The organism is Shewanella aestuarii, from assembly GCF_014647215.1.
Taxonomy (GTDB): Bacteria; Pseudomonadota; Gammaproteobacteria; order Enterobacterales; family Shewanellaceae; genus Shewanella; species Shewanella aestuarii.
In genome coordinates this window covers 115,343-173,013 of record NZ_BMOT01000003.1, presented here as the reverse complement: position 1 = coordinate 173,013, position 57,671 = coordinate 115,343, and the positions used below count along the sequence as shown (strand labels likewise).

General features: G+C 40.9%; 49 protein-coding genes and 2 tRNA genes (2 of these 51 running past the window's edge). 9 read left to right on the top strand and 42 right to left on the bottom strand.

Annotation, left to right across the window (positions count from 1 at the left end):
• Positions 1 to 15: the start of a hypothetical protein gene (locus tag IEY03_RS06765; protein WP_188840592.1), read on the bottom strand. The gene continues 669 nt to the left of window position 1, outside the view; only the first 15 of its 684 coding nucleotides appear in the window; it begins with the start codon at positions 13 to 15; the stop codon falls past the left edge of the window.
• A gap of 477 nt (positions 16 to 492) precedes the next feature.
• Between IEY03_RS06765 and IEY03_RS06760 the strand changes: the two genes are divergently transcribed.
• The 3 genes from IEY03_RS06760 to IEY03_RS06750 all read left to right on the top strand — a co-directional run bounded on the left by IEY03_RS06760 (position 493) and on the right by IEY03_RS06750 (position 6,141).
• A complete protein-coding gene (locus tag IEY03_RS06760) occupies positions 493 to 1,851 on the top strand; it encodes a YjiH family protein (RefSeq protein ID WP_188840591.1) in 1,359 nt (452 codons plus the stop codon).
• A gap of 152 nt (positions 1,852 to 2,003) precedes the next feature.
• Entirely contained in the window at positions 2,004 to 5,705 is a 3,702-nt protein-coding gene (locus IEY03_RS06755) for a two-component regulator propeller domain-containing protein (protein ID WP_188840590.1), read from the top strand.
• Between the two features lie 70 nt (positions 5,706 to 5,775).
• On the top strand, positions 5,776 to 6,141 hold the full coding sequence (locus IEY03_RS06750; protein WP_188840589.1) for a PilZ domain-containing protein: 366 nt from the start codon (positions 5,776 to 5,778) through the stop codon (positions 6,139 to 6,141).
• 19 nt (positions 6,142 to 6,160) lie between these two features.
• On the opposite strand, the gene radA is transcribed toward IEY03_RS06750, so the two are convergent.
• Positions 6,161 to 7,525, bottom strand: coding sequence for a DNA repair protein RadA (radA, locus tag IEY03_RS06745; RefSeq protein ID WP_188840588.1), 1,365 nt, complete (start codon positions 7,523 to 7,525; stop codon positions 6,161 to 6,163).
• A 218-nt stretch (positions 7,526 to 7,743) separates the two neighbouring features.
• On the opposite strand from radA, the gene IEY03_RS06740 reads away from it, so the two are divergent.
• Positions 7,744 to 10,134 carry a PilZ domain-containing protein gene (locus IEY03_RS06740; RefSeq protein ID WP_188840587.1) on the top strand — a complete coding sequence of 797 codons (2,391 nt, stop codon included), beginning with the start codon at positions 7,744 to 7,746 and terminating at the stop codon, positions 10,132 to 10,134.
• A gap of 141 nt (positions 10,135 to 10,275) precedes the next feature.
• Here the strand turns inward: IEY03_RS06740 and IEY03_RS06735 are convergent, their stop codons facing one another.
• Complete coding sequence (locus IEY03_RS06735) at positions 10,276 to 11,187, bottom strand: alpha/beta fold hydrolase (protein ID WP_229778221.1); 912 nt, start codon at positions 11,185 to 11,187, stop codon at positions 10,276 to 10,278.
• A gap of 394 nt (positions 11,188 to 11,581) precedes the next feature.
• A complete protein-coding gene (serB, locus tag IEY03_RS06730) occupies positions 11,582 to 12,619 on the bottom strand; it encodes a phosphoserine phosphatase SerB (protein ID WP_188840586.1) in 1,038 nt (345 codons plus the stop codon).
• A 139-nt stretch (positions 12,620 to 12,758) separates the two neighbouring features.
• On the opposite strand from serB, the gene IEY03_RS06725 reads away from it, so the two are divergent.
• Complete coding sequence (locus IEY03_RS06725; RefSeq protein ID WP_188840585.1) at positions 12,759 to 13,418, top strand: AhpA/YtjB family protein; 660 nt, start codon at positions 12,759 to 12,761, stop codon at positions 13,416 to 13,418.
• A 53-nt stretch (positions 13,419 to 13,471) separates the two neighbouring features.
• On the opposite strand, the gene deoD is transcribed toward IEY03_RS06725, so the two are convergent.
• From deoD to pnp, 10 genes are all read right to left on the bottom strand, one after another.
• Positions 13,472 to 14,182 carry a purine-nucleoside phosphorylase gene (gene deoD, locus IEY03_RS06720; protein ID WP_188840584.1) on the bottom strand — a complete coding sequence of 237 codons (711 nt, stop codon included), beginning with the start codon at positions 14,180 to 14,182 and terminating at the stop codon, positions 13,472 to 13,474.
• Positions 14,183 to 14,284: 102 nt separating this feature from the next.
• Entirely contained in the window at positions 14,285 to 15,502 is a 1,218-nt protein-coding gene (locus IEY03_RS06715; protein ID WP_188840583.1) for a phosphopentomutase, read from the bottom strand.
• A 9-nt stretch (positions 15,503 to 15,511) separates the two neighbouring features.
• A complete protein-coding gene (gene deoA / locus IEY03_RS06710; protein WP_188840582.1) occupies positions 15,512 to 16,843 on the bottom strand; it encodes a thymidine phosphorylase in 1,332 nt (443 codons plus the stop codon).
• A 118-nt stretch (positions 16,844 to 16,961) separates the two neighbouring features.
• Positions 16,962 to 17,735 (bottom strand): deoxyribose-phosphate aldolase, encoded by a 774-nt coding sequence (gene deoC, locus IEY03_RS06705; RefSeq protein ID WP_188840581.1) that lies wholly within the window; start codon positions 17,733 to 17,735, stop codon positions 16,962 to 16,964.
• A gap of 325 nt (positions 17,736 to 18,060) precedes the next feature.
• A complete protein-coding gene (locus IEY03_RS06700) occupies positions 18,061 to 18,870 on the bottom strand; it encodes an outer membrane protein OmpK (RefSeq protein WP_188840580.1) in 810 nt (269 codons plus the stop codon).
• 353 nt (positions 18,871 to 19,223) lie between these two features.
• Entirely contained in the window at positions 19,224 to 20,498 is a 1,275-nt protein-coding gene (locus IEY03_RS06695; RefSeq protein WP_188840579.1) for a NupC/NupG family nucleoside CNT transporter, read from the bottom strand.
• 183 nt (positions 20,499 to 20,681) lie between these two features.
• Positions 20,682 to 21,458 (bottom strand): TatD family hydrolase, encoded by a 777-nt coding sequence (locus IEY03_RS06690; RefSeq protein ID WP_229778220.1) that lies wholly within the window; start codon positions 21,456 to 21,458, stop codon positions 20,682 to 20,684.
• 78 nt (positions 21,459 to 21,536) lie between these two features.
• A complete protein-coding gene (gene prfC / locus IEY03_RS06685; protein ID WP_188840578.1) occupies positions 21,537 to 23,120 on the bottom strand; it encodes a peptide chain release factor 3 in 1,584 nt (527 codons plus the stop codon).
• Positions 23,121 to 23,197: 77 nt separating this feature from the next.
• Complete coding sequence (nlpI, locus tag IEY03_RS06680) at positions 23,198 to 24,097, bottom strand: lipoprotein NlpI (protein ID WP_188840577.1); 900 nt, start codon at positions 24,095 to 24,097, stop codon at positions 23,198 to 23,200.
• Between the two features lie 157 nt (positions 24,098 to 24,254).
• Positions 24,255 to 26,351 carry a polyribonucleotide nucleotidyltransferase gene (pnp, locus tag IEY03_RS06675; RefSeq protein WP_188840576.1) on the bottom strand — a complete coding sequence of 699 codons (2,097 nt, stop codon included), beginning with the start codon at positions 26,349 to 26,351 and terminating at the stop codon, positions 24,255 to 24,257.
• A 402-nt stretch (positions 26,352 to 26,753) separates the two neighbouring features.
• Here pnp and IEY03_RS06670 point away from each other — a divergent pair, with 402 nt between their 5' ends.
• On the top strand, positions 26,754 to 28,790 hold the full coding sequence (locus IEY03_RS06670) for a putative bifunctional diguanylate cyclase/phosphodiesterase (RefSeq protein WP_188840575.1): 2,037 nt from the start codon (positions 26,754 to 26,756) through the stop codon (positions 28,788 to 28,790).
• A 93-nt stretch (positions 28,791 to 28,883) separates the two neighbouring features.
• Here IEY03_RS06670 and rpsO read toward each other — a convergent pair whose 3' ends face one another.
• The 14 genes from rpsO to rlmE form a co-directional block, all read right to left on the bottom strand.
• A complete protein-coding gene (gene rpsO, locus IEY03_RS06665) occupies positions 28,884 to 29,153 on the bottom strand; it encodes a 30S ribosomal protein S15 (protein WP_188840574.1) in 270 nt (89 codons plus the stop codon).
• Between the two features lie 130 nt (positions 29,154 to 29,283).
• The gene (truB, locus tag IEY03_RS06660) at positions 29,284 to 30,246 is read right to left on the bottom strand and encodes a tRNA pseudouridine(55) synthase TruB (protein ID WP_188840573.1); all 963 of its coding nucleotides are present in this window, start codon (positions 30,244 to 30,246) and stop codon (positions 29,284 to 29,286) included.
• Positions 30,246 to 30,668, bottom strand: a complete 423-nt coding sequence (gene rbfA / locus IEY03_RS06655) for a 30S ribosome-binding factor RbfA (protein WP_188840572.1) — start codon at positions 30,666 to 30,668, stop codon at positions 30,246 to 30,248. The genes truB and rbfA overlap by 1 nt, the downstream gene beginning before the upstream one ends.
• Before the next feature lie 58 nt (positions 30,669 to 30,726).
• Complete coding sequence (gene infB, locus IEY03_RS06650; RefSeq protein WP_188840571.1) at positions 30,727 to 33,375, bottom strand: translation initiation factor IF-2; 2,649 nt, start codon at positions 33,373 to 33,375, stop codon at positions 30,727 to 30,729.
• A gap of 26 nt (positions 33,376 to 33,401) precedes the next feature.
• The gene (gene nusA / locus IEY03_RS06645) at positions 33,402 to 34,901 is read right to left on the bottom strand and encodes a transcription termination factor NusA (RefSeq protein WP_188840570.1); all 1,500 of its coding nucleotides are present in this window, start codon (positions 34,899 to 34,901) and stop codon (positions 33,402 to 33,404) included.
• A 31-nt stretch (positions 34,902 to 34,932) separates the two neighbouring features.
• On the bottom strand, positions 34,933 to 35,388 hold the full coding sequence (gene rimP / locus IEY03_RS06640) for a ribosome maturation factor RimP (protein WP_188840569.1): 456 nt from the start codon (positions 35,386 to 35,388) through the stop codon (positions 34,933 to 34,935).
• Between the two features lie 162 nt (positions 35,389 to 35,550).
• A tRNA-Met gene (locus IEY03_RS06635) sits at positions 35,551 to 35,627 on the bottom strand.
• A gap of 83 nt (positions 35,628 to 35,710) precedes the next feature.
• Positions 35,711 to 35,797, bottom strand: a tRNA-Leu gene (locus IEY03_RS06630).
• Positions 35,798 to 35,807: 10 nt separating this feature from the next.
• Positions 35,808 to 36,143 (bottom strand): preprotein translocase subunit SecG, encoded by a 336-nt coding sequence (gene secG, locus IEY03_RS06625; protein WP_188840568.1) that lies wholly within the window; start codon positions 36,141 to 36,143, stop codon positions 35,808 to 35,810.
• 5 nt (positions 36,144 to 36,148) lie between these two features.
• Positions 36,149 to 36,931, bottom strand: coding sequence for a triose-phosphate isomerase (gene tpiA / locus IEY03_RS06620; RefSeq protein ID WP_188840567.1), 783 nt, complete (start codon positions 36,929 to 36,931; stop codon positions 36,149 to 36,151).
• Between the two features lie 149 nt (positions 36,932 to 37,080).
• On the bottom strand, positions 37,081 to 38,418 hold the full coding sequence (gene glmM / locus IEY03_RS06615; protein WP_188840566.1) for a phosphoglucosamine mutase: 1,338 nt from the start codon (positions 38,416 to 38,418) through the stop codon (positions 37,081 to 37,083).
• Between the two features lie 52 nt (positions 38,419 to 38,470).
• Positions 38,471 to 39,316, bottom strand: a complete 846-nt coding sequence (gene folP / locus IEY03_RS06610; protein WP_188840565.1) for a dihydropteroate synthase — start codon at positions 39,314 to 39,316, stop codon at positions 38,471 to 38,473.
• A 78-nt stretch (positions 39,317 to 39,394) separates the two neighbouring features.
• On the bottom strand, positions 39,395 to 41,359 hold the full coding sequence (gene ftsH / locus IEY03_RS06605) for an ATP-dependent zinc metalloprotease FtsH (protein WP_188840564.1): 1,965 nt from the start codon (positions 41,357 to 41,359) through the stop codon (positions 39,395 to 39,397).
• A 46-nt stretch (positions 41,360 to 41,405) separates the two neighbouring features.
• Complete coding sequence (gene rlmE / locus IEY03_RS06600) at positions 41,406 to 42,035, bottom strand: 23S rRNA (uridine(2552)-2'-O)-methyltransferase RlmE (protein ID WP_188840563.1); 630 nt, start codon at positions 42,033 to 42,035, stop codon at positions 41,406 to 41,408.
• A gap of 90 nt (positions 42,036 to 42,125) precedes the next feature.
• Here rlmE and yhbY point away from each other — a divergent pair, with 90 nt between their 5' ends.
• On the top strand, positions 42,126 to 42,425 hold the full coding sequence (yhbY, locus tag IEY03_RS06595; protein ID WP_188840562.1) for a ribosome assembly RNA-binding protein YhbY: 300 nt from the start codon (positions 42,126 to 42,128) through the stop codon (positions 42,423 to 42,425).
• Between the two features lie 114 nt (positions 42,426 to 42,539).
• On the opposite strand, the gene greA is transcribed toward yhbY, so the two are convergent.
• The 14 genes from greA to IEY03_RS06525 all read right to left on the bottom strand — a co-directional run bounded on the left by greA (position 42,540) and on the right by IEY03_RS06525 (position 56,483).
• Positions 42,540 to 43,016 (bottom strand): transcription elongation factor GreA, encoded by a 477-nt coding sequence (gene greA, locus IEY03_RS06590; RefSeq protein ID WP_188840561.1) that lies wholly within the window; start codon positions 43,014 to 43,016, stop codon positions 42,540 to 42,542.
• Positions 43,017 to 43,281: 265 nt separating this feature from the next.
• A complete protein-coding gene (gene nqrM, locus IEY03_RS06585) occupies positions 43,282 to 43,503 on the bottom strand; it encodes a (Na+)-NQR maturation NqrM (RefSeq protein WP_188840560.1) in 222 nt (73 codons plus the stop codon).
• A 25-nt stretch (positions 43,504 to 43,528) separates the two neighbouring features.
• Positions 43,529 to 44,509, bottom strand: coding sequence for an FAD:protein FMN transferase (locus IEY03_RS06580; RefSeq protein ID WP_373290844.1), 981 nt, complete (start codon positions 44,507 to 44,509; stop codon positions 43,529 to 43,531).
• Between the two features lie 129 nt (positions 44,510 to 44,638).
• The gene (gene nqrF / locus IEY03_RS06575) at positions 44,639 to 45,886 is read right to left on the bottom strand and encodes an NADH:ubiquinone reductase (Na(+)-transporting) subunit F (RefSeq protein WP_188840558.1); all 1,248 of its coding nucleotides are present in this window, start codon (positions 45,884 to 45,886) and stop codon (positions 44,639 to 44,641) included.
• 47 nt (positions 45,887 to 45,933) lie between these two features.
• Positions 45,934 to 46,542, bottom strand: a complete 609-nt coding sequence (gene nqrE, locus IEY03_RS06570; protein ID WP_188840557.1) for an NADH:ubiquinone reductase (Na(+)-transporting) subunit E — start codon at positions 46,540 to 46,542, stop codon at positions 45,934 to 45,936.
• A 5-nt stretch (positions 46,543 to 46,547) separates the two neighbouring features.
• Positions 46,548 to 47,180 carry an NADH:ubiquinone reductase (Na(+)-transporting) subunit D gene (locus IEY03_RS06565; RefSeq protein WP_188840556.1) on the bottom strand — a complete coding sequence of 211 codons (633 nt, stop codon included), beginning with the start codon at positions 47,178 to 47,180 and terminating at the stop codon, positions 46,548 to 46,550.
• The gene (locus tag IEY03_RS06560) at positions 47,180 to 47,974 is read right to left on the bottom strand and encodes a Na(+)-translocating NADH-quinone reductase subunit C (protein WP_188840555.1); all 795 of its coding nucleotides are present in this window, start codon (positions 47,972 to 47,974) and stop codon (positions 47,180 to 47,182) included. Before IEY03_RS06560 ends, IEY03_RS06565 begins: the two co-directional genes overlap by 1 nt.
• On the bottom strand, positions 47,967 to 49,166 hold the full coding sequence (locus tag IEY03_RS06555) for an NADH:ubiquinone reductase (Na(+)-transporting) subunit B (RefSeq protein ID WP_188840554.1): 1,200 nt from the start codon (positions 49,164 to 49,166) through the stop codon (positions 47,967 to 47,969). The genes IEY03_RS06560 and IEY03_RS06555 overlap by 8 nt, the downstream gene beginning before the upstream one ends.
• Entirely contained in the window at positions 49,166 to 50,500 is a 1,335-nt protein-coding gene (locus IEY03_RS06550) for a Na(+)-translocating NADH-quinone reductase subunit A (RefSeq protein WP_188840722.1), read from the bottom strand. The genes IEY03_RS06555 and IEY03_RS06550 overlap by 1 nt, the downstream gene beginning before the upstream one ends.
• A 481-nt stretch (positions 50,501 to 50,981) precedes the next feature.
• Positions 50,982 to 53,051 (bottom strand): TonB-dependent receptor, encoded by a 2,070-nt coding sequence (locus IEY03_RS06545; protein ID WP_188840553.1) that lies wholly within the window; start codon positions 53,049 to 53,051, stop codon positions 50,982 to 50,984.
• Positions 53,052 to 53,314: 263 nt separating this feature from the next.
• The gene (gene luxS, locus IEY03_RS06540; RefSeq protein ID WP_188840721.1) at positions 53,315 to 53,824 is read right to left on the bottom strand and encodes an S-ribosylhomocysteine lyase; all 510 of its coding nucleotides are present in this window, start codon (positions 53,822 to 53,824) and stop codon (positions 53,315 to 53,317) included.
• 339 nt (positions 53,825 to 54,163) lie between these two features.
• A complete protein-coding gene (locus tag IEY03_RS06535) occupies positions 54,164 to 55,258 on the bottom strand; it encodes a TRAP transporter substrate-binding protein (protein WP_188840552.1) in 1,095 nt (364 codons plus the stop codon).
• Between the two features lie 136 nt (positions 55,259 to 55,394).
• Complete coding sequence (locus IEY03_RS06530; RefSeq protein ID WP_188840551.1) at positions 55,395 to 55,694, bottom strand: BolA family protein; 300 nt, start codon at positions 55,692 to 55,694, stop codon at positions 55,395 to 55,397.
• Between the two features lie 99 nt (positions 55,695 to 55,793).
• Positions 55,794 to 56,483 carry an alpha-ketoglutarate-dependent dioxygenase AlkB family protein gene (locus tag IEY03_RS06525; RefSeq protein WP_229778218.1) on the bottom strand — a complete coding sequence of 230 codons (690 nt, stop codon included), beginning with the start codon at positions 56,481 to 56,483 and terminating at the stop codon, positions 55,794 to 55,796.
• Positions 56,484 to 56,532: 49 nt separating this feature from the next.
• Here IEY03_RS06525 and IEY03_RS06520 point away from each other — a divergent pair, with 49 nt between their 5' ends.
• Positions 56,533 to 57,141, top strand: coding sequence for a PH domain-containing protein (locus IEY03_RS06520; protein WP_188840550.1), 609 nt, complete (start codon positions 56,533 to 56,535; stop codon positions 57,139 to 57,141).
• Positions 57,134 to 57,671: the 5' portion of a PH domain-containing protein gene (locus IEY03_RS06515; RefSeq protein WP_188840549.1), read on the top strand. The gene runs 1,043 nt beyond the window's last position; the window shows 538 of its 1,581 coding nt (coding positions 1-538); the start codon lies at positions 57,134 to 57,136; its stop codon lies beyond the right edge, outside the window. The genes IEY03_RS06520 and IEY03_RS06515 overlap by 8 nt, the downstream gene beginning before the upstream one ends.

Here is a 57,671-nt window from a genome sequence, read left to right as displayed (position 1 = left end):
ATCTTTATTTGTCATAACACCAATTTACGATTAGTTACCCATGGTTAGTTTATGTCACCAATAAAATTAAAACTGCGTGTTCTACGACAGAATGTTGATTGATATGGTGACTATATGCAAGTCAAAGGCGGTTTTATACGATGAATTTGCCTAATTATCAAAGGGAAGATGACTAACTTGATGCATAAAAAATCAATTTTAATACATTTAACAAAAAAAACAGCCGCGCAACACTGGTAGGCAAGCAAAACACATTGACTTAACACGTTGATTACAAATTAATTTTGCATTACAAATGCCAGGTTTTGCTTTACAATATAGTTAATCATATTTAAGTGATAACTATTCATTTATGTGATTCGTTTTACTTAGACTGAAATTGGCGGTAACCTTGCCGCACAAAAATCATGAAGAACTTTCAGCAAGCGACTCATGGACGAATTGGATAATTTATTCGCTGCCAAAATAGGTAGATTTTAAGGTACAGAAACCGTGACTCAACTAAAACCAATACATAACTTAAAAACGATACTGACTTTTATTATCCCGTCTTTAATTGGTCTTTTACTATTTATTACTCCGGTAACAACCGACAAAGGGTTAACCATCCCAATTGCTATCGTTTCTAAAGCGCTGCAATCGGCAATGGGCGGCACTATACAACTTATTGTTACGGGTATTGTTATATTTATGGCCATTGTTTCAGTGCTGGCCGCGGTTATCAGACCTGCATTTGTTCGCCAAAGTCATTTTCTTACGGCGTTACTGAATGTATCAGGATTTTGGCTATTGATGCGGGTCATCGGAGCCGTATTTATTACGCTAACTTGCTTTAATATTGGCCCTGAAATCATCATTTCAGAAAACACAGGTAGCTTAGTCTATAACGACTTACTTCCGGTGCTATTCTCAGTATTTATCTTTGCAGGTATGCTGTTACCGCTATTATTGAATTTCGGTCTGCTGGAATTTTTTGGCACTATGTTAACCAAAATCATGCGGCCAATTTTTAACTTACCGGGGAGAAGTGCCATAGATTGTATCGCTTCGTGGCTAGGAGACGGTAGCGTGGGCATTTTGATGACCAGCCAACAATATGAAACTCGATTTTATACCCAACGTGAAGCTGCCGTTATTGGCACCACATTCTCAGCAGTATCAATCACCTTCAGTTTGGTGGTTATTTCTCAGGTTCGATTAGAACACTTATTCGTCCCCTTTTATCTAACTGTATGTTTTGCTGGCATCATGGCTGCAATTATTGTCCCTAAACTACCGCCATTATCATGGAAGAAAGACAACTATATAGATGACACGCCACGTCACCCAGATGATGAAATGATCCCACAGGGGCATGGTGTTTTCTCTTGGGGATATCATCAAGCCCTTAGTCGCGCCTCTCAAGCAACCAGTGTTAAAAAAGTTTTCATCGATGGACTAAAAAATGTCATTGATATGATATTTGGAATTATTCCAGTGGTTATGGCAATTGGCACTATGGCGCTTATTCTTGCTGAATATACGCCCATATTTAACTATCTTGGAATGCCATTTATCCCATTATTAGAACTGTTACAAATTCCAGAGGCCACTGCCGCATCGAAAACAATTGTTGTGGGTTTTGCGGATATGTTTATCCCTTCAATTTTAGCAAGCTCAATTGAATCTGATCTAACACGTTTTGTGATTGCAGCTTTATCTGTTACGCAGTTAATTTATATGAGTGAAGTGGGTGCGTTGCTGATTGGCAGTAAAATTCCAGTCAACTTTTTAGAGTTGTTTGTGATCTTCATTTTACGCACTGTTGTAACATTACCGATTATTGCCTTAATGGGTCATATGATTTTGTAATAGCACCAATCTTAAAAACGAAAAAGGAACCACATGGTTCCTTTTTTTATATTTAAAATCAGTGCCAATTCGCATTTTAATGATTTGGTTCTACACTTAAATGTAACACTTAGAAGGATAATTAAAATAGCACAAGTGTAAGGATCATTTGCGTGAAAAAAGCCCGTTTACCTTTCTATTATGAATGCTTAATTTTCTTACTTTTCTTTGTCACTACAGCCGCTGAAGCTATGGTGAAATTTGACACGATTGAAGCTGAACACGGCTTATCGATGAATACGGTTAACGATGTGATTACCGACCAAAATGGCTACTTGTGGGTCGCCACACAAGCGGGCCTAAATCGATATAATGGCCAAGATATCAAAGTCTATCTTAAAGAGGATGGCAATGGCCCATCTGGAAATCATATAAGCCATTTATATTATAGTAAAAAAGGTGAATTATGGTTGGCAACCATTAATGATGGCCTTAATAAATTTGAACAAAAAAACAAGCAATTTGAATATTACAATTCACCTGAGCTCGGTTTACCAACCCGTGGCATCAATGACTTAAATGAAGACAGTCAAGGCAATCTTTGGCTTGCCTCCAATGACGGCATTTATGTTTTCTCAACAACGCAAAACAGGCTTATTGAACACATCAAAGCGGGCAACAAAGGCTTGCTGGATGGTAACATTTCGGGGTTATTTCTCGATAAATACGCCAGACTTTGGCTATACCATGAACAAGGGTTACAACTGTATTTACCAGAAGAGCAGCGGTTTAATTCTTTTAAGCACCCTCTTTTGGCCGACAGGAAAATACTCAGCATAGCGAATGGGAATAACAATAGTATTTGGCTAGCTACCGACGAAGGACAATTACTGCATCTTGATTTATCTGAAAAGTTAGTCGCCCCTATTATTACCCCTCACCAAGCCTTTTTTGCTGACAACTTACAGCACAATGATATTAGTGATTTATTATTGGATATCGACGGTACGCTTTGGATTGGCTTTAAACAAGCCGGTCTCGCATCTTATTCACCATTAACTCACCAATTTGAACATTTCTCTCACTCACCTAATAACGAGCATAGTGTCAGCAGTCAGCTAATCAACCGCCTTTGGATAGATGAAGAGCGTCAATTGTGGATCGGTACACGCGGAGCTGGGCTGAGTAAAGCCAATCTAAATAGCCAAGCATTCAATACCATCAACCAGCATTCATTTATTACCAATAACCTAACCGATACCGATATACGTAACATATACCGAGACAAGCAAGACACACTTTGGATTGGTACCGCACAGGGATTATTCATTGCCACTGAAGATGCGAACCGAAACATCACTGGAGTTTCACTTTTTAATCATCCACAATTTGAAACTAAAAGCTTTATCAGTTTTATTAAGCAAGACAATAAACAGCAACTGTGGATTGGTACCCGTGGGAATGGCTTATATATATTGCAATTGAATACGCAACATATAACCCAATATTTAGCAGACAAAAATAATCCGCAGGCGATATCAAGTAATGTCCTTTACAGCCTGTTTTTTGATGATCACCAGCAAGCTTGGATTGCCACAAAAGATGCAGGCATCAGTTTATTCTTATCAGAGCAACTAGGCTTCAAATCTTGGACACATGAACCAGGAAACCCTAATAGCCTTCCAAGTGAAGAAATCAGTAATGTTCTCACTGCCGCAAAAGGTGGTTATTGGATTTTAACCTATGGTTCTGGGTTGATTCACATGTCAGTTGAGGGTAAGTTTACCCAATTTTCACCCAACACGATATCCCACTTCCCCAGCAAACATTTATTCAATGCATATTGGATTGATGAGCAGTTATGGATTTCCTCGAGTGATGGCGTATTTTCATTTAACCCTCAAACCCACACAGTTAAACTTTTCGATAAACAACATGGCCTTATTGATAATATTGCCTACCTCATGGAAAAAGATCATTTAAATCAACTTTGGGTCGGAACCTCTGAAGGACTCAGTGTGATTAATACTGGAGACAATAGTATACGTAATTACACTAAGGCAGATGGATTACAGGACAACGAATTTAACTTCAATGCTGGCTTTGTTGATGATGACAACCGAATTTATCTAGGGGGTATTAATGGATTCAATATGATTTACCCCTTTGATCTGCCTGTGATACAAGCGCCTAGAACACCAATAATCGATGAATTTTATCTATTAAATAAATTACAAAGAATACAAGATGATAGTCGATTTAATCAGCCATTTGACATCAGTTATGCAAACTCAATTCAACTAAACTATCAAGACGCATTGTTCTCTTTTCGTTTTCACAGTAATAACTTACATCAAGCACAACAAATGAGTTATGAATACCGAATGCAAGGCTTACATCAACAATGGTTTGATGACTTAAGTAGTCATGTAGCACATTTTTCAGGACTATCACCAGGAAACTACCAATTTCAAGTAAGAGCTAAAAATCATAATAATCAGTATAGTCCTACAAGATCGTTAGATATTTCCATTACTCCTGCGCCATGGCAAACCTGGTGGGCTTATCTAATCTATGTACTATTTTTTATCACTATTATTGGCATATTTAGTTGGCTACAAACCCGAAAATATCGCATTAAAGTCTCCATGATGGAGCAAATATCTAAAAGTGAGCAACGCTTACAATTGGCACTATGGGGTAGTGGCGATGAATTCTGGGACTGGGACATTCGCAATAAAAGCTCCCACAGAAGTAATACATTTTTACAGTATCCTCAACCAGAAATAGATTTAATGGATACACTTGAGCGATGTGTTCACCCTGAAGATTTATCCAGCGTGATAAATACCATAAGCCCTTGCTTCAAAGAACCCATTAACAAATTTGAACTGACTTATCGCGCCAAAACCTCTGATAACAAATGGGTTTGGGTACTCAATAGAGGTCAAGTTATTGACCGAGATAGTCAAGGGCGCGCCAACCGCATTACTGGCACCATAAAAAATATTCAATCGTTAAAAGAAACAGAACAAGCACTAACACAACTAAATAGTGAGCTTGAAGACAGAGTAAAGACTCGCACAGAAGAACTAAAACTGACTCAAAATGAACTTATTGATAAAGAAAAAATGGCCACCTTAGGCGGGCTGGTTGCCAGCATCACCCATGAAGTGAATACGCCGATAGGAATTAGTGTCACGGCGACGTCACATTTGGCCGATAGGGTAGTTGAATTTAATGAAAGCTACCAAGCAGGAGAAGTCTCACACGAAGATTTTGAATTATATCAAACTGAAGTTGCTGATTGCACTAAGCTCGTTTTATCAAACCTTAACAGAGCCGCGAAATTAATAAAAAGCTTTAAAGAGGTGTCAGTTGATCAATCTAACGAAGATGTCAGAGACTTTAATTTAAAACAGTATTTAGATGAAATATTTATCGCCCTTAATCCGCTGCTTTCACGGACCAAACACCATTATCGATATGACTGCCCTGATGATATATTCCTTCATAGCCAGCCAGGAGTTCTTTACCAAATCATTAGCAATTTATTTAATAACTCGATTATTCATGCTTATCCTGATGGCAATGTTGGAGAGCTCATTTTAACCGTAACCCGTGAAGATAAAGGCATCAAGATTATTTATTCAGACGACGGCTGCGGTATGTCTCCTGAGATAAAAGCACAAATATTCACCCCATTTTTCACCACAAAGCGCGGTAAGGGTGGCAGTGGATTGGGAATGAACATCCTCTATAATTTAGTGACCCAAGTACTTAAAGGCCGCGTCAGTTTGACGACAGAGCCAAACCAAGGAGCTCAATTTTGTATCGAGCTCCCTGAAGAATTAATTATCCAACAAGCAAAATGAATACTGTTTTATCAGCAAAGGTATCGTATGCTAATAGATAGTAATGCGTTAAATTATTAAGGACTGACCGATGGACGAAAGACGTAAGTTTTCTCGAATTTTATTTGATGCTAATGCTTATCTCGCTCAAAGCGATTCGACTTGGCGTACCACCATTCTTGATTTAAGCCTTAATGGCGCCCTGGTACAAATACCAGAAAATTTTACCGGCACCTTAAACAGCCAAGTAATATTGGAATTTGTGTTACCGGATTCAGATGTGGAATTAGTGATGCATACTGAAGTTGTTCATAAAACCACTGAGCATTTAGGCCTACGTTGTATACATATTGATGTTGAAAGTATCAGCCACTTACGTCGAATTATTGAACTTAACCTTGGTGATGCTGAATTGCTTAATCGCGAACTGGAAATGCTTATTCAGCCAGAAGAATAAGCACCTTTAAAGACGCACTTTACAGTGCGTTTAATGCCTCAGATAATTTACTGACGCCAACGACTTCCATCCCTAGCGGCGGTTTTTTAGGCGCATTGGCCTTGGGCACAATGGCACGTTTAAAGCCATGTTTCGCAGCCTCAATTAATCGCTCTTGACCATTAGGCACGGGTCTAATTTCACCAGACAGTCCCACCTCACCAAAAACAACTAAGTCGCTAGGAAGTACTTCACCACGAAAACTCGATACCATAGCCAGTAACAAGGTTAAGTCTGCACTGGTTTCAGTTACCTTAACGCCACCGACCACGTTGACAAATACATCCTGATCAGACATCAACAATCCACCATGACGGTGCATGACGGCCAATAACATGGCCAAACGGTTCGCATCCATACCTACAGCAACTCTTCGTGGATTAGACATAGCAGAACTATCAACCAGTACCTGCAACTCCACCAGTAATGGACGCGTGCCTTCCCACACCACCATAACTAAAGAACCCGATGCCGCTTCATCGCCTCGGGATAAAAAGATGGCTGAAGGGTTAGCGACTTCTTTTAATCCTCGCTCGGTCATAGCAAAAACGCCTAACTCATTAATCGCACCAAAACGATTTTTATGAGAACGAAGTGTCCGATAACGACTGTCGCTATCCCCTTCAAACATCACCGAGCAATCGATACAGTGCTCTAACACTTTAGGGCCTGCCAAACTGCCATCTTTAGTGACATGACCAACCATAATCACAGCGATACCATGCTGCTTTGCAAAGCGAGTCAGATAAGATGCCGACTCTCGCACCTGCGATACACTGCCAGGCGAAGACTGGATGTCACTCATGTGCATGACTTGAATAGAATCAACTACAATTACTTTTGGCTTCTCTTGTAAAGCCACATCACAAATTGCTTCTACGCTTGTCTCTGACAACATACGTAAATTTTGTGTCGGCAATCCTAATCGATGCGCGCGCATGGCCACTTGCTGTAAAGACTCTTCACCGGTGACATACAGGGCAGGCATAATCTGAGCAAGTTGACATAAGGTCTGTAATAATAAAGTACTTTTACCTGCACCAGGATGTCCGCCAATCAAAATCGCGCTACCAGGAACAATCCCGCCACCTAACACCCTATCGAGTTCACCAAATGTACTGGCAATACGTGGTAATTCATTCAAGTCAATTTGATCAAGAGTTTGAACTTGCTTATTCGTCTCACCTGCGTAACCACTAAATTGATGAGTACGAGTCGCACTACTCGCCCCCAAGCGCACCTCGGTAATGGTGTTCCATTCTTGACAAGCATTACACTGCCCCTGCCAACGAGGGAAGTCTTGACCACATTCGTTACATACATATGCTGTTTTATTCTTTGCCATAATGCTCATCAGTAAATATGATTGAAAAATTAATAGGTAAACGTTATTCAAACCACTGTAAACAAACGCCCACACCATAATTATTTGTTAAACTTTATCATTAGTTGGAATTCAGTATAGAATCAGATCCAGACCAAACAATTGATAAAGCAATATCTTTTCATGCCGATAAGATTAACAGCCAGACTCACTAGATGCATTAAAAACGACAATAGAAGATGAGCCTAGACAATCACAGCGTGCTAATAGAACAACTCAAACCTCTGTTAATGGAACCTGACTTTCAGGAACTGTTCGACAGTTTCACGGCTGATGAGTCGAATTCTACCCGTTTCTTACTTAAGATGGAGCTAAATCGTATCTCAGCGCCATGTACTCGCATTATTGATTTACGCGATAAAACGGAGCTGCCATGCGAAGAAGTTGTGATTGGTAAACAAAGACATTTTTTAGATGCTCCGTCAAAAGAAGCCCTTGAACAGGCCTTACCGATTTATCGTAATAAATATACCTTAGGTGTTTATGAAAATGTGATTAAAAACCACAAAATACGTAAACAGCAAAGGCAAGACTCCCCAACTCAAGATAGCGCCATTCAAATTTCCCCTTTCATTGTACCTGGCGTGGTTTTAGGCAGTTATTTTAATCGTAGTGAAGAACGAATGAACTACAGTATTAAAGTATCAGCTTCGCAGCCTGGTAGCGCTGAGGTTTTAGGGGCATCTCTGGATTTATCCGTAGGTGGTGCAAGAATAAAATTACCTGTAAAACACAGTTTTCAAGCTGAAATTCCATTACGAGTAAAGTTACTTGATTTGAATGAAGAGTTTTATTTTGAAGACCTGCAACAAGGCGTTGATTACCAAATAGTCGATATTCAAAACAAAGAAGACAGTGCGGTATTTAGATTAAAACGACTTGGCGTAGGCGAAGAGCTCGATAAGGTTATTACCCAGTTAATACAAGGATACAAGTTTCGCTATAAAGTGGATGTCAACGATGTGATTGTTAACGCCACAGGATTAGGCTTCGAACGTCATTATTTGCCCTTGCAGCCACACTTACCTTTGTATATCTCGATTAAAGAAGGTAAACCCAATATTACCCATGCGTTGCTTGGTCGCGGAAATCATCCTTTGTTGCATTTCTTTCAAGATGAAAGAGATGTTAGCCAACTCCCAGGCATGCTGACAAATAATCGTTTAGTACATCTGATCAAATCCCCCGATATACCTGAGCATCAAATTATTTTTTGTTTTACCCATATTGCCAACGGTAAAGTGCACTTCTATTCAGCCAGCCAATTTGAGTTAATTCAAAATGGGCACTTAGGGCTTTTTTTAGGATTTGGTGCCAAGAAAACAAGCTGGCGTGTATATAAACTAATCAGCCAACGAATCGATCATAAACAAAATTATAAAACCTCAACCTTACCTGGTGATGATGCACGCTACGGTGCATTAACAGAGCAACAATTAGCGAGTTTCAGTCACGTTATTCAAGTCTGTGATTTAAGCAACAGCGAGGTTACTTCACAGTATCAAACATGGTTTAAAAACCAAGATGTTAATCAATTAAAAGTATTTGCCCAACGCAAAATAAACGCCAACAGCATCAAGAGAATCTCAATGCCGTTTACTGAGCGTCGCCACGAATCACGCTATGCTTTCAAAACGTTAGTCACAATTAAACAGGGGAATAAAATTGCCTCTGGCACCACTCACGATATTTCAAGTCGTGGATTGCAAATAACCCTAGATGAACCGATGGATTTTTCCGCCCCTGCATCAGTCAGTATTAGTTTTCCTCGCTTACAAGCTAAAGCAGGTAAAACAAATTTAAGTGGCTTGTCTTATCAACTAATCCGCATTCGTTCAAACAGCAAAGTGCTCCACTTAAGCGCTTTAATTGGCCATGAGCCTCACATGGGGGTTGAGTTTTTAAACAAACTTATTAGTCATAATCAAGACAAACTTGCCAAATTGTCAGACAAAGACGGAGAGCAAAAAGAACTTGCTGATGGGATGAAAAACCTCATGATGCGCGAGATTGTTAGCGTGCCCTACTTTATCGAAAAACACAGTAAATCATTTAGTATCTCAGCTATTGGTATTGGCACTAAAGTCGATGAGATCAGCCATTTATTTTCACAAGATACCGATCAAATTATGCAATATAACCTCGCACCAATAATGGATAATGGCGTATTCAAAGATTCTATTCTTGAACCTATTAAAGCCATGAAAACGGTTAGCGAGTTGCAGTTTTTTGAAGTTTGGGTGCAAATCACTCGACACGCTCGTGGTACGATTAATCTTAATAGTAAAATCGCGTCAGAATTAAGCGCTGATGAACAACTCGCCTTTATTGAACAAGGCCAACGCTTAGGACGTTTTATGGCATTAAGGGTGTATTTTGGTATGGCCGACAAACCCGACATGACCTATATCAGACGAGAATTAGCCTACATTCAAATTCATGCCAGCCATAAAGCCAAGCAGCTTGAGGAGCAACTATGGAAAGTGATAGGTTTAGGCGAGTTTTTAGATATCACTCAAGAAGTCACATTACGCTTTCCACAGTTGGTTACATTAAAACAGCTAAGTTAATGCCCTTAGAATAGATAAACATTATTGATTCTAGTTACCCGAACACACCTATTGTTAAGACACGGCATAGTTTAAATGCCTAAGCCAAACTCAATGTGATTAGAACCTCTTATTTAAATAAGGTGTTACTGCTTTGGTTTGCTAGTCGGCCTGTGCCAGATACCAGTTTTTCACTTTTATAAAATGATCATCGCATGCTTGCTTATGAGTCAACATGTCTGCATGACCATAATCGTACAAATAACCCTGTTCTTTAGCCAGTAAAGTATATTCAGCCTGCTGAAAACCGCATTCAGCCATCATATCTTGCACATCGGAAGGGTTACCCAAAACCGTGTCATTTTTAGCGGCAATAAACCATGTCATTGGCCAAGTTGTTTCTTGAGCTGCTTTGGCATAATTAAAATGGTCATCATGGTCAATCCACTCACCTCTTACCCAGTCGATTGACTGAGTAAGAGATTGATGGCTTTCATTATCCATACCAAACCGATAACGATAAGCATCAAAAAAGCCCTGTTTAGTGGCAACCAATGGCGCGAGTCGATTCCAAAACACATCAACCATTAACCACTTACGCAGTGATTTAATTTTGATCGTGCGTTTGGTACCAAAAGTTAAAAATGATGCCACGCTAACTTGTAAATCTGTAAAGCGGATTAAACTACTTGCCATCAGTACGCCGCCCCAAGAATGGGCACACCAGTGCACTTTGGATGCGTTAGGCTGACGCTGCAAAATAAAAGACTGCACTAAAGGTAGCTGCTCCCTTATCACTTCACCCTGACCTAAGTCATAATGCTTATCGATCAATGGCGTACTTTTGCCCCTTCCTGCTGTGTCTAATACATAAACATCAAAACCTTGCTCAGCCAGAAAACATCCTAAACCACGACCCGAATCGCTATAAAAAACCCGTCCATTCGACATAGCACCGTGTAGCATTAAAATGGGAGTAACGTGTTTATTTGCTCCTTTGGCAGGAATAAAACGTACATGTAATTGCCCTTGTCTATAAGGGATGTATAAAGATTCTTGGGTCGTTGATTTCAAAGTGGCAACTATTATTACTTAAAGGATTAATCTAAAACTTAATCATAACTAGCAGTAATATCAACTAAAATAGAGTAAACATCCTAAATAAAATTTCAATTGAGTACGGCAAAATCTGCATTAGTTCAAACCTGAGCAAAGCATGACTGCAAGAAACATGAACTCACTCTAGCAACCTTGCTCACACTAAACCAACTATTGCTTATGGCAAGCATGTACAGTTTCAGAGCCACTGCAGCGTTAAAAACCAGAACACATGAACACATGAACACATGAACACATGAACACAAAGGTATTGTTTACCCCAAAATAATTTGGAGTAAACAGGATAGACTTGAGACCAATAGCGACTATTTATGCCTGAGTTATTTTCGAAAACAACCAGCCTGAGATTTTACCCTTGCAAGCAAAAGACTAACGCACGCAGATCTAGCTGACTAACCGCTAAATTTGCCGCCGCGATTAATTTCGGCTTAGCATGAAATGCAATGCCTAAATCAGCGGCTTGGATCATCGGGATATCATTTGCACCATCTCCGATAGCTACCACTTGCCCCGCGTCTATTTGCCACTTTTGAGCACACTTGCCGATGACATTCGCTTTGTAATTCGCATCAACAACCTCACCTGTCACCTGTCCCGTCAGTTTGCCCTCTTCAATGACTAACTCATTAGCAAAAGCCGCATCTAGCTTCAACTGATGCATAAGGTGATTAACGAATGGCGTAAAGCCACCAGAAGCCACTACCACTCGCCATTGATTTGTTTGTAGTTCTTCCAAAGAAGCGGTTAAACCTGGCATCAAAGGCAAGGTTTTACACAGGGTATCAATAATAGCCGCATCAGCATCAGCTAACTTGCTAACACGTAGTCGCAAGCTTTGTTCAAAATCTAATTCGCCACGCATCGCACTGGCTGTTACGGCTGAGACTTCTTCGCCGACACCAGCCAAAACCGCTAACTCATCAATACATTCAATTTGAATTGCAGTTGAATCCATATCCATCACCAACAAGCCCTTTTGATAAAGCAATGGTAATGGTTCAGTAATGACTAATAACTCTGCGGCTAATCCTTCTTGAGTGAGCGTTTGCTCGAATAGTGCAATCAGTTCATCAAGCGGCTTTTGTGTCGCAATTTCAATCCCAATTAAGTCATTGCTCCGCGCAAGTACTGAAAAACTCGCATTAACCAATAATGACGCTAACCAGATATCGATGTGTTGTTGAACAGATTGCTCAAACACCACTCGAATGCGTTCACAAAACAATGGCGCTATCTGATTATGATAGTCTGACTCGTTATAACGCTGGCATAATAAGCCATTATGCTGATAATCGTTTTTCGAGGATGACAACAACCACGTTAGAATAGTATCTCCATTCTTATTGACTGCACTTGCCGATGGTGATGCTGTACTAGGATTGAGCATGGGTCGAACCTCTTTGATTACAACTATCTACTGATGAGTTTTTAGATTAATATAATTTCCACACCACAAACCATTGAAAAATGGCAGTCAGGCGCTGTTGCAAGCGTTTCATTAAATAGAAAAATGACTAAGGATTAAAGTGATTTTTGTTAAAGGTCTAAAGAAAAGACAAAAAATTAGCAGGATCATTCAAGTCATTCTTGCCATAGGTTTAGTATTTGGACTAATCAACCTGTGGCAAAATAGCTTGAAAAACGGTCAAAAACTGCTGAGTTCACAAACGCAGTTGATGGCGAGAACCCTTGCCCAACAGGCGGCAAACGGTGCCGCTCCAGCGATGTTTTTGCAAAATGATGAACAACTGCAATGGCTAGCTTCAACTTTGGTTGCAGACCCTAAAGTCATGTCGGTTAATATTTATAATGCTCAAGGGGTAAGACTCGCTTTCGCTCAATCGGTAACAACTGATGACTTAGGACCTGATTCAGAAGCATTACGTCAATTACTGGCAAGTTATCCGCCATTAATTGAAAATGTGATGCAGCAAGAGAACAATTTGGGTTATGTTGAAGTACGTTTAGATCTGAGTATCTTTTTTGATGAAATCAAATATTTACATCAAAAAAATATGGAGTTATTAAAGTGGATGTTAGTGACAGCTTGCTTTATCGGCTTTCTGCTGTCACGTGCATTATCATTCAAACGAGCAGACTTTGAACGTCGTAAAACACGGATTAAACAGTTTAAGAAGCATTTTGCAGCGCAAGAAGCCACTGACCAGAATGAAACCCAAAAATAACATACAAAAATGGGCGCTATTAGCGCCCATTTTTTATTAAAGCTTTTACCACATTAAAGTGTTAATGCTGCATCTAAAGTCATAACGATCATATCGTTAAAGGTGGTTTGACGCTCATCAGAAGTGGTTTTTTCACCAGTACGGATATGGTCAGACACAGTGACAACACATAATGCTTTCGCACCTAATTCATGCGCAACACCATATAAACCAGCAGCTTCCATTTCGACGCCTAACACGCCCATTCTTTCCATAACATCAAACATTTCTGGATCTGGCGTGTAGAACAAGTCTGCAGAGAAAACGTTGCCCACTTGAATTTTGGTACCATGTGCTTTCGCTGAATCAACAACAGCACTTAATAGGCTATAATCGGCAATTGCAGCAAAGTCTTGGTTTTTAAAGCGTAAACGGTTAGCTTGAGAGTCAGTACATGCCCCCATACCGATAATCACGTCACGTACTTTTACATCAGTACTAATTGCGCCACATGTACCAACACGGATTAAGTTTTTAACGCCGTATTCTTTAATTAACTCGTGGGCATAGATAGAACAAGATGGAATACCCATTCCTGAACCCATAACAGAAATACGCTTACCTTTATATGTACCAGTAAAACCAAGCATGTTACGTACGTCAGTAACTTGCTCAACATTTTCTAAAAATGTTTCTGCAATATACTTAGCACGTAATGGATCTCCTGGAAAAAGAACTGTTTCAGCAAACGCGCCTTCTACGGCATTAATATGTGGTGTAGCCATGTTGTAACCCCTATGTTTCTATTTTATTTGATACCGCTTAATAATGTTGATAGTTTAACAAACGTATTAAACTTTATATAGAACCGTCGTTCGAAAATGTGACTAGTTTATAAAAGATTCACCATATTCCATCGGTTCTAACTTAAAATAGCTTGCAATTGACTGTCCCATGTCAGCAAATGACTTACGACGGCCTAATGAACCTGCCTTTAATCCTGCGCCATAAGCTAAAACAGGCACGTGTTCGCGAGTATGCTCAGTGCCTTTCCAGGTTGGATCACAACCGTGATCTGCGGTCAGCAAAAGAAAGTCATCTTCAGATAAAATAGCTAACAACTCAGGTAAACGTGAGTCGAAATATTCAAGCGCCTTAGCATAACCTGCGATATCGCGGCGATGCCCATAGTGAGAGTCAAAATCAACAAAGTTAGTAAATACAATCGTATTGTCACCGGCACGTTTAACCTGCTCTAAGGTAGCATCAAACAGTTGCTCAAGACCTGTCGCTTTATATTGTTGGGTAATCCCGCAATTAGCATAAATATCAGCAATTTTACCGATACTTACTACTTCACCACCGGCCTCTTTTAACTTGTCTAGTACTGTTGGCGCAGGCGGTTGAACCGCATAATCATGACGATTACCTGTGCGAGCAAAATCAGCAGGGCCAGTACCTATAAATGGACGCGCAATAACGCGACCAATGTTATACGGCTCAAGTTCTTCACGGGCTATTTCACACAGGCGATATAAATTCTCTAACCCGAAAGTTTCTTCATGACAGGCAATTTGGAACACTGAATCAGCAGAGGTATAGAAAATAGGCTTACCAGAACTCATGTGCTCTAAGCCTATTTCTTCCAAAATTGTCGTCCCAGATGCATGACAATTGCCTAAAAACCCATCCAAACCAGCACGGGCTAGAATTTTATCTGTTAGCTCTTTTGGAAATGAGTTCTTCAAATCACTGAAATATCCCCATTCATAAAGCACAGGAACACCTGCCATTTCCCAGTGACCACTTGGCGTGTCTTTACCAGAACTTAATTCTTCGGCATGACCGTAAGCCCCAATAACATCAACATTGTCAGCAAAACCTGCTGCAAACTGACCGGTAGATTCAAAGCCCGCATGGCCTAAACCTAAACGGGCTAAGTTAGGCAATTTTAATGGTCCCTGGCGACCCACATCAGCCAAGCCTTCTGCACAGGCTTTCGCTATATGTCCAAACGTGTCTGAACCTACATCGCCAAACTTGTCTGCATCAGCCGCAGCACCAAGACCAAATGAATCTAACATTAATATGATTGAACGTTTCATACCTAACTCCTATAAATCTTCAGCACGAATATAGCGGTATATTTCAGGTGTTTTTTCAGGTTGCGTATCACCAATATGGATAGCGCCTCTAACCGCTGCTGCCGCTTCTTCAAATGCTTGCTCAGATTGAGCATGGATCATGGCAAGTGGCTTATCTGCACTAATTGCATCGCCTAGAGCACACACTTGTGTCAACCCTACGCTGTAATCTAATGCGTCACCTGGTTTGCGGCGACCGCCGCCCAAAGTAACCACTGCCAAACCTAATTCTCGCGTATCCATACTGTGCGCAAAGCCGACTTGGCTTGCGTAGACTGGACGAATAATTTGTGCATGCGGTAAATACTTGTCGTATGCTTCAACAAAATCGCTTGGCCCACCAAGGCCACTAACCATTCTACCGAAGATCTCAGCGGCTTTACCGTTATCTAATACAGCATTTAGTTTAGTACGAGCTTCAGCATCATTTTGTGCAATACCGCCTAAAATAAGCATTTCTGAACATAAGCCCATCGTAACTTCATACAATCTAGGATTGCGATATTGACCCGTTAAGAAGTTGATTGCTTCACGCACTTCAACCGCGTTACCAGCACAAGATGCCAGTACTTGGTTCATGTCAGTTAATAAGGCTGTAGTTTTAGTCCCAGCGCCATTAGCAACAGCTGTAATACTTCTAGCAAGCTCTTCAGATGCTTCATAGGTTGGCATGAATGCACCACTGCCGACTTTGACATCCATTGCTAAAGCATCTAAGCCTGCTGCAAGCTTTTTAGACAAAATTGACGCTGTGATTAATGAAATTGACTCAACCGTTGCTGTGTTGTCGCGAATTGAATAAAAACGTTTATCGGCAGGAACTAAATCACCAGTTTGACCAATAATAGCCACACCAGCTTCTTTTACAACTTTACGGAATAATTCACTAGAGGGCTCAGTTTGATAACCCGGAATGGCGTCAAACTTATCTAAAGTGCCACCAGTGTGACCTAAACCACGGCCTGAGATCATTGGGACATAACCGCCACATGCCGCAGCCATAGGGCCAAGCATCAAGCTAATTACATCGCCTACACCACCAGTACTGTGCTTATCAATAATCGGACCGTTTAAAGACAAACCACGCCAATCAAGGACAGTGCCAGAATCACGCATTGCAGATGTCAGTGCAATTCGCTCGTCCATGTTCATATCATTGAAATACACCGCCATACCGAGGGCCGCTATTTGGCCTTCTGAGACAGTGTTATGAGTGATGCCGTTTACAAAGAATTGAATTTCTGCAGTAGAGAGTGCTTCACCATTACGCTTTTTACGGATAATTTCTTGTGCGAGGAACATAATATAACCTCCATCTAGGCAATCCATTGTGAACTAGAGTGGGATCGCCGAAAATATCTGTAGCGATGAGGCTTATTGTCTAAAAGAAAATAAACCTCAGCTACAACATTAATTAGAATTAGTAGCCTTGATTAGGCTTAGGCGCTTCAGCTAATTCTAATGTATGTAATAAACTGTTTAGCAAGCTAGAGGCACCAAAACGGAATGTGTCTGGAGTAATCCATTCTTCACCTAAAATACTCGCTGCTACCGCTAAAAATTCAGCCGTTTTGGCAGCATCTTTAACGCCGCCAGCCGGTTTAAAACCAACTTTACGATTCTTTTCACTGATCACTGTTAACATGATCTCGGCTGCTTCTAGTGTGGCATTAACCGGCACTTTACCAGTCGATGTTTTAATGAAATCAGCACCTGCATCAATAGATAGTTCAGAAGCCTTACGAATTAATGCTGGATCTTTTAGTTCACCAGATTCAATGATCACTTTTAGAATGGCTTCATCGCCACAGGCTTCTTTACAGGCTTTAACAAGTTCAAAACCCACTGTTTCGTCACCAGCCATTAATGCACGATATGGAAAAACAACATCAACTTCATCGGCACCATAAGCCACCGCTGCACGCGTTTCTAATACGGCAATTGCAATATCGTCATTACCGTGTGGGAAGTTAGTCACTGTCGCGATTTTGATGTCTTCACAATCAAGATCATTCAAGGTTTTGCGTGCAATAGGAATAAAACGAGGATAAATACAAATCGCGGCGGTATTACCTGCAGGCGTTTTGGCTTTGTGGCATAGATCGATGACTTTTTGATCGGTATCATCGTCATTCAAAGTGGTTAAGTCCATTAGAGAAATACCCATTTGTGCCGCTTTTTTTAAATCAGTCATTTTTGCTCTCCGTAAATAAAATCAGTAGATAATTTTTGTCAGGGCAACAAAGTGAAGTGGCATATGATTATAGTTATGGCCGAGTCTTCATATATTGCCAGTAAATAGAAATGATTTACTAACCTAAGTATTCAATCTGATAACGAGTACCACGACTTGAATCCTTGAAGACCGGAAAAGGCAAAATAAATAATTATTCTAACAATTTCCGCGAAAAATCCATTTTAGCGCGTTTTACTTATGCTTAACAAAAGACATTGAAACTTAGAGAATGCCCTTTAGTAAGAATAAAGTGGAGCCATGCAAGCATGGCTCCAAAGCACAATTAGAAGTTGTACTTAGCAGTGAAAATAACACCATCGTGATATGCTGCTGTACCTAATTTTTGGTCAGCATAACGGTATTGTACGCCTGCAGTAAACTCTTTAGTTGCATTCCACCATAGTGAAACTGCACCATTATGTCCTACAGAATCTAAAGTATATTGAGTACCATTGCTACGGAACTGATCTTCACGAGCAAACTCAGTTTCATGCCATTGAGTAACCATGAAATCCTGACCGCCTAACTTGAAGTTGTAACCAAGTACCCAACCAGCCATGTAACCGTTAAAACCTGAACCTGAGAAAGTTTGGTTTTCATAATGTAAACCTAAGAAAGGCTTAATCCAAAAACCAGAATCAGTAAAGATGTCATAGCTAACACCCGTTACAAGGTTTTGGTCAAAGAAACCTTCACCAGCAACAGTTAAGCTGTAGATATGGTTATAGAAGTTCCAGTTAGATTCACCGATATTTACCGCAACAGAACCTTTTGCAGCGACACGGAACGAGTCTGTTACTGGGCTACCACTGAAATCACGGTCTGAAGTATTGATGTTTTGTGGATTTTCTAAATCGATAAAACCGTATACATCACCCCAAGAATAACCAGCACCACCTTCAACTTCTAAATAAACGAAATCTTCTTTAGCGCCGCCATAGCCGCCGTTAGAGCGTTCTTCTGCTTTATCGGTCCAATCTAGGTAGTTTACAGAAACACTAGCAAAACCATAAAATTGTTCAGCTTGTACTGTACCAGTTGTCATTGCAGCTACTGCTGCAGCAATTAAAGTTAAAGTTTTAACGTTTTTCATCATCAACCCCATTTATCATTGTTTGGCTATCTTCAAGGACAGCTTTGTCTTTAAGCACACGTATTTTACCGCTATTGTTGTAAATCACAATATTAAACCAGCAAAAAAACGAATACTAAATTCTATTCTGTGAACAATGTCGCGACTTTATTGCAACATGTCAACAACACAACTAGTGTCACTCTAAATGTAATAATTGAAAGTACTTGAAACTCAATACTTTAATTCAATCATCACGATTTTGTACTTTGGAAACTGGTGGATTAACGCCAATCATTATGACAACGTAATCTCAAATATCGGGCTTTACGGCTTAGCGCCTGTAAAGCCCGCTTCCTATGAATATCTAGCAATTACATCGCTAAGAATAAACCAGCAAGTGTCGCACTCATTAAGTTAGCTAATGATGCAGCGATAACCGCACGCACGCCTAACTTAGCCAAATCATGACGACGGCTAGGAGCCATTGCACCTAGACCACCTAACAGAATTGCAATTGAAGATAAGTTAGCAAAACCACACAGTGCAAAAGAGATAATCGCTTGAGTACGATCAGTCATAGCTTGACCTGTAGCTTCAACTAGCATGCCACCATCAGCAACGTCTTTCAGGTAAGGAGCAAAGTTTAAGTAAGCAACAAATTCGTTAACGACAATCTTTTGACCGATGAAAGAGCCTGCAACCATAGCTTCGCTCCACGGTACACCGATTAAGAAAGCTAAAGGCATAAAGATGTAACCAAGAATTAACTCTAGTGATAGACCTTCAAAACCAAACCAGCCACCAATACCACCTAGCATGCCGTTAACCATTGCAATCAAACCAACGAAAGCAAGTAACATAGCACCAACGTTTAACGCTAAGTGCATACCAGACGCCGCACCTGATGCAGCAGCATCAATCACGTTTGCAGGCTTATCAGTATCTTCTGGTAAGTCTGTCATGTCGTTGTTGGTGTGTTCAGTTTCTGGGTGCATTAGCTTAGCCATCATTAAGCCACCTGGTGCAGCCATAAATGATGCAGCAACCAAATACTCAATTTTAACGCCCATTCCTGCATAACCCGCTAATACCGCACCAGCGATTGAAGCTAAGCCACCAACCATGATTGCGAATAACTCAGAGTTAGTCATTGTAGGAATGAAAGGACGAACAACTAAAGGCGCTTCAGTTTGGCCTACGAAGATGTTTGCAGTTGCAGACATAGACTCTGTACGGCTAGTACCAAGTGCTTTTTGTAATCCACCACCGATGAACTTAATTACCACCTGCATGATGCCTAGGTAGTAAAGAACCGCGATTAATGAAGAGAAGAAAATGATTACTGGTAATACGCGAACCGCGAATACGAAGCCAACGCCATTACCAAACATTGCGTCAGTACCTAAACCACCAAATAGGAAGTTGATACCCGCTTGAGAATAACCAATTACATCAGCAACAGCAGTTGAAACACCGCCTAATACTTGTTGACCAATTGGAACATACAATACGAAACCAGCAAAGAACGCTTGAATTGCTAAAGCGCCACCTACGGTACGTACGTTAATAGCTTTTTTATTTGTCGATAGTAAGAAACCTATCGCAAGTAGGGTGACCACCCCTACTAAACTCATAATTATATCCATTAAACATCACCCTTATTTAATTGTTAACAGTTCTTATTAATGTTGTTAACTCACCTTATTTCCGAAACAGATTATAACCGAGCATTTGAGGAAAAGCGTCGTTTTGATCAAACTTTTAGAGTTTAGTTTCAGATATTTACGCTAGATAACTTTGCAAAATAGGCTTCGTTTTAAAAAAAATTATTAAAGCTCATATAGTTGCAAAGTGTTTTTATTAACCTGTTCTAATATAGGAACAGTTGATTTTTTACGCAAAAAAGCAATTTTTTCTATAATTGAAGGTAAAATAATCGGTGTATTGCGTTTTTCGGTTGAATTTAATGGTGCCATGCTGGGTGAATCAGTCTCGATCACGAAGGTTTCCAATGGGAGTTCAGTAACGACTTGGTGAAGTTTTTTTGCAGAAGAGTTAAGTATCAAACCACCGATACCCAGTTTAAATCCTAAAAATTGATACTGCTTTGCCACCTCCACACTGCCATAAAATCCATGTATGACCCCGCCCTGGGTTAACTTTGTTTTGGCTAATAAAGCAATTAATTCAGAATGGCATTTTACCGCATGGATTATTACTGGCAGTTGATATTTTTTTGCCAAGATCAACTGTTGGTAACATAAATCAATTTGTGCTGAAAAATTTGGACGCAGTTTATCCAAACCACACTCACCAATAGCTACAAACAAAGGGTTGGTCAGATTATTAATAATTTGTTGTTCTAGTTTGACCATGGCTTGCATAAGATCTTGAGGTATGAACCAAGGATGGATCCCCAATCCGAAAAAACATTGATATTGATTGGCAATGTCTAACTGACGTGACCATCGGTCAGGACTTACCCCGGGTATTAATACCTTATCAATCCCTTGAGCTTTCATTTTAAGGAATAATGCTTGGCGATCCTGATCAAACTCTTCAAAGTCTAAGTGCGCATGGGAGTCGAAAAAGGTTTGCTTCATCATAATTTACTCAAAAAGAGGGTATAAAAAAGGCAGTCTTCACTGCCTTTAAAAGTTTAAGTAAGCCTAGCTCAAAAAGTATTAATTTTCGCGTGTTGTAGCAAACTCAACATCAGGGTAACGCTCTTTTGAGAGGTTAAGGTTAACCATTGTCGGTGCAATATAAGTTAAATTATTGCCACCATCTAGCGCTAAGTTAGGGCTACACTTACGGCGGAACTCTTCTAGCTTACGCTCATCCTTACAATATACCCAACGAGCCGTTGACACGCTGATACCTTCATAAATAGCTTCAACGTTGTATTCACTCTTTAAACGACCAACAACCACTTCAAACTGCAGCACACCAACGGCACCGACAATTAGGTCGTTAGAATCTAACGGCCTAAATACCTGTACAGCACCTTCTTCAGCAAGCTGAACCAAACCTTTGAGTAATTGCTTTTGCTTCAATGGATCTTTTAAGCGAATACGGCGGAACATTTCAGGGGCGAAGTTAGGAATACCGGTAAATTTAAGCGATTCACCTTGGGTAAAAGTGTCACCAATTTGAATGGTACCGTGGTTGTGCAAGCCAATGATATCTCCAGGATAAGCTTCTTCAACCTGCTCGCGATCACCCGCCACAAAGGTCAAGGCATCTGAAATACGCACATCTTTGCCAATGCGCACATGATGCATTTTCATGCCTTTTTCATACTTGCCAGATACCACACGCATAAATGCAACACGGTCACGGTGCTTCGGATCCATGTTTGCCTGAATTTTAAAGATAAACCCAGAAAAATTAGGATCTTTAGCAGTAATTTCACGCACATCGGTATTTCGAGCTTGTGGCTTTGGCGCCCACTCAACAAGACCATCTAGCATATGGTCAACACCAAAGTTACCTAATGCCGTACCGAAATACACAGGCGATAACTCACCTTTTAAAAAGGCATTTAGGTCGAATTCATGGGAAGCCCCTACAACCAACTCAAGCTCTTCACGCAATTGCTCAGCTAACTCGCTACCAATGGCTTTATCTAGCTCTGGGTTATCGATCCCTTTAACTAAACGCACTTCTTGGATCGTGTGACCTTGGCCACTTTGGTATAAAATCGCTTCTTGGCGGTGGATATGGTAAACACCTTTAAATGATTTACCGCAACCAATTGGCCAAGTAATAGGCGCACAAGCAATTTGCAGTTCATTTTCGACTTCATCCATGACATCCATAGGATCACGAATATCGCGATCACATTTATTCATGAAAGTAATAATGGGGGTATCACGCAAACGTGTCACTTCCATTAATTTACGTGTCCGGTCTTCTACACCTTTTGCGGCATCTATGACCATTAGACATGAGTCAACCGCTGTAAGCGTTCTATAGGTATCTTCAGAGAAGTCTTCGTGACCTGGTGTATCAAGTAGATTGACAAGGCATTCACGGTAAGGGAATTGCATCACAGATGTAGTAATAGAAATACCACGATCTTTTTCCATTTCCATCCAGTCAGATTTAGCGTGCTGCTTAGAGCCACGACCTTTAACCGTACCCGCGACTTGAATTGCTTGACCGAATAACAATACTTTTTCAGTAATTGTTGTCTTACCCGCATCCGGGTGGGAAATGATGGCGAAGGTTCGACGTTTATCGACCTCAACATTTATGCCTGACATGGTAACCTTTGCACTTGATGCTAAAAAAGGCGCAAATTATAGCGCCTATCGGTTAACTTGGCTAGGCAAACTGCCGTTTAGGATTTTTGAGATTGTTCGAGGATCTGTTTAACTTTTGCAAGCTCAATACGTGCATACCTGTGCTCAACAAAATCGTAAATATTTGTCGCTAAAGTTAAACGGTAATAATTAGCTGCATCTTGATACTGACCCAGTTCTTCAGCACGTTTACCTAAGTAAAAATAAGCTTCACATAAGCGCTCAGCGTATTCTTTAGGATCACGCAATTCCACTTTTGCAGCTGAAAAAACCTGCTGTTTAGATAATTTTCCAAGATAATAATCGACCAAAACACTCGGCCAAGAGTTATCTGCAAGTTGGGTGCGTTGACTACTTAATGCCGTTAAAGCGGAATCGCTATTCATTTGTGATGACATCAAATAAAGCCATAACGCACGGTAACCATCTGATGGGTCACGATCATAAAAGTCTTGCATATCTTGAACAGCTAATTCATAACGCTCACCGTAGTATAAAGCGATACCACGATTTAAAAATGCGTAATCATATTCTGGCGCGAGCTCTAATACCCCATCGAATGCTTCATAGGCACTTTCAAATTCACCCTCTTGAGTGTAATAAATCCCAAGGAAATTATAAGCATCGGCAAGATTAGGCTGCAACTTCAGCGCTTGATGAAAGTCAATTCGACCTAATAAACGTAAACCAACGCTATCGTAAATAACGCCTCGATCATAATGGAATCGCGCTCGCTGCTCATCAGTCAGTTCCATTGTTGCCAAAATCTCATTTAATTTGGCCAAGGTCACTTCAAGTTTATAATCAGGCATCACCGGGGCAACAACCATTTGCCCTGAAGCAGCATCATTTGAACCCGATGTCGCTGCACAGCCTGAAAGCAACAAGCTAGCACCTGCCATAATGGCTACAAACGTGGTGCGTAATTTAAATTCCATCCACTTTACTCTAATCAGGTTCAATAATAATCAGCATCATAGCAACCTAGCAGAATTAGTGCTATTTGCTATTGGCTAAATTTGCAAAAAAACTAAAAAAAAGGAGACCAAATGGTCTCCTTTTTTATCATTCAATACAAAAGCCTAAATTGGCAACTTATTCAGCAGCTTCTTTAGTTTGTGCTTCTTTAATTGATAAACGTACGCGACCTTGACGATCCACTTCCATTACCTTAACAGCAACTTCTTGGTTCATTTCTAAATGGTCAGATACATTAGCTACGCGCTCATCACTAATTTGTGAAATATGCACTAAGCCGTCTTTACCAGGAAGAATGTTAACAAATGCGCCGAAATCAACGATACGGATAACTTTACCGTTATAAACACGACCCACTTCAACTTCTGCAGTGATTTCTTCAATACGACGGATAGCTTCTTTGGTAGCTTCACCATTGTTAGAAGCAATCTTTACTGTACCGTTGTCATCTAGTTCAATAGTGGTACCCGTCTCTTCTGTAAGAGCACGAATAGTTGCACCACCTTTACCAATCACATCACGGATCTTCTCAGGGTTGATCTTGATAGTCGTAATACGTGGAGCATGGTCAGAAATATCATCACGGTGTGAACCAATAGCTTGGTCCATCACGTTAAGAATATGAACACGAGCGCCATATGCTTGTTGCAAAGCGATGTCCATAATTTCTTTAGTGATACCTTCGATTTTGATATCCATCTGCAATGCAGTAATACCATCACGCGTACCGGCTACTTTAAAGTCCATATCACCTAAGTGATCTTCATCACCAAGAATGTCAGAAAGAACAACGAAATCGTCACCTTCTTTAACTAGACCCATCGCAATACCAGCAACAGAAGACTTGATAGGAACACCCGCATCCATAAGTGCTAGTGAAGTACCACATACTGAAGCCATTGAGCTTGAACCGTTAGATTCAGTAATTTCTGAAACCACACGGATGCTGTACGGGAATTCTTCAGCTGAAGGCATTACAGCGTTCATACCGCGCCACGCTAATTTTCCGTGACCGATTTCACGACGCTTAGGTGAACCAACCATACCTGTTTCACCAACAGAATACGGAGGGAAGTTATAATGAAGCATAAAGCGATTTGTACGTTCGCCCATAATGCTATCAATTTTCTGAGCATCACGCTCAGTACCTAAAGTACAAGTCACTAATGCCTGTGTTTCACCACGGGTAAATAATGAACTACCATGAGTACGAGGCAGTACGCCAGCTAATACACTTAGAGCACGGATCATGTCTGGTTCACGACCATCGATACGCGGTTTACCACTAATAATACGACCACGAACGACTTTTTTCTCTAAACTACCAAGTAAGTTATCAACTTCACGTTGATCAACTTCTGGATTTTCAGCAACTAATGCAGCTTTAGCAGCGGCTTTAACAACCCCAACTTGCGCATAACGGTCTTGCTTAACTTCGATTTGGTAAGCTTCTGTCATGCCTACTTCTGCTAAATCTTTAATTTTAGCAACTAAGTCTTGATCTTGAACTGGAGCAGTCCAATCCCATGTAGGCTTACCCGCTTCAGCTTTAAATTCAGCAATGGCGTTAACAACAACTTGTTGCTGGTCATGACCATAAGTCACGGCACCTAGCATGATTTCTTCGGCTAATGATTTGGCTTCTGATTCAACCATTAACACTGCACTTTCAGTACCTGCAACAACTAAGTTCAAGTCGCTTTCAGCAAGCTGGTCAACTGTTGGATTTAATAAATATTCACCGTTGAAGTAACCTACACGAGCAGCACCTAGTGGACCACTGAATGGAATACCAGAGATAGCAAGCGCTGCTGAAGTACCGATCATTGATATAATGTCTGGCTCAATTTGTGGATCAACCGAGACAACAGTAATGATAACTTGAACTTCGTTTTTAAAACCGTTAGGAAATAAAGGGCGAATAGGACGGTCAATTAGACGTGCGATCAGAGTTTCATCTTCTGAAGGACGACCTTCACGCTTAAAGAAACCACCAGGGATTTTACCCGCTGCATAGGTTTTTTCTTGGTAGTTAACTGTTAATGGGAAGAAGTCACGGCTTAAATCAGCCACTTTTTTTCCTACAACAGTGACTAATACTGTTGTATCACCCATGCTTGCTAATACAGCGGCATCAGCTTGACGTGCAATAACACCAGTTTCTAAGGTGACAGTATGTTGACCATACTCAAAACTCTTTACAATTGGATTCACGTGACCCATTCCTTAATTAATGACCTTTAAATTACGCGCACAAGTATACTGCAAATAGATTCAATAGTTAAATAGACACTTAACACTTGTTGAAAAAATTAATTTTTATGTTTTAAAACAAGTCTTAAAATACATTATATCTCTATAAAATATTGTGTTTTTAACGAAGATGAATGCATAGTTACTTAAACAAATAGCCAATTAATCAGCATTAAGCATTTATCTCAAAAATAGGGGTGACAAGCTTGGTTAATTTTACTAGAGTTAGTTTGGCTAATTAGCATTTTCTTTACTATGATTCAACTTGTTATGCTTCTAAAAACACGAGAGTATTTGCCTTACTAACACACATAAAAAAATTGGCAATTTACTTAATAAGTCATCAAGGACACGGAATAAAAAATGACACCAAGATTTAAATCCTTAACATGGAAACAAACTAATCTGGTCGTGTTCACAGCACTTTTTTTCGCTATCGCGATTTTTGTTGTGGAAATTGCGTTAGTTGTAGTGACCACCAAGCAGCAATTGACCAGTTCACAACAAGAACTGCTCAACTCTGTCGAACAAACTACAACCAATGCTGTATGGGCATTGGACGATAAACTGGCCCAACAAACATTAGACGGTATCATTAAAGTTGATAATATTGGATCGGTTTCATTAGAGCTTGATGATGGTACTTTATTTGTTAACGCCTTAAATGAAGGCGAAGACTTCTCTGAAAACTATGTAATTTTAAGTAATAGACTTTTTGGTGATTTGAAGGAAATATCACGTCCTCTGTACAGACCATTTTATTTTGAAGGTAGCAAGAAGCAGCAGTTAATTGGTAGTCTGACCATATTTTATGACACTCAAAAATTAACCACTCACCTTTTTGATCAATTGCAACTGAGTTTTATCGCCACTCTCGCTCGCGCATTATTATTAACCTTAGTCTTGACTGTAGTATTCCATCGTTTCCTAACTCAGCCAATTGCACGGATCAGCGAAGCTATTGATAAAATTGATCCAGACTCACCAGACGAAAACTTGTTGCCAATTTCTAAAGCCCATAAAGACGATGAATTAGGCTTGGTAGCCAGTAAATTTAATCAGATCCTGCTTCAATTTAGCCAAACACAAAATAAACTTCGTAAAATGGCAACCCGCGATCCTCTCACTGGTTTGCCCAACAGAACGTTATTACTAGAAACGCTTAATGTGACAATTCAACGCTCACGGGTGCATAAACGCAATTTTGCTCTACTGTTTATTGATTTAGATAGATTTAAAAACGTCAATGATTCTTTGGGACATGCGCTTGGAGATCAATTTTTAGCCCGAATAGCGCGAATTCTTGAGCGCGTAGTCGGTGACAAGGGCAGCGTCGCTAGATTAGGTGGTGATGAATTTGTGGTGTTGGCAGATGATATTCAAAGTCCGGATCAGGCCGCTGATTTCGTCGATAAGCTATTAATGCAACTTAACACCCCACTTCAGTTGAATGAACATACGATACATCCAGCTGCATCAATAGGGATCTCCATTTACCCTGATGATGGTAACAGTGCTGAAGACTTAATTCGTCATGCTGACATTGCTATGTATAGCGCCAAAGCAGCGGGCTCTAATCAGTGGGCCTTCTTTAAAGAACAGATGACTGAGCGCGCTGCGGTCAGACTTCGTACCGAAGCCTCATTACATGACGCTCTGAAAAACAATGAGTTCGTACTATTTTTCCAACCAAAACTCGACATCAATACCAATAAAGTGATTGGCTGTGAAGCCCTGATCCGCTGGCAAAAAGATGGACGCATTATTAGCCCAATGTCATTCATTCCTGTGGCAGAGGAAACGGGTATTATCATACCGATTGGACGTTGGGTAATAGAGCAAACCTGTAAGACCCTCAGAGATTGGCAGAAAAAATATAACTACGCCATACCTATAGCAGTTAATGTGGCTTCACAACAATTTGCAGATGCCAGCTTAGTGCCTGATATAAAACAGTTGGCATTGCGCTATCAAATTAGACCAGAATTATTAGAAATCGAAATAACAGAAACGTCCTTAATGAATGATATTGAGCAGGCAATTGCCAAGCTTGAGCAATTAAAATCTGCTGGATTCGGTATTGCTGTTGATGACTTCGGTACTGGTTATTCATCATTATCGTACCTACGACATCTACCTATCACTACTATGAAAATTGATCGCGCCTTTGTCAGCGACTTACCCCATGACAGTGCAATAGCATCCACTATTTTGATGTTGGGAAGACAATTAAATTTATCCATTGTCGCCGAAGGCATTGAAAATGAGGAGCAACTAAACTGGCTAAGAGAAAATGATTGTCCTATTGGCCAAGGGTTCTTTTACAGCAAACCTTTGCCTTTAGATGAGTTTGAAAGCAAATACATAGCCACTGAAAGTGCGCAAATAATTAAGATATGATTTAAAGATATGATTTAAAATTTAGGCAACAAAAAAGGAGGCTAAGCCTCCTTTTTTAACGTTTTCAACTTGCTTTAGCAAGTCAAAATCGTATTAACGACGTAAACCTAACTTCTGGATCAACGCAGTATAACGTGCAACGTCAGTACGCTTTAAATAAGCAGTAAGCTTACGACGAGCGCTAACCATACGTAACAAACCACGACGTGAGTGGTGGTCGTGAATGTGCGTTTTAAAGTGACCTTGAAGGTGGTTGATTTGAGCAGTTAATAAAGCAACTTGAACTTCAGTTGAACCAGTATCGTTTTCGCAACGACCGAATTCTGCTAGAATTTTTGCTTTAGCTTCAGCACTTAGTGACATGTGTATCTCCAAAATAAATATAAATAATCTTTAGCCGATCACTAACTCAGCTAAAGGAGGCGCGACATTCTAACTAGAAATAGCCTTTAGAGCAATACAAATTAATCTTGTATCATGCAAACAGATCAAATTAATCAGCTGATGTCACGCTATCTTCAGAACGAATAACAATTAAACGTTTCGGTGCAAGTTGACCATCATCATTCATACTGCCAATACCGACAAACTTACGTTCGTCACCAATAGTGATCCGCACTAACTCATTGGGTTTTAAACCTGAGGCCTGTACTGCCTGCCCTTGCATGACGTAATACAACATGGTTTCAGGCAAGTTTATCTCAGTGAAATTCGCGACAGCGGTATCCATTGGCAACAATAGTGGGTCTAACAACTCACTCGCAGGAATACCTTGCTCAGTCGCCGACTCTATCAAAGCTTCAAGTTGTGCTAACGTTACCATTTTCTCATACGGATACTCTGCAACCTGAGTACGACGCAGCATAATAACATGAGCACCACAGCCTAACATTTCCCCAAGATCATCAATAATGGTCCGGATATAAGTGCCTTTAGAGCAGTGAATATCCAGCGTTAACTCATCACCTTCTAAACCTAAAAAGTTCAATTCAAAAACCGATATAGGTCTTGCTTCACGCGGGACTTCAATCCCTTCTCGTGCATACTTGTATAATGGTTGCCCTTGATGCTTTAAGGCTGAAAACATGGACGGTACTTGCATGGTATTACCACGAAAGTGTTCTAACGCCTGCTGTAATTGTTCTTGAGTGAAGTTAATCTCACGCTCTTGAACAATTTCGCCGTCTGAATCACTGGTATCAGTACGTTGGCCAAGTTTGGCTATAACGGTATAACGCTTATCAGCATCAAGCAGATGCTGAGAGAACTTGGTGGCTTCGCCTAAGCAGACAGGCAACATGCCTGTCGCTAAGGGATCTAACGCACCTGTATGCCCAGCTTTATTGGCATTAAAAAACCGTTTAACCCGCTGTAAAGCATGGTTAGAGCTGATGCCAGTACCTTTATCTAATAAAACAATACCATCGATAAAACGACCTTTTTGACGACGAGCCATTAATCTTTCTCCTGGGTTTCGTCTTGGTCTATTTCATCAGCACGACCACTGTCTTGCTGTTTCTGCTTGTCTTTAGTAATGACTTGGCTAACAAGGTTAGACATGCGCATACCTTCAACTAATGAACTGTCGTACATAAAACGCAGCTCTGGCATTACACGTAACTTCATACGCCCAGCAATCAAGGTGCGGATATAAGGCGCTGCTGCTGTTAATGCGGCAATTTTCTGTTCAACTAGCGTAATGTCTTCTTCGAAAAAAGTAACAAATACACGGGCATAACTTAAATCACGCGAGACTTCTACGTCATTGACAGTGACAAAGCCGATGCGAGGATCTTTCATATCGCGTTGAAGTACCATCGCGAGTTCTTGCTGAAGTTGCTGTCCAATTCGACGTGTGCGACTAAATTCTTTTGCCATAATTAACCCACCTGAGTCATTGAATCAAAAAGGGCGGCTAATGCCGCCCTTTCACATATTATAGCGTTCTAGCTACTTCGATGGTTTCGAATACTTCGATTTGGTCGCCTACGCGCACATCGTTGTAATTCTTAACCCCGATACCACATTCCATGCCATTACGCACTTCTTGTGCATCATCTTTGAAGCGGCGTAGAGATTCTAGCTCGCCTTCATAGATAACAACGTTTTCACGTAATACGCGGATTGGCGCGCTACGCTTAACGATACCTTCAGTAACCATACAACCTGCAATAGCACCAAGTTTAGGTGACTTGAATACATCACGAACTTCAGCAAGACCAATGATCTCTTGCTTGAACTCAGGAGCTAACATACCAGTCATTGCAGCACGTACTTCATCAATTAGGTTATAAATGATGCTGTAGTAACGTAAATCAACGCTTTCTGTTTCGATTGTTTTACGCGCTTGCGCATCAGCACGAACGTTAAAACCAACCATGATAGCATTTGAAGCTGCAGCTAAAGTTGCATCAGTTTCAGTTAATGCACCAACACCACGAGCAATAATGTTCACTTTAACTTCTTCAGTAGATAAGCCTTGTAAAGAATCACAAATCGCTTCTAAAGAACCTTGAACGTCTGCTTTAAGTACGATGTTCAACTCTTGAACTTCGCCTTCAGTCATATTAGCGAACATGTTCTCTAATTTAGACTTCTGCTGACGAGCAAGTTTCACGTCACGGAACTTACCTTGACGGTATAGTGCTACTTCGCGAGCTTTACGTTCATCACGTACAACTGTGGCTTCGTCACCTGCAGATGGCACACCTGAAAGACCTAAAATCTCAACAGGAATAGATGGACCCGCTTCGGTAATTGGCTTGCCATTTTCATCTTTCATTGCACGGATTTTGCCGTATTCTAATCCACAAAGAACGATATCACCTTGGCGTAAAGTCCCTTCTTGAACAAGAATAGTTGCAACTGGACCACGACCTTTATCAAGCTGCGACTCAATAACAACACCTGCAGCCATAGTATCGCGAACAGCTTTAAGCTCTAATACTTCAGATTGAAGTAAGATACCTTCTAACAGTTCATCAACACCTTCACCTGTTTTAGCTGAAAGGTGAACGAACATGTTATCTCCGCCCCAATCTTCAGACATAACACCGTGCTGAGATAGTTCGCTTTTAACACGATCTGGATCCGCTTCAGGCTTATCCATCTTATTAACCGCAACGATTAATGGCACGTTACCGGCTTTAGCATGTTGAATAGCTTCAATAGTCTGAGGCATAACACCATCATCAGCAGCAACTACAAGGATAACGATATCCGTTGCTTTAGCACCACGAGCACGCATAGAAGTAAACGCGGCGTGACCTGGTGTATCTAAAAAGGTGATCATACCGTTTTCAGTTTCAACGTGATAAGCACCGATATGCTGAGTAATACCACCGGCTTCGCCAGCAGCAACTTTTGCACGACGGATGTAGTCAAGTAACGAAGTTTTACCATGGTCAACGTGACCCATAATGGTAACAACTGGTGCACGCGTTTCTAACTTAACGTTATCATCACGGTCTTGAAGTACTTGATGCTCAAGTTCGTTTTCACGAAGCAGAACAACTTTATGACCCATTTCTTCAGCTACCATTTGTGCTGTTTCTTGGTCAAGTACTTGGTTAATCGTAACCATTGAACCCATTTTCATCATTTGCTTGATGATTTCAGTTGCTTTCACTGCCATCAAATGTGCAAGTTCAGAAACAGTAACCGTTTCACCTAAACGAACATCACGCGTCACGGCAGCAACTGGCTTATTGAAGCCATGCGCCATAGATTGAGGTGCAGTGTTACGACGCATATGTCTTTCGCGTCCATCACGGGCATCTTTTCCACCACGTTTTTTGTTGGTGTTTTTATTGCGTGCACGACGACCACGTTTTTCATCATCCATATCTGAGCTATCTTCAGCAGCACGTGCTACTTTAGATGTGGTCACATGGTGATCGCCATTCTTTTCGGCTTCAATACGTTGACGTTCTTCTTCAGCCCAGCGCTTAGAGTTTTCTTCAGCCAATTTACGCGCTTTTTCAGCGGCTTTGTCTGCTTCTTCTTTTTGCTTCTGGGTCAATACTTTTTCTTGAGTCGCTTTGATACGCTCAGCTTCTTCTTTTGCTGCTTGTGCTGCTGGATCTAAAGGCTTATCTGCTTTAGGTTCAGCTTTTGGTGCTTTAGCCGCTTTCGCCTTAGCTTCAGCTTCTTTAGCCGCCTTCGCTTTGGCATCAGCATCGGCTTTTGCCTTAGCTTCTGCTTTAGCTTTTTCGTCAGCAGCAGCTTTTAACTTAGCTTCTTCTTCAGCTTTGGCTTTTGCTTCCGCTTCTTGTTTTGCTATGTCGGTATCTTCACGTTTAACAAAAGTACGTTTTTTACGAACTTCTACTTTGACATCTTTTGATTGTCCACCAGAACCTGACACACTTAGGGTCGAAACCGTTTTGCGCTGTAATGTCATTTTGGTTGGCGCGGCGTCACCACCGTGCTGTTTCTTCAAAAAATCCAATAGCTGTTGTTTCTCTTTTTCTGAAACGGTATCCGCTTTGGTTTTTTTAATACCGGCTTCGTTGAATTGCTCAACTAAACGATCAACACTTTTGCCCACTTCTTGAGCTAACTTATCTAAACTTGTATCTGCCATCAATTAAATCCCCTCTGTTGATCGACTTATGCTTCTTCGCCAAACCAACAGATATTGCGGGCTGCCATGATGAGCTCACCTGCTTTTTCTTCTGTCAATTCTTCTATCTCGATTAAATCATCGATACCTTGCTCAGCAAGGTCTTCCAATGTCACTACACCTTTACTTGCTAAAACAAATGCAAGGTGAGTTTCTAAACCTTCAAGCGCTAATAAGTCTTCACTTGGATGCGCACCATCTAATGCTTCTTCAGAAGCCAGTGCACGAGTAGAAATTGCCGCTTTCGCACGTTCACGTAACGAGGCAACAATATCTTCATCAAATCCGTCAATTGCTAATAACTCTGCTTCAGGTACGTAAGCGATTTCTTCTAAAGAAGTAAATCCTTCTTCCGCTAATACTGATGCAAAATCTTCATCTATATCTAGAGAAGCGACGAATAAATCAACTACCTTGGCACTTTCTGCCTGGTGTTTCTTATTCATGTCTTCTACAGTCATAACATTTAATTCCCAACCGGTAAGTTGAGTTGCTAAACGTACGTTTTGGCCATTACGACCGATAGCTTGTGCTAGGCTGTCCGCTTCAACCGCGATATCCATAGAATGGTTATCTTCATCAACAATGATTGATGCCACATCAGCTGGTGCCATTGCGTTAATAACATATTGCGCTGGATTATCATCCCACAACACGATATCGACACGCTCGCCACCTAGTTCATTTGAAACAGCTTGGACACGTGCACCACGCATACCAACACATGCACCAATCGGGTCGATACGACGGTCATTAGACTTTACTGCGATTTTGGCGCGAGCACCTGGATCACGAGCTGCGCCCATAACTTCAATTAATTCGTCATAAATTTCAGGCACTTCAACACGGAAAAGCTCAATCAACATCTCTGGCTTGCTGCGTGTTAGGAAGATCTGTGCGCCACGAGCTTCTGGACGGACTGCATAGAGTAATGCACGCACTCTGTCACCTGGACGGAAAGATTCACGGCTAATTAAGTCTTCTTTAAATAACACGCCATCAGCATTGTTACCTAAATCAACAATCACGTTTTCGCGGGTACTTTTCTTAACAACACCAGTAACAATCTCACCTTCACGCTCAATAAATTGTTCAACAATTTGAGCACGCTCAGCTTCACGTACTTTTTGCACGATCACTTGTTTAGCGGTTTGAGTAGTAATACGGTCAAATACAACTGATTCGATCTCGTCTTCTACATAATCGCCAGGTTGAAGTTCAGGATTTTCATAGCGGGCAGCTTCAAGGGTGATTTCGCTGTATGGGTTTTCCAACGCTTCACCTTGATCATCAACCACCATCCAACGACGGAAAGTGTCGTAGTGGCCAGTTTTACGATCAATTGCAACACGAACTTCAATATCGCCTTCGTATTTTTTCTTGGTTGCTGTAGCAAGCGCAATCTCTAACGCTTCAAAAATTTTCTCACGCGGAACCGCTTTCTCATTTGAAACCGCTTCTGCTACTAGCAGGATCTCTTTATTCATTTGGTCTAGCCTCGTTCTTCACCTGAAACTATTAAAATTTTGCGATGATGTTGCCTTTGCGGATATTATCCAAAGCAACAACCAAGTCTTTTCCATCTACTTTGATTGTCAGCATTTGACCTTCAATCTTAGTAATGGCGCCTTTTAAATTACGACTGCCTGCAACAGGCATAGTCAATTGTACTTTTGCATCTTCGCCAATATATGCCGCATATTGTTGAGCATTAAATAACGGTCTATCCACACCTGGGGAAGATACTTCTAGTGTAAATTCTGTTGAAATAGGGTCTTCAACATCAAGTACCGCACTTACTTGACGACTCACCTCAGCACAATCTTCAATGTTGATCCCATTTTCGTGATCAATGAAAACGCGTACGATTGAGTGTTTACCAGCCTGAACATATTCGATGCCCCAAAGCTGAAAACCAAGTGCTTCAACTGGTACAGCTAACATCTCTACCAATCTTGATTCTAGTGTTGCCAAAAATGACCCCCAAAAAAAACAAAAAAAGGGCTAAAAGCCCCTATCAAATCCGCCTTAAAAACACGGAATATCAAAAGTCCATATAACAAAAAACCCCGTAAATACGAGGCTATTTTATTATAGAACCTGTATCTGTTATTTAAAAATCAAATAACAGGGAGCTGGTTGCGGGAGCCGGATTTGAACCGACGACCTTCGGGTTATGAGCCCGACGAGCTACCAAACTGCTCCATCCCGCGTCAACTGAGTGCAAGTATATTAACTTACGTCTTAGCTTGCAATAACTATTCAGTAAAATCCATCTAACTGAACATTTTTTAACTGGTGCCGAGAGCGGGACTTGAACCCGCACGTCCGTTAGGACACAGCCACCTCAAGGCTGCGCGTCTACCAATTCCACCACCTCGGCTTATCTGGTATTAGTCAGGGATCTTAGTTTCTGACTGTTGCTCTACAACTGGTGCATCTTCAATGATTTGCTCAGCTGCCGAACCTAAATCGTTCCACTTATCTTCGGCTTTATTATGGTTAGCACTTAAGTTACCAATAATTAAGCTTAACGCGAAGAAAGCGATAGCTAAAATGGCTGTACTGCGTGTCAGAAAATTACCTGAGCCACTAGAACCAAATAACGTACCTGACGCGCCTGCGCCAAAGGATGCGCCCATATCGGCGCCCTTACCTTGCTGAATAAGAATTAGACCAACTAGGCCAATTGCTACCACCAAGTAAACAACTATAAGAACTTCGTACATAATAATTACGCGCTCATTGCTATGGAACATAAACTTAGGAATTCTGACGAATTTAAGCTAGCTCCGCCAATCAGTCCACCATCAACATCAGGTTGGGCGAAGATATCTGCCGCATTACTCGGCGTAACACTCCCACCGTATAAAATCCTGATATTCTCTCCAATAAATGGAGACACTTCAGAGAGGCGGTTGCGAATAAACGCATGAACTTCTTGCGCCTGCTCTGGAGTTGCGCTTTTACCTGTTCCTACGGCCCATAATGGTTCGTAGGCGATAATTGCATTATCAAAAGCCATAGTGCCATTTTTTTCAATGACGATATCCAGTTCTTCAGCAATAACTTCAAAAGTACGTCTTGCTTCACGCGCTGGACCTGACTCACCTACACATAAAATAGGCGTCAAACCATGTTTTTGAGCCGCAGCAAATTTCTCTGCTACTATGTTACTCGTCTCACCGTACATACGGCGACGTTCGGAGTGGCCGATAATCACATATCGACATCCTGAATCTTTTAGCATCTGCCCGGATATTTCTCCGGTATACGCACCAAAATCATGTTGACTAAGATTTTGAGCGCCCATTCTTACAAGCGCACCATCTAAGGTTTGCTTATTAGACTCAAGCAGTTGCCTTACACTTTCAAGATAAATTGAAGGCGGGCATAAAACCACTTCAGCTGAATCATTTTGTAGCTTAGAAGCAAATTTCTTGAATAACTCTTGGGCTAATGCCGAATTGCCATTCATTTTCCAGTTGCCAGCTACCATAGGTCGTCTGAGTGCCATCACGGTCTCCTCTGAAAGCGGCGTGAATAATAGCGAACCACTTATCAAGTTACAATAGGTAATAGGTGAATATTTACAATAAGCTGTCGAAGTGGTTAATTTTCACCCCAGCAACAGCTTAAATAAAATATGACGATTTGTTTTTAAGGTTAGCAGGCCAGTTTTACTGCATCGGCAATTTTATTGGCGAAGGCTAATACTTGATCGTGTTCATCACCCTCAACCATAACGCGGATTAAGGGTTCGGTTCCCGACTTTCTTAACAGAACGCGACCTCGAGCACCTAATTGCTGTTCAACATAGGCTTGGGCTGATTTAACAGCATCTGAATTTAATGGATTATTGCTGCCTTCAAATCTAACATTAACCAATACTTGCGGTAACATTTTCATTGGCTCGGTAAGTGACTCTAGGCTCGCATCTTGTCTACGCATCGCTGCAAGCACCAAAATACCAGCAATGATACCATCACCTGTGGTGCCGTGATCTAAGTTAAGGATATGACCAGAATTTTCACCGCCGATACGCCATTCACGTTGCTTTAGCAGCTCCATGACGTAACGGTCACCGACATTTGAACGCACAAAAGGAATATCTAATTCTTGTAAGGCTAGATCTAGGCCTAAGTTCGACATTAAGGTCCCGACGACACCACCTTTTAATACCCCGCGTTTTTGTGCATCAACAGCCAAGATATAAAGAATTTGATCGCCATCAATGACTTCACCACGTCGGTTGACCATCATAATGCGGTCGCCATCACCGTCTAATGCAATACCAAGATCAGCATTCTCGGCTAATACCGTTTCACAAATCTTCGCCATTGATGTCGCACCAACTTTATCGTTGATGTTCATGCCATCTGGTTTATCACCAATGGCAACCACCTCAGCACCTAACTCACGAAACACACTAGGCGCAATATGGTAAGTCGCACCGTGGGCACAATCGACAACGATTTTAAGTCCAGTGAGAGTGTGTTCTGCAGGGAAATTACCTTTGCAGTATTCAATATATCGGCCTGCGGCATCATCAATTCGGCGTGCTTTACCGAGTAAATGTGATTCAACACAAATTAGTGGCTTTTCTAGTTCAGCTTCAATTTCTAATTCAATCGCATCATCAAGCTTACTGCCATCAGTGGAGAAGAATTTAATGCCGTTATCATAATAAGGATTATGAGATGCGCTGATCACAACGCCAGCTTCAGCTCTAAATGTACGGGTTAAATAGGCTACAGCTGGCGTAGGCATTGGGCCAAGCAATAACACATTTAAACCCGCAGCAGATAAACCAGCTTCTAAAGCAGATTCAAATAAGTATCCAGAAATACGAGTATCTTTACCTATGATCACCTTTTTTGTGCCAGTACGAGATAACACTCTACCAGCAGCCCAGCCCAACTTTAATGCTAGCTCGGGTGTCATTTTACCTGAACCGACCTTGCCTCGAATGCCGTCAGTTCCAAAAAATTGTCTTGTTTTCACATGTCCCCACTTAAGTGAATTCACTCAAATTATTGTTGTACTTCCATGATGTTTAGCATTCATACGCTGAGTAATTCTGAGTCTCAGTCATTATCTTTAGTACATCGACGGTTTCGGGTACGTCGTGTACACGTATCACATGCGCGCCATTTTGTGCGGCAATTAATGCCCCAGCCAAGCTGCCCGCAAGACGTTCAGAAGTTGAACGTTTTAATAAATCACCAATCATACTTTTTCGCGACAAACCAATTAATATTGGTAAGTCAAACTGATGAAATACTGCTAATCCTGCTAATAATTGGTAATTATGCGCTAAAGTTTTACCAAAGCCAAAGCCTGGATCTAATATTATCTGGCTTCTTGTGATCCCAGCAGCCTCACAGGCGGAAATCCGTTGCTCAAAGAACTCAAACACATCCTTTAATACATCTTGGTATTCAGGCGAGTTTTGCATTGTTTTAGGCTGGCCTTGCATGTGCATCAGGCATACAGGCACATTTAAGTTTGCAGCCATTGCTAGGGCGCCTGGTAATTGCAAAGCTCTGACATCATTTATCAGATTAGCTCCAGCAGCAACCGCCTGTTTCATCACTTCAGGTTTACTTGTATCAATCGAAATCCATACATCATGCTTTGATGATATATATTTGATAATAGGTAACACCCTCTCAAGTTCCTGCTCGACAGTTACCTCGGCAGCGCCAGGACGAGTGGACTCGCCACCAATATCGATGATGAGTGCCCCTTGTTCTATTATATGGTCAACATGCCGGCACGCACTTTCGAAAAGGTTGTACTCACCACCGTCTGAAAACGAATCTGGCGTGACATTAACAATTCCCATAACAACTGGCCGAGAGAGATCTAATCGCTTCTCACCATGCGATAATTTGAACATGATTTTATAACCCGTAAATGTTTTACTAATTAAAACAAGAAAACCCCTTTCGGGGTTTTCTTTATCACTCACACCAGCTTATTTAGCGGGTGATTCATCAGTATTTAATTCATCTTTTTTAGGTGCGTCATCGGCACTCGAAACCACGTCGTCTTTTTTATCATCTGCAGCTTGAGGTTTACCATTACCTTTATCGTCAGATGAGTCATCAACTTGCCAATCAGCAGGTTGACGTACTTCACGGCGATTCATTAAATCGTCAATCTGTAAAGAATCAATGGTTTCAAACTTCATCAACGCATCTTTCATAGCATGCAAAATATCAAGGTTATCAGTCAAAATCTGATTAGCTCGCTGATAGTTTTTATCAATAAAAACTTTTATTTCAGAATCTATTAACGCAGCTGTGTCGCCTGACATTCCCTTAGCTTTGCCCATACTGCGACCTAAGAAAACTTCACCTTCTTCTTCAGCATACAGTAATGGCCCCAATTTATCAGAGAAGCCCCATTGGGTAACCATATTACGCGCTATCGAAGTGGCATATTTAATATCTTGAGAAGCACCTGTAGAGACTTTCTCGCTACCGTAAATCAACTCTTCTGCTAAACGTCCTCCATAAGCCACCGAGATTTGTGACTCTAGCTTGCGTCGACTTTGGCTGACGGCGTCAGCTTCAGGTAAGAAGAAGGTTACGCCTAGTGCACGGCCACGAGGAATAATTGTCACTTTGTGCACAGGATCATGTTCCGGTACTAAGCAACCAACAATTGCATGGCCAGCTTCATGGTATGCGGTCATTTCTTTCTCTGCTTCAGACATAACCATTGAGCGACGTTCTGCACCCATCATGATTTTATCTTTTGCACGTTCAAACTCTTCCATGCCAACCATTCTACGATTGCCGCGGGCAGCAAACAGCGCAGCTTCGTTGACTAGGTTAGCGAGATCCGCACCAGAGAAACCAGGTGTACCACGTGCGATAACACTGGCTTTAACATCATCAGATAATGGCACTTTACGCATATGCACTTTAAGAATTTGTTCACGACCACGAACATCCGGTAAGCCTACAACCACCTGACGGTCAAAACGACCTGGACGTAATAGGGCAGAGTCAAGAACGTCTGGACGGTTGGTCGCAGCGATCACAATGACACCTTCATTCCCTTCAAAACCATCCATTTCAACCAGCATTTGGTTTAATGTTTGCTCGCGTTCGTCATGACCACCGCCTAAACCGGCACCACGTTGACGACCGACTGCATCGATTTCATCGATGAAAATAATACATGGTGCAGACTTTTTCGCTTGTTCAAACATGTCGCGCACGCGAGATGCACCGACACCAACGAACATTTCAACAAAGTCTGAACCTGAAATAGTAAAGAAAGGCACTTTTGATTCACCAGCAATGGCTTTCGCAAGTAAGGTTTTACCTGTGCCTGGAGGACCTACCATTAAAACACCTGTAGGAATACGTCCGCCGAGTTTCTGAAACTTTGTTGGATCACGTAAATAATCAACTAGTTCTTTAACTTCTTCTTTTGCCTCATCACAACCTGCGACATCAACAAAAGTGGTTTTAATTTGATCTTCGCTCATCAACTTGGCTTTACTTTTACCAAATGACATTGCGCCTTTACCGCCACCACCTTGCATCTGACGCATGAAGAAAATCCATACACCGATAAGCAGCAACATTGGGAACCATGAAATGAAGATTTGCGTCAAGAAACTTGACTCTTCAGCTTCCTGGCCTTTCATAGATATACCTTTACGGTCAAGATCATTAATTAAATCTTGGTCATACATAGGCATGATTGTAGTGAATTTCTCACCTGTACGCTTGGTTCCTTCAATCGTACGTTGGTCACTTTTAATCTCAACAGTATTAATTTGACCATCGCGAACATTATCAAGAAATGCGGAATAATCCATCTTCTGCGAGTTCGAAGAAGTGGGGGAATAACCCTGAAATACAGACATCAACACAACAGCGATGACGACCCAGAGTATTAAATTTTTTGCCATGTCACTCAAATTATTAGACCTCTATTACAGTCTTGCGATAATGGATATTAGACTACTACAACTTGTAACCAGTCGCCACTAAATAGACTTCTCTAGAACGAGCCCTAGAAGAGTCAGGTTTACGGGTTTTTACAACCTTAAATGCTTCTTTAACCGACTTCATATAATCGTCAAACCCCTCCCCCTGAAAGACTTTGACGGCAAAGCAGCCGTTTGGCGCCAATACTTGATGACACATGTCTAACGCTAACTCAACTAAATACATAGCTCGTGGTTGGTCAACAACATCTGCGCCACTCATATTGGGTGCCATATCGGATAATACCACATCCACTTTATCTTCACCTACACGAGTAAGCAAAGCTTCAAGTACTTTTTCTTCTCTAAAATCACCCTGAAGGAAATCAACGCCCACAATTGGATCCATAGGTAAAATGTCACAGGCGATGACTTTACCTTTGTCGCCAGCCAATTTAACAGCAACTTGTGACCATCCACCAGGTGCAGCGCCCAAATCGACCACTGTCATTCCGGGTTTAATTAATTGATCTTTTTGCTGAATTTCCTCTAACTTGAACGCAGCTCTAGAGCGCATCCCTCTTTTTTGAGCTAATTTTACATAATGATCATCAAAGTGTTCTTGCATCCAACGACTCGAACTGGCCGTACGTTTTTTAGCTACCATTGAAATTCCGCAACGATTGAGAGTTACATAAAGAGTATATAAGGGTAGAATAGCCGTTTTTCAACAGTAACTCAGCAAAAGTTGGTATAAATGAACTTAACAACCAAACAAAAACAGCATCTAAAGGGATTGGCACACAGTTTAAAGCCAGTTGTGATGCTTGGTGCCAATGGTTTGACTGAAGGTGTTCTGGCTGAAATTGATAGCGCTCTTAATCATCACGAATTGATCAAAGTGAAAGTAGCCTCTTCTGATAGAGAACTTAAAAATGCCATCGTTGACGCCATTATACGTGAAACTCAGTCTACGAAAGTGCAAACTATCGGCCATATTCTCGTTATTTTCCGTCAATCTCCAGAAATGAAGATTGCGATCCCAAAAGCAAAATAATCTTATAGATAAATAGGCATATGTATTAGCTTATTTTGTGAATTATTCAGTAACAAAAAAACCACTGCCTATGCAGTGGTTTTTTATTACTTAAACGATAGCGAATTATCTATGTTAGATATATTCAACAGAGATAATCTCATAATCAGTGATGCCACCTGGAGTTGCTATACCTACTTCATCGCCTTCATTTTTACCAATTAAACCACGGGCAATTGGCGAGTTAACTGAAATTAAGTTTTGCTTAATATCAGCCTCATCGTCACCCACAATACGGTAGGTAACTTCTGCGTCGGTTTCGATATTTAAAATGGCAACTGTAGTACCAAAAATGACCCTACCGGTATTTTCAATTTTTGTGACATCGATAATTTGAGCATTAGACAATTTACCTTCAATATCACGAATGCGCGCTTCACAAATACCTTGCTCTTCACGTGCGGCATGATATTCGGCATTCTCTTTCAAATCACCAAGCTCACGGGCAGATGCAATTGCTTCAGTAATTTTAGGGCGACGATCAAACTTTAAGATTTCTAATTCTTTACGTAATTGATCAGCACCAACAACAGTCATTGGAACTTTATTCATGTTAAGTGATCTCCATAAAACAAAAGCATCCCGTGTCGATAAATTATCAACACAATTAAAATTGGTTTGGAATGACTTACTTTAATAACTTACAAGTAATTCGACAGGGACATACACATATAATGGCAACAGCTTACCTAAGCTTTAGCTGACTTGCTAGTCAGATGAGTAAAAATGCTGCCTATCAAAGCAAATAAACAAAACAACCCACTTGATAAGTGGGCTGTTTAAAAGCAAACGTATTCAAATTATAAAAAGCTGAATGTTAGATAATGCGATTTTGCGCTAACTTCTCGCGGCGCTCTTCTTCGGCCATACGGCGTTTACGTTTGTCACATGGATCATCACAATCACATGCTTTTTCGATGCCTAACACGCCTAAACCGCCACAGCTTCCTTCCACAGCTTTTTTCTTAACAATATAACCAATTGACATCAATACGAAAAAAACTAATAACACCACAAATGTCGCTATTAACTCGCTCATTTTGGACTCCAGTTTAATGGATGGTTTAATTAAGATAAGGCTTGAAGGCCTCGCTGTAATAGACCTGATAACCCTGTTCCTGCTTTTCAATCAGCATTATTGCTAAATTTTGCTCTTTGGCAAGTGCTAATGATGCTTCAGTTCCAAGTACCATCATAGCTGTTGCATAACCGTCTGCTGTCATTGAGCTTTTATGCAATACCGTTGCTGAAGCTAATTTGTGCTTAATAGGATAGCCGCTACGTGGATCTATTAAATGAGAAAAACGCTCGCCATTTTCTTCATGATAAATGCGATAATCACCTGATGTAGCTAAGGCCATTGTATCAAGTTCAATGACTTGCTGCACCTCTTGGCCATCTTCGGTCGGCTTTTCAACCGCGATTCGCCATTTGCTACCATCTGCTTTATGGCCTTTAACGCTAATTTCGCCACCAATTTCAACTAAATAACCAGATACTTGGTACTTGTCTAATAAGCTGGCAATTTTATCAACACCAAAACCTTTAGCAATCGATGATAAATCGACATACAAATCTGCATTATCTTTGACGAGTCGATTTCCATCTATTGTCAGCTCAGATAAGCCAGTTTTTGCTTTAGCGGCTTCAATAGCCTCTAACGATGGAGATGTGGTTGGGCGCTTATCAGGGCCAAAACCCCAAAGATTAATCAGCGGGCCGATAGTAATGTCCAATGCCCCATTAGTCACCTCGTATAAACGAATAGCTTCATTAACCACAGTCAGTGTATCAGCTGAGACCTCTGTACCTTGCCTTATCTGAAGTTGATTAAATCGCGATAACTCAGAATTCGGTCGATAGGTGGACATTTGATTATTAACAATTTCCAGTGCCATATCGATTTCTGTTTGTAACAAGTTTGCTTCTGGCAATTGAGCATTGGCTATCACAGTAATGTGATACGTCGTGCCCATAGTCTTACCTGCTAACTGCACTGTAGTTTCAGGCTGAGAACAGGCAGTGATAAGGCTTATCACTGCCATAAAAATAACGCTGCGAAGTAAATTAACCATAATGCTCTATATTCTTTAAAACAAAAATTGCAGCCGAGTTAACGAGCTGCAATTTATAAAAAAATTAAGGTGCTGTAATAGCACCTTAATTTAATCAATTTAACCGCCGAAGTCATCTAATAAGATGTTTTCATCTTCTACGCCTAAATCTTTTAACATCGCAATAACTGCCGCGTTCATCATTGGAGGTCCACACATATAGAACTCACAATCTTCTGGTGCATCATGATCACGTAGGTAGTTTTCATATAAAACGTTATGAATAAAACCTGTATAACCAGTCCAGTTATCTTCAGCTTGAGGATCTGACAATGCTACATGCCATTGGAAGTTTTCGTTTTCAGCCGCTAGACCGTCAAAATCTTCCACATAGAACATTTCACGCTTAGAACGCGCACCGTACCAGAAACTCATCTTACGCTTAGAATTAAGACGCTTAAGTTGGTCAAAAATGTGCGAACGCATTGGCGCCATACCAGCACCACCGCCGACAAATACCATTTCTGCATCAGTATCTTTTGCGAAGAACTCACCAAACGGGCCTGAAATTGTCACTTTATCACCGGCTTTTAAGCTCCAGATGAATGATGACATCTTACCGCAAGGTAAGCTCAAATTACGTGGTGGTGGCGTTGCAATACGCACGTTCAGCATAATAATGCCAAACTCTTCAGGATAGTTAGCCATGGAGTATGCACGAACAGTTTCTTCGTCGACTTTAGATTCTAACTTGAAGAAACCGAAATGTTCCCAGTCGCCACGGTATTTTTCAGGTACATCAAACTCAGCATATTTAACATGGTGAGCTGGTGCTTCAATCTGAATATAACCGCCTGCGCGGAATGGCACTGATTCACCATCAGGAATTTGCAGCTTAAGCTCTTTAATGAAAGTGGCTTTGTTATCGTTAGAGATAACTTCACATTCCCATTTTTTGATCCCGAAGATTTCTTCTTCTAGCTCAATTTCCATGTCGGTTTTAACGTTAACCTGACAGGCTAAACGACAGCCTTGACGAGCTTCGCCTTTGCTAATGTGATCAAGCTCTGTAGGAAGAATATCTCCACCACCAGACTTAATATGTACACGACACTGGCCACAAGAGCCACCGCCACCACATGCACTCGATACGAAAATACCGCTGTTTGATAAAGCACCAAGTAACTTGCCACCGGCGCCTGTTTTAATTGCTTTATCAGCATCACCATTAATACCAATGGTGATATCACCGCTCGCAACCAGTTTCGACTTAGCAAATAAAATCACTAAAACCAACACAAGTACGATGACGGTAAACATACTCACACCTAGATAAACATCTATTGGAGTAGATTCAAGAATACCCATTCACTTATTCCTTAAAGGTTCAAATTAATGCTTCGTCTCAGTGTTTCTTACAAAGAAACACCAGAGAACGACATGAAACCTAGAGCCATAAGACCTGCTGTCACAAAGGTAATACCTAAGCCACGTAGACCATTTGGCACATCAGAATACTTCATTTTCTCACGGATACCCGCTAACAATACAATTGCTAACGCCCAGCCGATCCCAGAGCCAATACCAAACACTACGCTTTCGCCTAGGTTGTAGTCACGCTCAACCATAAATGATACTGCACCGAAAATTGCACAGTTAACAGTAATCAATGGTAAGAAGATACCTAACGCGTTGTATAAAGGTGGAAAGTACTTATCTAAGGTCATTTCCAAAATTTGTACTAGCGCAGCAATCACACCAATAAAGGTAATAAACTTCAAGAAGCTTAAGTCTGCTTCTGGTACGCCAGCCCAAGCCAGTGCGCCAGGTGCAAGTAAACCCTGATAGATAATTTGGTTAGCAGGTACTGAAATGGCCAAAACCACAATAACAGCTACACCCAAACCCATCGAGGTAGTCACTTTTTTAGACACAGCTAAGAAGGTACACATACCCAAGAAGAAGGCTAATGCCATGTTCTCAATGAATATTGAACGAATTAATAAACTAATATAATGTTCCATTCTGCTTACCCTTTTGCTTCTACTTGCTCTGGCTTATAAGTACGGATCATCCAGATTAAACCACCAATCAAGAAGAAAGCACTAGGTGGAAGTAGTAATAAACCATTTGGTTGATACCAGCCACCGTCAGAGATTTTGCTGAGGATTTCAATACCGAATAATGAACCGTTACCGAATAATTCGCGAATGAAGCCTACTGATAATAAGATTGCACCGTAACCTAAACCGTTACCAATACCATCCATAAAACTCATCATAGGAGGTGTTTTCATTGCATAAGCTTCAGCACGACCCATTACGATACAGTTAGTAATAATCAAACCAACGAATACAGATAACTGCTTCGCAATATCATAAGCATAAGCTTGCAATACCTGGTCTACGACGATTACTAAAGATGCAATAACGGTCATTTGAACTATGATACGAACACTGCTAGGAATGTGATTACGCAAAAGCGAAATAAACAAGTTAGAAAAAGCAGTCACAACCGTCAATGCTAATGTCATTACGATAGCGGTTTCCATTTTAGCGGTAACAGCTAACGCACTACATACACCCAAGATTTGCAGAGCAATAGGGTTATTATTGATGATTGGTCCGGTTAGAACCTGCTTCAGTTCTTTAGCATTAGCCATTAGCTAAGTCCTCCATTGCGTGCTTTTTCAATAAAGCGAGCAAAACCTTCTTCACCTAACCAGAATGTCAATGAATGCTGAACACCATTACTGGTCAATGTTGCACCCGATAATGCATCAACACCATGAACAGAAGCGGCTACTGTAGGTAACTTGGTCACTTGAATAGCTAACTCACCATTCTCATTATAAAGTTTTTTACCTTCCCACTTAGCGATCCACTGTGGATTTTGAACTTCACCACCTAGACCTGGTGTTTCACCAGAACCGGTAAAGTCATAATACACAAGGCTACGAATGGTATTCATATCAGCTTCAACAGCTAAGAATGCAAACATGGTTGACCATAGACCGTATCCTTTAACAGGAATAATGACAGTCTGCAGTTGCTTGTTGTCATCTTTAATTAGATAAACAACACCAGTGTTTGCAACACGCTTAACCGAAGCTATGTCGTGTTCTGGTTTGAATGATGTAGCAGGAGTACGGGCGGCCTTTTCAACATCAAAAGTATCCGCATTACCTTCTACAAAGTCACCGGTTTTCAAATCAACCAGACGAGCTTCTACGTATTTGTTATACGTGTCGATAACGGTTTTCTTTTCAAGCTTGCCGGCTTTAGTATCCACTAAACCTGCGGCTTCAAGAATGTACTTTTGCTTATCTAAAAGCTTATTCTCTTGCTGTGTTGGCTTAAGCAAAACGGCTGCAGTAGACACAAACATAGAGCAGACAAAGCAAAGACCAATCACAACAAATAGTGTTTTTCCAAACGAATCTTTATTACTAGCCACGAGCGATCCTCCGTTTGATATTTGCTTGAACGACGAAGTGGTCAAATAACGGCGCGAACAGGTTAGCGAATAAAATTGCTAACATCATACCTTCAGGGAATGCAGGGTTAATCACACGGATAAACACCACCATTGCACCAATTAGAATGCCATAAGCCCACTTTGCAGAGTTAGTAAATGACGCTGACACAGGGTCTGTTGCCATAAACATCATACCGAAAGCAAAACCACCTAGTACCAAGTGCCAATGCCATGGCATTGCAAACATTGGATTAGTGTCGCTACCAATAACATTTAATAATGTTGCGATTGCAGCCATACCAATCATTACACCACCCACAATGCGCCATGACGCGATGCGAGTATAGATAATGACTAAACCACCTAATAGGATAGCAAAGGTAGACACTTCACCCACTGAGCCAGGAATAAAGCCCATAAAAGCATCAATCCAAGTAGCGTTGTTGGCGTAATCAAAAGTACCTTGAGCAGCTTGACTTAATGCCGTTGCCCCCGAGAAACCGTCAGCAACAACCCATGTCGTATCACCTGACATGCTTAATGGGTAAGCAAAGAACAGGAAGGCACGTCCAGCTAATGCAGGATTTAGGAAGTTTCGGCCTGTACCACCAAAGATTTCTTTAGCAACCACGACACCAAACGTAATACCTAAAGCCACCATCCATAAAGGAATTGTTGCTGGTAAGGTTAACGCAAACAGTACAGAAGTGACGAAGAAGCCTTCGTTAACTTCATGACCACGGACCGAAGCGAATAATACTTCCCAGAAACCACCGACAGCGAAAGTCACTGCGTAGATAGGTAAGAAGAAACACGCGCCATACCACATCAAGGATGCGATACCTGAGTCAGCGGTTAACTGAGCACCAAATAATTCAAACAATCCAACTTGCCAAACATCTGGAGCACCAAAGCCTGCTGCTAGTGCAACTTGCGCTTGTAAACCCACGTTGTACATACCAAAAAACATTGCTGGAAATGTACATGCCCAAACCGTAATCATCATACGTTTTAGGTCGATGTTGTCACGAACATGGGTTCTACCCTTGTTCACTTTACCTGGAGTATAAAATACAGTGGCTGCCGCTTCATAAAGCGCATACCACTTCTCGTATTTGCCGCCTTTTTCAAATTGCGGTTCAATACGCTCGATAAAATCTTTCAAGCTCATTAGCCTTCCCTCTCGATCGTATCTAAACAGTCACGTAGATATGAACCATAGTCATACTTACCTGGACATACGAAAGTACATAACGCCAAGTCTTCTTCATCTAACTCAAGAGCACCGAGTGTCACTGCGCCATCATAATCACCTGACACTAAGTCACGTAATAACATGGTAGGAAGAATATCGAGTGGCATTACACGTTCATAGTTGCCAATGGGTACCATCGCGCGGTCAGAGCCACCCGTACTGGTTGTCATTGGGAATAAACGAGAAGGACTTAAGTGACCTAAGAATGCACGAGTAATAGAGTACTTATTAGCGCCAGGCATTGCCCAACCAAATAATTCTTTTTCGTAACCTTCTTCCACTAAGCTAACTTGTGCATGGTAACGACCTAAATACGCGTGAGGGCCTTTAGCTTCACGTCCATTTAATACCGAACCAGAAATAACGCGAACGTTACCTTCTTGCACTTCATTTGATGTTAACTCAGCAATGCTTGCGCCGATGTGAGTTCTCACTAAACGAGGTTGTTTTGCTTTAGGGCCGGCTATGGCAATAACACGCTCAGTGTTTAATACACCTTGTGTGAATAATTGGCCAATTGCGATAACATCCTGATAGCCAACATGCCAAACACTGCGCTTAGCTGAAGCTGGAAGAATATTATGAATGTGGGTACCGACAAGACCTGCTGGGTGCTTACCTGCAAACTCTGCCACTTGGGCATTTGCTGAAGGGATATCGGCTCCAGAAGCTTTACACAAGTAAACTTTGCCTTCAGTTAAACGTGCAAGCACTTTTAAACCATTAGCAAAATCATCTTTATGTTCGGCAATGACTACCACAGGATCGGCAGCAAGAGGTTGTGTATCTATAGCGGTAACAAAAATACCTTGCGTCGTAGCATCAACGGCTGGCACCTTGCTGAATGGGCGCGTACGCAATGCGGTCCACAAACCTGATTCAATCAGATTAGTGCGAACAACTTGCGAGTCTAACGTGTCTAATGCACCTGCATCATATTGAGTAAACGCAACGCTATCGTCACCTTCCACTGCAATAACAACAGACTGAAGTACACGTTTTGCACCTCGATTAATTTCTAAAATAGTACCACTGGCTAAAGCTGTATATTTAACGCCTAAATTCTTTTTATCTTCAAAAAGAACCTGGCCTTTTTGTACTTTATCGCCCACTTTAATTTTCATCGTTGGACGTAAGCCAATATACTCTTCACCCAAAGTAGCTAGATGTTTAATGGCTGGGCCATTATGGATAACTTGCTCTGGTCCGCCTGCTATAGGCAGTTCCAATCCTTTCTTAATTGTAATCATATCCACAAGCACTACGTTTGAAGGAAAGACAATGCGCCACGTTCCGCTACAAAAACAATATGTTAACAAACATACCATTATTGAGCTAGCGCAGGTTTAACACGGAAATGCGATCGTAATCACGCTGGTCGCGCGCATTTTACCCCAAATATGAGACTATCGCCACGAAAATAATAGGTGTTTTCAAACCAGTGCACCAACTTTGCTCCCTTTAGAAGAGTAAAGCCGAGTGTGGCGTTATAACCAATCGATAATAGCGTGGAGGCACCGTGCGATTAAAACTATAGCACTAATTTTAAAAGAAATATTTTTGAAAGGAAATTTTTTAAATATTAGAAGTCATAAATAAAGCCCTCGCTAAATTGCCGAGGGCTTTAACATTTTTTAAACACAAGCTGATTATTTATCAACTAGAACAAGCTTTACCATAGAATGTACAGGCAAGCTTAAAGTGTTAACGTTAACCGATATTATGGAATAATTAAAAATGTCCTTGATAGCCGATATAAGTTGTCATTTCATTTTGCGCTAACATGCCCATTTGATAATTTTTAGCGACCAAATCTTCATCTAATACATTCTCGACGCGCACATATAATTCATGTGTAGCTGTCATTTGATACTTTGCAGCCAAATCGACTTTAAGCTGAGAATCAACACCATAATTACCTGGCGTAAGTGCATTGCCTGTTTCGGACTGATATAGGCCATTCGCAACTAGGCTAAATTGCCCCATCACTAAACCAACACTGGCACTCAATTGTTGCTCAGGTACCCAAGGTAACTGCTCACCATCTCTATAACATCCAAGTATAATGTCACAACTAGACTGACCAAATTCTGCTTGAGAGTAGGTATAGGCTAACGTCATAGGGATTGAAAAACTGTCAAATGTCATATTGTAATCAAGGTTTACATCAACGCCAGTAACCGTAACATCTTTTAAATTTACTTGAGTCGCTTCTTGATAAGGTAAGCAATTCATTCCCCACTGACAAGTCACATGCTGATTATCAAAATCATGCATATAGGTACTAAGGCCTGCAACAAATGCCCCTTGCTGGTAATGCAATGCTAATTGATATTGCAGCGCCTCTTGTGCAAGTTGTTGAGTATTCCCCGCAGACGCGGCTGTCCAAGCTTGCTTAGTACTTAAGGCAAAAAGCCATGCATCATTTTTATACGCCACTTCAATAGCAGGTAACCAACCGTCATCAGAAAAATCAGCCTCTGTGATTAAATCGGTATTCGCCCCAAGTTCTCTTACTACACTAACATGCTCGTAGCCTAGACCAATATTGACAGACCAAGCATCATAGTTAAGTTTAGTATTCACAGCTGTGGTGATAGCATCCGCTTTATCAGTATAATCAGATACCCCATAGATGTTATCTTGCACAGCTAAGTTAAGGTTTTCGCCAACAAGATAATCCAACTGCCCCACTTTGATTTCAGCTTTATCACTGTGATATCTAGCCTGATAAGTCACCTCATGGGCTCCATACATACTGATCCCTTTGGTTTGCACACCAAAACCATCAAAATCGTTGTCGGCTATTGCAGTATTCGTTGTTAACCCTTGGGATGTTGGATTTTTTTCGAAATCGGAAAGTTGTTGCAACAATTGACGATTAATCAATTGATCATCAACGAACAATGTATCCTGTCCGCCTTGACTGAAACTCTGATAATAAAAGTCGGTAAACATTGTTGAACCACTTAAGTCAACTTGGTGCGCTAAGGCATAACGTTGACGTTTACCTGTTTCATAATCTAATTGAGTTGCGGCATAACGAGTGTTAGGCGAGAGTGAGAAATCGTTTTCAGTCAAGCCGATACTACTGTTATCAAGTGTTGTATCGGTAAAGTGGTAACTGAACTGTGTTGTTTGTGGATTACGTGCACCTGCTAAACTGGCAGCATTAATTTTAAAGAGAATATCGGTTTTTTCATGTTTATTGTCGAAGCTGGTTTTAAATCCGGCATCATCTTCACTTTTTTGATAATCAACCCCCAACAGCATGCCATATTCTTTAGTCTTACCACTGACAATTAATCCACCAGCAGGAGAACCATCAGCATTGGACTCGATATTAACAATGGCATCTGTGTCACGATCACTAATTTCAGCCGTAGTATAATTAAGCACACCAAAAGAGCCTTGACCGCCCTGACCTACATTCGTGTGCTTGATGCTTGAAACCGAAGATTGAAAAAACAAATTAGGTAATGAAACAAGATTTTTAGCTGAGTAAGGTGCTGCAGAATAAAAAATATTGTCTTGCATCACAGCGATGCCGTTGCTTGCACCGCGAATTGAGATAGGGTTATCGGCATTAGCTACACTAGGGTGGACGGTTACCCCTGATTGAGCAAGTAAATTAGACGATTGACGATAATGAAATAAGGAGACATCAGCCTGTCCCAAATCGATATGGGAGTTTTTCTCTTCAAAAGACTCGGTTAAGGTATCGGCGATACTTGGGAAGCTACCCAATATTAACACCACAGCAGACGCAACCATTGAAACACTAAAAGAGCGCTCAGACATATCAATCTCCATATTCATTCTTGTTCTTATAAAATGTAAGCTTAGTGTTATATACAATAACCGTTTCAGCAACATAAAAACAGCATCGGCCACAACCCGATAAAGAATAGCTAACATCTTGTATTACTTAAATCGTAATTATCGAACAAACTCCTTTTTTTACAACATCTTAATAATTCGCTACTCAATTTAATTGTTAGCCGATAATGCTGCAGACACAAAAAAAGCGACTATGCGCCGCTTTTTGAAATACTGCAATAAGATCAAAGCGTCCCTAAAATCTCACCACTTAATGCCAGATCGTCGTTTTTATTCACACTCACACCCGCCGCTATGATGTTTTTTGCAATATCTTGTGCTTGTTCAAGCGAGTGCATTTCATAGGTTCCACATTGATATTCATTTAGCTCAGGAATATCTTTTTGCTGTGTGACTTTCAAGACATCTTCCATTGCCGCAAGCCAAGCATTAGCTACATCTTGCTCTGAAGGTTGGCCAATCAGGCTCATATAAAAACCGGTACGGCAGCCCATAGGGGAAATATCAATAATCTCGACACTGTCACCATTTAAATGATCGCGCATAAAACCTGCAAATAAATGCTCAAGCGTGTGAATGCCTCGCTCACTGAGTATATCTTTATTTGGTGCGCAAAAACGTAAATCAAACACAGTAATCGTGTCGCCTTTAGGCGTGCTCATATGTTTAGCAACTCTTACTGCAGGCGCATTCATACGGGTATGGTCTACGGTAAAACTGTCTAATAACGGCATGGTTTTCTCCCAAAAATGGATACGTTTACAGGTTAGAATATTAACAAACGTATTTAACGATAATGGCGCTATAGTAACATTAACATTCACTAACTCTCTAGCGTCATCAATAAAACTAAGTCAGTGATTATTTTCATCTAGGCATAAAATACATGCAACGCCTTAAAAACGGTTATCTATATTTCACCTTTAGGGGCGTCAAACAAAAGCTCAAGCCTAATGTTGCTCTAAACATAAGGCTTGTTCACAGGACAAAATGGTGAAAAATAACCGCTTAACACATTAATAGATGATTAGGTTAATCCGGTTTATTGATAAGCAATAACACACCCAATATCCCTAGGAGCTGGTCATCTGTGCTAATGCATGTTCAGTATATTGAAAATAGCGTTGAACTTGTTGCTCATTTTCTAGATAAGCTTGAAGTACCTTTTTGAACATAGGATCTTTTTCGGCTTCAGCAAATAACACTGCATCTCTGGTACTTTTGAGTTGTTTAATGACCTCATTAGGAAAACGTTTTAATTGCACATTGTGCTCATTGATTAAGGTATTTAACGCTTCAATATGCCCTTGGGTGTAATCATCTAACATATCTTGATTAACGGCTCTTGCCGCTGTGATGATAATTTGCTGTAAGTCATCGGGTAGTGCTAAAAAGGCTTGTTGATTAATGATGAACTCCATATTTGCGCCAGGTGAATGCCACCCTGGGTAATAATAATATTGAGCCACCTGATATAGACCAAGAGGCAAATCATTATAGGGCCCGACCCATTCTGCCGCGTCAATAGCACCATTTTTTAAGGCGCCATAAAGTTCTCGCCCCGCAAGCCCACCAACCGGCACGCCGCCTACTTGCTTTAAAACCTCACCACCAATACCTGGCAAGCGCATTTTAAGGCCGTTTAAATCTTCAATTGAATTAATCGTTTTATCAAACCATCCCCCCATTTGCATACCCGTATTTCCACCCGCCATAGGAATAATACCAAATGGTTGATAAACCTCTTGCCATAACGCCATACCACCGCCGTGATATAACCAAGCATTCATTTGCTGGGCATTCAAACCAAAAGGAATTGATGAAAAAAACTGTGCCGCAGGAACTTTGCCTTTCCAATAAAATGAAGCGCTATGGCCCATTTGCACTTTACCTTCGCTTACACCATCAAATACTGACAAAGCCGGCATCAATTCGCCTGCGCCGTAAACACTAATATGTAAACGGCCATTGGACATGCGGTTGACCTGTTGGGCAAAATTTTCAGGAGCCATGCCTAAACCGGGCAAATTTTTAGGCCACGATGTTGCTAATCGCCACTCGATCACACTAGATCTAGTTTCAAGCGCATTATCAGTTGTTGAAGGTTCTTGCAGTTTACAAGATGGGAGTAACAACACGAGAATTAACATCGGCATGAGGCGATACATCTAGATATCCTTTTCTAATTGTATTACAAGTAAGAGATTGTTATAGAACAAAAATAATACTATACCCAAGGCTAAAAATAAGGGCAACAAAAAAACCTCACTATAAGTGAGGCTTTTATTTATTACTTAGACTAAATTAGCCTTTACAATTTGGCGTTCTAGGTACTTCTTCGATATTTTGCCATTCTACGTCGGTATAAGTGTTGATGGATAGAGCATGAACACCGTTTGCTAACTCATCAGCAAGTACACTATTTACTGCTCTGTGTCTTGCTAATGGGCGCTGCCCATCAAACTGCTCGCTGACAATGACAACTTTAAAGTGAGTTTCAGAATTAGGTGGCACATGATGACGATTACTTTCGTTAATAACTTCAAGATGTGATGGCGAAAACAACTGATTCAGTTTATCAGTGATTGTCTGTGCAACTGACATAATGACCTACTCTTGGGTGCTTAAAAATCGAAGATTACTGGGTTAACACTTAAACGTCAAACACTCACATGGCAAAACGTTAACTGTAAAGCTCGTTTTCTAGTAATTAGCTTTTGCTCGATAAAAATTAGGCGAAATTAATCTAAAGGTAAAATTAATCCGTGGCTTTGTTACGGCTAAACGCTTAGGCAACGCATGTTGCCATGTTTGCTGCATACTAGGTGCCATAATGATTAAGTCACCTGAACATGGAGCATACGTCACTTTCTGCTGGCTTGCTTTATGACGCACCACAAAGTCTCGACAAGCCCCTATCGTGATTGAAGCTATCGAACTTCCCGCCACAATTTCTGGTTCATCATCACTGTGCCAGCCCATACAATCATTTCCGTCTTTGTAATGATTAACCAGCACAGCATTAAAATTAAGCTGACAACGATTGAGTAACGTTTGACGCAACTTTGTTAATATCGGTGGCCAGGGCAAAGGATTGATTAAGGTTTTTGAATATTTGCAATCACAGCCATCATCACCAAACCAGGCTTGAGTGCGGGGAATAGTGTGTTTTTTTCCGAATACTTCAATTTCAATTTTAGTCAGTGGGTAATAACTCACTTCATTCAACAGTAATTGTTGCTGACGCTGATTCAGAAAGTTTGGGTGCAGCGTAACAGGAGGAACAATCACGCTCGGATCACATTGGTCAAATAAATCCAAAGTCATAGTAAGCTGTAAATCCTTGGTTGGCAGTTTGAATAGTAATAAAAGTAAACCTCTACCATACGACATAAAATGTCGTTATAGTATCAACCGGGTATAAAAAGACTAATGGATTAACATGAACGATATTGATCATCAAAATCAATCCTTACCGAATACAGATATTTACCAACACGGTGAGCCATTGCACCCTCAGCAATTGACTCCGCTAACTGAGTTAGTATTAACTCACGTCGATAATAACTACCCTAAATTACAACTCTATTTTGCTGGTACAGTATACAGCCTAATTGCGACAATAGTTTGCCTCGCTATTGGATTTATAGCCCCTTTCTCGGTTACAGCCAAATTACTGCTTATACTCTTCATTTTAATACTCGCGGCGCTGATCATTCGCTTAACTTACTTAAAAGCGTTAACCATTTGCTACGGGATTTTTAAAGATGAACTGATCATGCGACAGGGCTTAATTTGGATGTCAACTACAGCATTGCCTTATACTCGTTTGCAGCACGTTAATTTATCTCAAGGTCCGCTGGAGCGCCAATATCAACTAGTAACACTAAAATGTTTTAGTGCAGGTTCAGGAGAAGCTGAAATCCATTTGCCGGGACTGAATGCCGACATTGCCGAACATTTACGCCAACACCTAATGCATCAAGCCGCAGAGAACCAAGCGCCTGATCCAAAAATGATGACAGCGACTTTAGACTCAATCCATGAGTGACCTGCAATCACAGAAACTCGAAACTCAAAAGGATACGAGTTCACCGGCATTATTTGTTGATTGGCAAGCTTTATCGCCTTGGTCGATCCTCAGTTTTATCTTGGGTTCATTAAAAAATATATTCAGTAATGGCTATGCGTTAATCCCAATATTTTACGCTGGTTGGATGAATGATATTTCACTATTTTGGATCATTGATGCTGCAGTCATTATCATAGGGTTATTAACCACTTTTGCTTTTATTCAATGGCGAAAATTTCGTTATCGGATTAGATCAAATCAACTAGATGTTAAACGCGGACTTTTTTTTACCAAAAAAGATGAGATCCCACTTAACAGAATTCAAAACATTCGTTTTGAACAACCCTTTTACTTTAAGCCACTCAAACTGGCAGTATTAGTGATTGAAACAGCAGGCTCAAGTAAAGACGAAGCAAGGCTATCAGCTATTGATGCGCAGCACGCACATGTTTTAAAACAGCAATTACTGCAACTTAAACCCCACGAGGTTGAATCATCGCAGCAACCCA

Bases quoted from the DNA above. Each gene is read 5' to 3' on its own strand.
- IEY03_RS06750 (WP_188840589.1), top strand. From the start codon at position 5,776: ATGGACGAAAGACGTAAGTTTTCTCGAATTTTATTTGATGCTAATGCT.
- radA (WP_188840588.1), bottom strand. From the start codon at position 7,525: ATGGCAAAGAATAAAACAGCATATGTATGTAACGAATGTGGTCAAGAC.
- IEY03_RS06740 (WP_188840587.1), top strand. From the start codon at position 7,744: ATGAGCCTAGACAATCACAGCGTGCTAATAGAACAACTCAAACCTCTG.
- serB (WP_188840586.1), bottom strand. From the start codon at position 12,619: ATGCTCAATCCTAGTACAGCATCACCATCGGCAAGTGCAGTCAATAAG.
- deoD (WP_188840584.1), bottom strand. From the start codon at position 14,182: ATGGCTACACCACATATTAATGCCGTAGAAGGCGCGTTTGCTGAAACA.
- IEY03_RS06715 (WP_188840583.1), bottom strand. From the start codon at position 15,502: ATGAAACGTTCAATCATATTAATGTTAGATTCATTTGGTCTTGGTGCT.
- deoA (WP_188840582.1), bottom strand. From the start codon at position 16,843: ATGTTCCTCGCACAAGAAATTATCCGTAAAAAGCGTAATGGTGAAGCA.
- deoC (WP_188840581.1), bottom strand. From the start codon at position 17,735: ATGACTGATTTAAAAAAAGCGGCACAAATGGGTATTTCTCTAATGGAC.
- IEY03_RS06700 (WP_188840580.1), bottom strand. From the start codon at position 18,870: ATGAAAAACGTTAAAACTTTAACTTTAATTGCTGCAGCAGTAGCTGCA.
- IEY03_RS06695 (WP_188840579.1), bottom strand. From the start codon at position 20,498: ATGGATATAATTATGAGTTTAGTAGGGGTGGTCACCCTACTTGCGATA.
- IEY03_RS06690 (WP_229778220.1), bottom strand. From the start codon at position 21,458: ATGATGAAGCAAACCTTTTTCGACTCCCATGCGCACTTAGACTTTGAA.
- prfC (WP_188840578.1), bottom strand. From the start codon at position 23,120: ATGTCAGGCATAAATGTTGAGGTCGATAAACGTCGAACCTTCGCCATC.
- nlpI (WP_188840577.1), bottom strand. From the start codon at position 24,097: ATGGAATTTAAATTACGCACCACGTTTGTAGCCATTATGGCAGGTGCT.
- IEY03_RS06670 (WP_188840575.1), top strand. From the start codon at position 26,754: ATGACACCAAGATTTAAATCCTTAACATGGAAACAAACTAATCTGGTC.
- rpsO (WP_188840574.1), bottom strand. From the start codon at position 29,153: ATGTCACTAAGTGCTGAAGCTAAAGCAAAAATTCTAGCAGAATTCGGT.
- truB (WP_188840573.1), bottom strand. From the start codon at position 30,246: ATGGCTCGTCGTCAAAAAGGTCGTTTTATCGATGGTATTGTTTTATTA.
- rbfA (WP_188840572.1), bottom strand. From the start codon at position 30,668: ATGGCAAAAGAATTTAGTCGCACACGTCGAATTGGACAGCAACTTCAG.
- infB (WP_188840571.1), bottom strand. From the start codon at position 33,375: ATGGCAGATACAAGTTTAGATAAGTTAGCTCAAGAAGTGGGCAAAAGT.
- nusA (WP_188840570.1), bottom strand. From the start codon at position 34,901: ATGAATAAAGAGATCCTGCTAGTAGCAGAAGCGGTTTCAAATGAGAAA.
- secG (WP_188840568.1), bottom strand. From the start codon at position 36,143: ATGTACGAAGTTCTTATAGTTGTTTACTTGGTGGTAGCAATTGGCCTA.
- tpiA (WP_188840567.1), bottom strand. From the start codon at position 36,931: ATGGCACTCAGACGACCTATGGTAGCTGGCAACTGGAAAATGAATGGC.
- folP (WP_188840565.1), bottom strand. From the start codon at position 39,316: ATGTTCAAATTATCGCATGGTGAGAAGCGATTAGATCTCTCTCGGCCA.
- rlmE (WP_188840563.1), bottom strand. From the start codon at position 42,035: ATGGTAGCTAAAAAACGTACGGCCAGTTCGAGTCGTTGGATGCAAGAA.
- yhbY (WP_188840562.1), top strand. From the start codon at position 42,126: ATGAACTTAACAACCAAACAAAAACAGCATCTAAAGGGATTGGCACAC.
- greA (WP_188840561.1), bottom strand. From the start codon at position 43,016: ATGAATAAAGTTCCAATGACTGTTGTTGGTGCTGATCAATTACGTAAA.
- nqrM (WP_188840560.1), bottom strand. From the start codon at position 43,503: ATGAGCGAGTTAATAGCGACATTTGTGGTGTTATTAGTTTTTTTCGTA.
- IEY03_RS06580 (WP_373290844.1), bottom strand. From the start codon at position 44,509: ATGGCAGTGATAAGCCTTATCACTGCCTGTTCTCAGCCTGAAACTACA.
- nqrF (WP_188840558.1), bottom strand. From the start codon at position 45,886: ATGGGTATTCTTGAATCTACTCCAATAGATGTTTATCTAGGTGTGAGT.
- nqrE (WP_188840557.1), bottom strand. From the start codon at position 46,542: ATGGAACATTATATTAGTTTATTAATTCGTTCAATATTCATTGAGAAC.
- IEY03_RS06565 (WP_188840556.1), bottom strand. From the start codon at position 47,180: ATGGCTAATGCTAAAGAACTGAAGCAGGTTCTAACCGGACCAATCATC.
- IEY03_RS06555 (WP_188840554.1), bottom strand. From the start codon at position 49,166: ATGAGCTTGAAAGATTTTATCGAGCGTATTGAACCGCAATTTGAAAAA.
- IEY03_RS06550 (WP_188840722.1), bottom strand. From the start codon at position 50,500: ATGATTACAATTAAGAAAGGATTGGAACTGCCTATAGCAGGCGGACCA.
- IEY03_RS06545 (WP_188840553.1), bottom strand. From the start codon at position 53,051: ATGTCTGAGCGCTCTTTTAGTGTTTCAATGGTTGCGTCTGCTGTGGTG.
- luxS (WP_188840721.1), bottom strand. From the start codon at position 53,824: ATGCCGTTATTAGACAGTTTTACCGTAGACCATACCCGTATGAATGCG.
- IEY03_RS06535 (WP_188840552.1), bottom strand. From the start codon at position 55,258: ATGTATCGCCTCATGCCGATGTTAATTCTCGTGTTGTTACTCCCATCT.
- IEY03_RS06530 (WP_188840551.1), bottom strand. From the start codon at position 55,694: ATGTCAGTTGCACAGACAATCACTGATAAACTGAATCAGTTGTTTTCG.
- IEY03_RS06525 (WP_229778218.1), bottom strand. From the start codon at position 56,483: ATGTCGTATGGTAGAGGTTTACTTTTATTACTATTCAAACTGCCAACC.
- IEY03_RS06520 (WP_188840550.1), top strand. From the start codon at position 56,533: ATGAACGATATTGATCATCAAAATCAATCCTTACCGAATACAGATATT.